Origin of the sequence: Burkholderia pyrrocinia (genome assembly GCF_003330765.1) — a bacterium.
Classification (GTDB): domain Bacteria; phylum Pseudomonadota; class Gammaproteobacteria; order Burkholderiales; family Burkholderiaceae; genus Burkholderia; species Burkholderia pyrrocinia_B.
In genome coordinates this window covers 1,828,561-1,885,353 of the sequence record NZ_CP024903.1, presented here as the reverse complement: position 1 = coordinate 1,885,353, position 56,793 = coordinate 1,828,561, and the positions used below count along the sequence as shown (strand labels likewise).

52 protein-coding genes and 1 pseudogene (2 of these 53 cut by a window edge) are annotated in these 56,793 nt (G+C 67.4%); 35 read left to right on the top strand and 18 right to left on the bottom strand.

The window, feature by feature from the left end; genetic code table 11:
* The 6 genes from CUJ89_RS26050 to CUJ89_RS26025 all read left to right on the top strand — a co-directional run.
* Positions 1–249 carry the end of an ABC transporter substrate-binding protein gene (locus CUJ89_RS26050; protein ID WP_114180237.1) on the top strand. Its footprint begins 861 nt before the window's first position, so only the last 249 of its 1,110 coding nucleotides appear in the window; its start codon lies beyond the left edge, outside the window; it ends in the stop codon at positions 247–249.
* A 25-nt stretch (positions 250–274) separates the two neighbouring features.
* On the top strand, positions 275–1,150 hold the full coding sequence (locus CUJ89_RS26045; protein WP_114180236.1) for an ABC transporter permease: 876 nt from the start codon (positions 275–277) through the stop codon (positions 1,148–1,150).
* Positions 1,151–1,171: 21 nt separating this feature from the next.
* A complete protein-coding gene (locus tag CUJ89_RS26040; protein ID WP_114180235.1) occupies positions 1,172–1,966 on the top strand; it encodes an ABC transporter permease in 795 nt (264 codons plus the stop codon).
* A gap of 33 nt (positions 1,967–1,999) precedes the next feature.
* Positions 2,000–2,728 carry an NAD(P)H-dependent oxidoreductase gene (locus CUJ89_RS26035; RefSeq protein ID WP_114180234.1) on the top strand — a complete coding sequence of 243 codons (729 nt, stop codon included), beginning with the start codon at positions 2,000–2,002 and terminating at the stop codon, positions 2,726–2,728.
* 73 nt (positions 2,729–2,801) lie between these two features.
* Positions 2,802–3,440, top strand: a complete 639-nt coding sequence (locus CUJ89_RS26030; protein ID WP_114180233.1) for a MarC family protein — start codon at positions 2,802–2,804, stop codon at positions 3,438–3,440.
* Between the two features lie 51 nt (positions 3,441–3,491).
* Positions 3,492–5,105 (top strand): 5-guanidino-2-oxopentanoate decarboxylase, encoded by a 1,614-nt coding sequence (locus tag CUJ89_RS26025; protein WP_114180232.1) that lies wholly within the window; start codon positions 3,492–3,494, stop codon positions 5,103–5,105.
* Positions 5,106–5,174: 69 nt separating this feature from the next.
* Here the strand turns inward: CUJ89_RS26025 and CUJ89_RS26020 are convergent, their stop codons facing one another.
* Entirely contained in the window at positions 5,175–5,831 is a 657-nt protein-coding gene (locus CUJ89_RS26020) for a TetR family transcriptional regulator C-terminal domain-containing protein (protein ID WP_236654960.1), read from the bottom strand.
* Positions 5,832–6,090: 259 nt separating this feature from the next.
* On the opposite strand from CUJ89_RS26020, the gene CUJ89_RS26015 reads away from it, so the two are divergent.
* The 6 genes from CUJ89_RS26015 to CUJ89_RS25990 all read left to right on the top strand — a co-directional run bounded on the left by CUJ89_RS26015 (position 6,091) and on the right by CUJ89_RS25990 (position 11,552).
* Positions 6,091–6,876 carry an ABC transporter ATP-binding protein gene (locus CUJ89_RS26015; protein WP_415859060.1) on the top strand — a complete coding sequence of 262 codons (786 nt, stop codon included), beginning with the start codon at positions 6,091–6,093 and terminating at the stop codon, positions 6,874–6,876.
* A 74-nt stretch (positions 6,877–6,950) separates the two neighbouring features.
* Positions 6,951–7,748, top strand: a complete 798-nt coding sequence (locus CUJ89_RS26010) for a transporter substrate-binding domain-containing protein (protein WP_114180230.1) — start codon at positions 6,951–6,953, stop codon at positions 7,746–7,748.
* 55 nt (positions 7,749–7,803) lie between these two features.
* Positions 7,804–8,520 (top strand): ABC transporter permease, encoded by a 717-nt coding sequence (locus CUJ89_RS26005; protein ID WP_114180229.1) that lies wholly within the window; start codon positions 7,804–7,806, stop codon positions 8,518–8,520.
* A gap of 37 nt (positions 8,521–8,557) precedes the next feature.
* Positions 8,558–9,253 (top strand): ABC transporter permease, encoded by a 696-nt coding sequence (locus tag CUJ89_RS26000; protein WP_114180228.1) that lies wholly within the window; start codon positions 8,558–8,560, stop codon positions 9,251–9,253.
* Positions 9,254–9,306: 53 nt separating this feature from the next.
* The gene (locus tag CUJ89_RS25995; RefSeq protein WP_114180227.1) at positions 9,307–10,500 is read left to right on the top strand and encodes a pyridoxal phosphate-dependent aminotransferase; all 1,194 of its coding nucleotides are present in this window, start codon (positions 9,307–9,309) and stop codon (positions 10,498–10,500) included.
* A gap of 41 nt (positions 10,501–10,541) precedes the next feature.
* A complete protein-coding gene (locus CUJ89_RS25990) occupies positions 10,542–11,552 on the top strand; it encodes a succinylglutamate desuccinylase/aspartoacylase domain-containing protein (protein WP_114180226.1) in 1,011 nt (336 codons plus the stop codon).
* Positions 11,553–11,627: 75 nt separating this feature from the next.
* Here CUJ89_RS25990 and CUJ89_RS25985 read toward each other — a convergent pair whose 3' ends face one another.
* The gene (locus CUJ89_RS25985; protein WP_201752333.1) at positions 11,628–11,849 is read right to left on the bottom strand and encodes a hypothetical protein; all 222 of its coding nucleotides are present in this window, start codon (positions 11,847–11,849) and stop codon (positions 11,628–11,630) included.
* A 96-nt stretch (positions 11,850–11,945) separates the two neighbouring features.
* On the opposite strand from CUJ89_RS25985, the gene CUJ89_RS25980 reads away from it, so the two are divergent.
* The 7 genes from CUJ89_RS25980 to CUJ89_RS25950 all read left to right on the top strand — a co-directional run bounded on the left by CUJ89_RS25980 (position 11,946) and on the right by CUJ89_RS25950 (position 18,611).
* Positions 11,946–14,318 carry an MCP four helix bundle domain-containing protein gene (locus CUJ89_RS25980; RefSeq protein WP_114180225.1) on the top strand — a complete coding sequence of 791 codons (2,373 nt, stop codon included), beginning with the start codon at positions 11,946–11,948 and terminating at the stop codon, positions 14,316–14,318.
* Positions 14,319–14,340: 22 nt separating this feature from the next.
* Positions 14,341–15,069, top strand: a complete 729-nt coding sequence (locus CUJ89_RS25975; RefSeq protein WP_114181563.1) for a methyl-accepting chemotaxis protein — start codon at positions 14,341–14,343, stop codon at positions 15,067–15,069.
* Positions 15,066–15,638 (top strand): hypothetical protein, encoded by a 573-nt coding sequence (locus CUJ89_RS25970; protein WP_114180224.1) that lies wholly within the window; start codon positions 15,066–15,068, stop codon positions 15,636–15,638. The genes CUJ89_RS25975 and CUJ89_RS25970 overlap by 4 nt, the downstream gene beginning before the upstream one ends.
* A gap of 22 nt (positions 15,639–15,660) precedes the next feature.
* Positions 15,661–16,620: a chemotaxis protein CheX gene (locus tag CUJ89_RS25965; protein WP_114180223.1), complete on the top strand. Its 960-nt coding sequence runs from the start codon at positions 15,661–15,663 to the stop codon at positions 16,618–16,620.
* A 29-nt stretch (positions 16,621–16,649) separates the two neighbouring features.
* Positions 16,650–17,015 carry a response regulator gene (locus tag CUJ89_RS25960; RefSeq protein WP_006486240.1) on the top strand — a complete coding sequence of 122 codons (366 nt, stop codon included), beginning with the start codon at positions 16,650–16,652 and terminating at the stop codon, positions 17,013–17,015.
* A gap of 209 nt (positions 17,016–17,224) precedes the next feature.
* On the top strand, positions 17,225–17,677 hold the full coding sequence (locus CUJ89_RS25955; protein ID WP_114180222.1) for a DUF3592 domain-containing protein: 453 nt from the start codon (positions 17,225–17,227) through the stop codon (positions 17,675–17,677).
* 139 nt (positions 17,678–17,816) lie between these two features.
* A complete protein-coding gene (locus tag CUJ89_RS25950; protein WP_114180221.1) occupies positions 17,817–18,611 on the top strand; it encodes an enoyl-CoA hydratase in 795 nt (264 codons plus the stop codon).
* A 162-nt stretch (positions 18,612–18,773) separates the two neighbouring features.
* Here the strand turns inward: CUJ89_RS25950 and alr are convergent, their stop codons facing one another.
* Positions 18,774–19,895, bottom strand: coding sequence for an alanine racemase (gene alr, locus CUJ89_RS25945; protein ID WP_114180220.1), 1,122 nt, complete (start codon positions 19,893–19,895; stop codon positions 18,774–18,776).
* A gap of 293 nt (positions 19,896–20,188) precedes the next feature.
* Here alr and CUJ89_RS25935 point away from each other — a divergent pair, with 293 nt between their 5' ends.
* Positions 20,189–20,560, top strand: coding sequence for an MAPEG family protein (locus CUJ89_RS25935; protein WP_114180218.1), 372 nt, complete (start codon positions 20,189–20,191; stop codon positions 20,558–20,560).
* Positions 20,561–20,578: 18 nt separating this feature from the next.
* Here the strand turns inward: CUJ89_RS25935 and CUJ89_RS38970 are convergent.
* Positions 20,579–20,722 (bottom strand): annotated as a pseudogene (locus tag CUJ89_RS38970) (LysR family transcriptional regulator); the annotation flags it as partial.
* Positions 20,723–21,112: 390 nt separating this feature from the next.
* On the opposite strand from CUJ89_RS38970, the gene glnH reads away from it, so the two are divergent.
* The 7 genes from glnH to CUJ89_RS25895 all read left to right on the top strand — a co-directional run bounded on the left by glnH (position 21,113) and on the right by CUJ89_RS25895 (position 27,281).
* Complete coding sequence (gene glnH / locus CUJ89_RS25925) at positions 21,113–21,865, top strand: glutamine ABC transporter substrate-binding protein GlnH (RefSeq protein ID WP_114180217.1); 753 nt, start codon at positions 21,113–21,115, stop codon at positions 21,863–21,865.
* A 66-nt stretch (positions 21,866–21,931) separates the two neighbouring features.
* Entirely contained in the window at positions 21,932–22,588 is a 657-nt protein-coding gene (glnP, locus tag CUJ89_RS25920; RefSeq protein ID WP_114180216.1) for a glutamine ABC transporter permease GlnP, read from the top strand.
* Entirely contained in the window at positions 22,585–23,313 is a 729-nt protein-coding gene (gene glnQ / locus CUJ89_RS25915; RefSeq protein ID WP_006750170.1) for a glutamine ABC transporter ATP-binding protein GlnQ, read from the top strand. Before glnP ends, glnQ begins: the two co-directional genes overlap by 4 nt.
* A gap of 20 nt (positions 23,314–23,333) precedes the next feature.
* On the top strand, positions 23,334–24,383 hold the full coding sequence (locus CUJ89_RS25910) for a C45 family autoproteolytic acyltransferase/hydolase (RefSeq protein ID WP_114180215.1): 1,050 nt from the start codon (positions 23,334–23,336) through the stop codon (positions 24,381–24,383).
* Between the two features lie 15 nt (positions 24,384–24,398).
* A complete protein-coding gene (locus CUJ89_RS25905; protein WP_114180214.1) occupies positions 24,399–25,733 on the top strand; it encodes an aspartate aminotransferase family protein in 1,335 nt (444 codons plus the stop codon).
* A 36-nt stretch (positions 25,734–25,769) separates the two neighbouring features.
* A complete protein-coding gene (locus CUJ89_RS25900; protein WP_114180213.1) occupies positions 25,770–26,324 on the top strand; it encodes a carboxymuconolactone decarboxylase family protein in 555 nt (184 codons plus the stop codon).
* A 162-nt stretch (positions 26,325–26,486) separates the two neighbouring features.
* A complete protein-coding gene (locus CUJ89_RS25895; RefSeq protein WP_114180212.1) occupies positions 26,487–27,281 on the top strand; it encodes an extensin in 795 nt (264 codons plus the stop codon).
* A gap of 109 nt (positions 27,282–27,390) precedes the next feature.
* Here CUJ89_RS25895 and ahpF read toward each other — a convergent pair whose 3' ends face one another.
* The 4 genes from ahpF to CUJ89_RS25875 form a co-directional block, all read right to left on the bottom strand.
* Complete coding sequence (gene ahpF, locus CUJ89_RS25890) at positions 27,391–28,989, bottom strand: alkyl hydroperoxide reductase subunit F (protein ID WP_114180211.1); 1,599 nt, start codon at positions 28,987–28,989, stop codon at positions 27,391–27,393.
* 119 nt (positions 28,990–29,108) lie between these two features.
* Entirely contained in the window at positions 29,109–29,672 is a 564-nt protein-coding gene (ahpC, locus tag CUJ89_RS25885; RefSeq protein ID WP_027782763.1) for an alkyl hydroperoxide reductase subunit C, read from the bottom strand.
* Between the two features lie 135 nt (positions 29,673–29,807).
* Positions 29,808–30,017, bottom strand: coding sequence for a CopG family transcriptional regulator (locus CUJ89_RS25880; RefSeq protein ID WP_114180210.1), 210 nt, complete (start codon positions 30,015–30,017; stop codon positions 29,808–29,810).
* Between the two features lie 129 nt (positions 30,018–30,146).
* Positions 30,147–31,043, bottom strand: coding sequence for a LysR substrate-binding domain-containing protein (locus CUJ89_RS25875; RefSeq protein ID WP_027782765.1), 897 nt, complete (start codon positions 31,041–31,043; stop codon positions 30,147–30,149).
* 177 nt (positions 31,044–31,220) lie between these two features.
* Between CUJ89_RS25875 and CUJ89_RS25870 the strand changes: the two genes are divergently transcribed.
* Genes CUJ89_RS25870 through CUJ89_RS25860 form a run of 3 tightly spaced genes read left to right on the top strand, consistent with a single transcriptional unit; the run spans position 31,221 to position 34,173 of the window.
* Positions 31,221–32,387 carry a branched-chain amino acid ABC transporter substrate-binding protein gene (locus tag CUJ89_RS25870; RefSeq protein WP_114180209.1) on the top strand — a complete coding sequence of 389 codons (1,167 nt, stop codon included), beginning with the start codon at positions 31,221–31,223 and terminating at the stop codon, positions 32,385–32,387.
* 18 nt (positions 32,388–32,405) lie between these two features.
* Entirely contained in the window at positions 32,406–32,930 is a 525-nt protein-coding gene (locus CUJ89_RS25865; RefSeq protein WP_114180208.1) for an L-2-amino-thiazoline-4-carboxylic acid hydrolase, read from the top strand.
* Positions 32,923–34,173 (top strand): Zn-dependent hydrolase, encoded by a 1,251-nt coding sequence (locus tag CUJ89_RS25860; protein ID WP_114180207.1) that lies wholly within the window; start codon positions 32,923–32,925, stop codon positions 34,171–34,173. The genes CUJ89_RS25865 and CUJ89_RS25860 overlap by 8 nt, the downstream gene beginning before the upstream one ends.
* Before the next feature lie 55 nt (positions 34,174–34,228).
* On the opposite strand, the gene CUJ89_RS25855 is transcribed toward CUJ89_RS25860, so the two are convergent.
* From CUJ89_RS25855 to CUJ89_RS25805, 10 genes are all read right to left on the bottom strand, one after another.
* On the bottom strand, positions 34,229–35,065 hold the full coding sequence (locus CUJ89_RS25855; RefSeq protein ID WP_114180206.1) for a c-type cytochrome: 837 nt from the start codon (positions 35,063–35,065) through the stop codon (positions 34,229–34,231).
* Between the two features lie 214 nt (positions 35,066–35,279).
* The gene (locus CUJ89_RS25850; protein WP_114180205.1) at positions 35,280–36,548 is read right to left on the bottom strand and encodes a hypothetical protein; all 1,269 of its coding nucleotides are present in this window, start codon (positions 36,546–36,548) and stop codon (positions 35,280–35,282) included.
* On the bottom strand, positions 36,545–38,368 hold the full coding sequence (glmS, locus tag CUJ89_RS25845) for a glutamine--fructose-6-phosphate transaminase (isomerizing) (RefSeq protein WP_114180204.1): 1,824 nt from the start codon (positions 38,366–38,368) through the stop codon (positions 36,545–36,547). The genes CUJ89_RS25850 and glmS overlap by 4 nt, the downstream gene beginning before the upstream one ends.
* A 118-nt stretch (positions 38,369–38,486) precedes the next feature.
* Positions 38,487–38,975, bottom strand: a complete 489-nt coding sequence (locus CUJ89_RS25840) for a Biofilm PGA synthesis auxiliary protein PgaD (RefSeq protein WP_114180203.1) — start codon at positions 38,973–38,975, stop codon at positions 38,487–38,489.
* Positions 38,953–40,224, bottom strand: a complete 1,272-nt coding sequence (gene pgaC, locus CUJ89_RS25835) for a poly-beta-1,6-N-acetyl-D-glucosamine synthase (protein WP_114180202.1) — start codon at positions 40,222–40,224, stop codon at positions 38,953–38,955. The genes CUJ89_RS25840 and pgaC overlap by 23 nt, the downstream gene beginning before the upstream one ends.
* Positions 40,221–42,311, bottom strand: coding sequence for a poly-beta-1,6-N-acetyl-D-glucosamine N-deacetylase PgaB (gene pgaB, locus CUJ89_RS25830; protein WP_114180201.1), 2,091 nt, complete (start codon positions 42,309–42,311; stop codon positions 40,221–40,223). Before pgaB ends, pgaC begins: the two co-directional genes overlap by 4 nt.
* A gap of 15 nt (positions 42,312–42,326) precedes the next feature.
* Complete coding sequence (gene pgaA, locus CUJ89_RS25825; RefSeq protein WP_114180200.1) at positions 42,327–44,669, bottom strand: poly-beta-1,6 N-acetyl-D-glucosamine export porin PgaA; 2,343 nt, start codon at positions 44,667–44,669, stop codon at positions 42,327–42,329.
* 104 nt (positions 44,670–44,773) lie between these two features.
* Positions 44,774–45,565 (bottom strand): hypothetical protein, encoded by a 792-nt coding sequence (locus tag CUJ89_RS25820; protein WP_114180199.1) that lies wholly within the window; start codon positions 45,563–45,565, stop codon positions 44,774–44,776.
* 63 nt (positions 45,566–45,628) lie between these two features.
* A complete protein-coding gene (locus CUJ89_RS25815) occupies positions 45,629–46,039 on the bottom strand; it encodes a hypothetical protein (RefSeq protein ID WP_114180198.1) in 411 nt (136 codons plus the stop codon).
* Between the two features lie 727 nt (positions 46,040–46,766).
* Complete coding sequence (locus CUJ89_RS25805; RefSeq protein WP_114180197.1) at positions 46,767–47,765, bottom strand: LysR substrate-binding domain-containing protein; 999 nt, start codon at positions 47,763–47,765, stop codon at positions 46,767–46,769.
* 574 nt (positions 47,766–48,339) lie between these two features.
* Between CUJ89_RS25805 and CUJ89_RS25795 the strand changes: the two genes are divergently transcribed.
* The 5 genes from CUJ89_RS25795 to CUJ89_RS25775 form a co-directional block, all read left to right on the top strand.
* Positions 48,340–49,755 carry a circularly permuted type 2 ATP-grasp protein gene (locus tag CUJ89_RS25795; RefSeq protein WP_201752331.1) on the top strand — a complete coding sequence of 472 codons (1,416 nt, stop codon included), beginning with the start codon at positions 48,340–48,342 and terminating at the stop codon, positions 49,753–49,755.
* 64 nt (positions 49,756–49,819) lie between these two features.
* Positions 49,820–50,761 (top strand): alpha-E domain-containing protein, encoded by a 942-nt coding sequence (locus CUJ89_RS25790; RefSeq protein WP_114180195.1) that lies wholly within the window; start codon positions 49,820–49,822, stop codon positions 50,759–50,761.
* Between the two features lie 8 nt (positions 50,762–50,769).
* Positions 50,770–51,798: a transglutaminase family protein gene (locus CUJ89_RS25785; RefSeq protein ID WP_114180194.1), complete on the top strand. Its 1,029-nt coding sequence runs from the start codon at positions 50,770–50,772 to the stop codon at positions 51,796–51,798.
* A gap of 93 nt (positions 51,799–51,891) precedes the next feature.
* On the top strand, positions 51,892–55,305 hold the full coding sequence (locus CUJ89_RS25780; RefSeq protein ID WP_114180193.1) for a DUF2126 domain-containing protein: 3,414 nt from the start codon (positions 51,892–51,894) through the stop codon (positions 55,303–55,305).
* A 214-nt stretch (positions 55,306–55,519) separates the two neighbouring features.
* Positions 55,520–56,793: the 5' portion of a circularly permuted type 2 ATP-grasp protein gene (locus CUJ89_RS25775; RefSeq protein ID WP_114180192.1), read on the top strand. 1,333 nt of this gene lie beyond the right edge of the window; the window shows 1,274 of its 2,607 coding nt (coding positions 1–1,274); it begins with the start codon at positions 55,520–55,522; its stop codon lies beyond the right edge, outside the window.

The window sequence follows — 56,793 nt, the reverse complement described above, 5'->3', positions numbered from 1 at the left end:
CCGTCGGGCGACGCGGTGTGGCAGTTCATCAAGTTCGTGCAGGGTGTCGAGCCGCAGGTGCGTTTGCTGTCGCTGCTCGGCAACGGGCCCGTGACGCCGGCCGCGACGGCCGCCGTGCCGCAGACGCTGCGCGCCGACAATCCCGGCACGCCCGAGAACTGGGCGAAGCAGTGCAAGGTGAATCCGGAATGGTGGGCGCAGCATTACGAAGCGACGCTCGCGCAATACACCGACCTGATGTCGTCCTGAGCCGCCGCCTCGTGAGCGTGACGCCATGAATACCCTGTCTTCTCCCGTCGCGGGCGCTGCCCCGCTCGGCCGCGCGAAAGCCGACCGCTACTGGCTGCTCGTCGTGCCGCTGCTCGCGGTGCTGATCGTGCTGTACGTGTATCCGCTCGTGCGCGTGCTGTGGCTCGGCTTCGCCGTGCCGGAGCCGGGGCTGCACAACTACGCGCGGCTGCTCGGCAATCACGGCGTGCATCGCGTGCTGTGGACGACGCTGCGCGTGTGCGCGGTCACGACCGTCTGTTCGGTCGCGCTCGGCTACGCGATCGCGTATGCGATGGCGCACGTCGGGCCGCGCCAGCGGATGGCGCTGATGTTCGGGCTGCTCGTGCCGTTCTGGGCGTCGGTGCTGGTGCGCGCGTTCTCGTGGCTGTTCCTGCTCGGCGAGCAGGGGCTCGTCAATACGCTGCTGATGCGCGTCGGGCTGATCGACGCGCCGCTGCCGCTGATGCGCAACGAGGTCGGCGTCGTGATCGGGATGATCCATTTCATGATTCCGTATGCGGTGCTGCCGCTGTACGCGAACATGAAGGGCATCGATCCGCAGTTCGCGCGCGCGTCGCAGGGGCTCGGCGCGGGCGCATTCGTCACGTTCCGCAAGGTGTACTTCCCGCAGACGCGGCCGGGCATCGTCGGTGCGGCGATTCTCGTGTTCATCTTCTCGCTCGGCTTCTACGTGACGCCGGTGATTCTCGGTGGCGGCCGCACGGTGATGATCGCCGAATACATCAGCACGCAGATCCTGCAGCTCGTGAACTGGGGCGGCGGGGCGGCGCTCGCGTCGCTGCTGCTGGCGTCGATCCTGGCCGCGCTCGCGCTGCTTGCGCGTTTCGTCGACCTGCGCGAGCTGTTCGGCGCGCGCTGAATCCGACCGGAGGAATCGAAGATGAAGACCAGACTGACGGCCGGCCGCGCGCTGGTGGTCGGCATCGCGTGGGCCGCGATCCTGTTCCTGATGCTGCCGCTGCTCGTATCGGTGCCCGTGTCGTTGACGCCGAGCGACTACCTGTCGATGCCGGACGGCGCGCTGTCGCTCAAGCACTACCGCGTGCTGCTCGACGACGACGGCTGGATGTCGAGCTTCCTGCAGAGCGGGCTGATCGCGCTTGTATCGTCGGCGATCTCGGTCACGCTCGGCACGCTGTGCGCGATCGGCCTGTGGAAGGTCGCGTCGCGGCGCGGCGAACTCGTGCGCGGCGTGATCCTGTTTCCGCTGATCGTGCCGCCGATCGTGTCGGCGCTCGCGTTCTACCGGCTGTGGGGCGAGTTCGGCATGCTCGACAGCTATCCGGCCGTGATCCTGTCGCACGTCGTGCTGTCGGTGCCTTACGTGGTGGTGGCCGTATCCGCATCGCTCGCGACTGTCGGCCTGCGGATCGAGCAGGCGTCGCGCAGCCTCGGCGCGAACCTCGCGCAGACGCTGCGCTATGTGATCCTGCCGTCGATCCGGCCCGGCGTGCTGTCGGCCGCCATCTTCGCGTTCATCCTGTCGTGGGACGAGCTGGTCGTCACGCTGTTCATTTCGAGCCGGAGCGTTTACACGCTGCCGCGCCGCATGTGGGACGGGATGCGCGAGAACGTCGATCCGGCGATCGCGTCGGTGTCCACGCTGCTGCTCGTCGCGACCTGCGTCGCGATCGGCCTGTCGCTGCTGCGCAGGCGCGCGGCCGGGTCTGTCTGATTTCAACGTTGTGTTGCGGAGAAAAATAGCACCATGAAAGTCCTGATCGTTCACGCCCATCCCGAGCCGCAGTCGTTCACGACGTCGATGCTGCACCGCGCGGTGACTACGCTCGAAGCGCAGGGGCATACCGTGACGGTGTCCGACCTGTACGCGATGCAATGGAATCCGGTCGCGAGCGCGGCCGATTTCGGCGTGCGGAAGAGTCCCGACTATCTCGTCTATGCGCTGGAGCAGCGCGAGAACGTCGCCGCGCATGCGATCGCGCCGGACATTGCCGCGGAGCTCGATAAGCTGGCCGCGTGCGACCTGCTGATCCTCAGCTTCCCGCTGTTCTGGTGCTCGGTGCCGGCGATCATGAAAGGCTGGATCGACCGCGTGCTCGTGTCGGGCAAGGTGTATGGCGGCGTGCGCTTCTACGATCGCGGCGGGATGCGCGGCAAGCGCGCGCTGCTCGCCTATACGTGCGGCGGCCGCGACTACATGTTCGGCGCCGACGGCGTGCACGGCGAGATGGACCTGATGCTGCGCCACGTGCTGCGCGGCACGCTCGGCTATGCGGGCTTCGACGTGCTGCCGTCGTTCGTCGGCTATCACGTGCCGTATATCGGCGACGCCGAGCGCGCGGCCGTGCTCGAACGATACGACGATTATCTGACGCACCTCGATCGGCTCGCGCCGATGGCGTTCCCGTCGCTCGACGATTTCGACGGCGAGATGCGGCCGCGCGAGCGGGCGGCGCAGGAAGCCGCGCAGGACTGAACGATTGAGCAGAGGCCCCCGGCCGCGATGCCGCCTGCCACACCATCCACCCGACCGCTTGTGAGTGCGAGCGATGACCCTGACGTCGAGCGACGTGCTGCTGTTCCTGACGGGCCTGCTGACGCTGTTCTGTCCGCCCGTCGCGATCCCGATGTACGCGGCGGTGACGGGGCATTTCCCGGACGCGACGCAGCGGCAGATTGCGCTGAGGTTGTTCGCGTGGATCGCGACGCTGATGGTCGGCGCGGTATGGAGCGGGCAGTTCCTGCTGCGCATGCTCGGCCTGACGCTCGGCGCATTGACGCTGACGGGCGGCCTCGTGCTGTGCCTGTGGTCGATCCCGATGATGCGCGGCACGGCCAACGACGAACGCAGCGGCGGGGCGGCCAAGCTGGAATACGCGCAATGGCGCAACTTCATCGCGGTGCCGCTGATCTTCCCGCTGTCGATCGGCAGCGCGGTGATGTCGCTCGTGATCACGACCGCGACGCGCTTTCATACGCCGGCCGACCTGCTCGCGTTGAGCGCCGCCTGCGTGCTGCATGCGGGCGTGATCGGGCTGACGTATGCGTGCTCGGCGTCGTGGTGCCGGCGGCTCGGCGAGATCGGCAGGACGCTGGTCGAGCGGCTGTCGGGCATCGTGCTGACCGCGATCGCGTTCCAGATGCTCGCGCAAGGCGTGCGCGAACTGCTGCCGGGGCTCGCGCACTGACGGCGGTGGCCGGCGTACGATCCTGAAACCTGACCTGAAGATGGAAACCCTATGAAAACAGTAGGCATGTACCTCGTTGAACTCCTCGCCGCATACGGCGTCGACACGGTGTTCGGCATCCCCGGCGTGCATACGATCGAGCTGTATCGCGGGCTGGCCGGCAGCGCGCTGCGCCACGTGAGTGCGCGCCACGAGCAGGGCCTTGGATTCATGGCGGACGGCTATGCGCGCGCGACCGGCAAGCCCGGCGTGTGCTTCGTCATTACCGGGCCCGGCATGACGAACATCGCGACGTCGATGGCGCAGGCGTATGCGGATTCGATCCCGATGCTGGTCGTGTCGAGCGTCAACGCGTCCGGCGACATCGGCTCGGGCAACGGCCATCTGCACGAATTGCCCGACCAGCATGCGTTCGCGGGCAACGTCGCCGCGTTCAGCTACACGGTGCCGCGCGCCGACGCGCTGCCGCAGGCGATCGCGCGTGCATTCGCGGTGTTTTCGGGCGGCCGCCCGCGCCCCGTGCATATCCAGATTCCGCTCGACGTGCTCGCGGCGCCTGCCGATGCGTTGCCGCCCGTGCCGGCCTCACCGGCGCGCATCGCGCCCGGTCCCGCGCCGGCCGGCGGCATCGATGCATTTCGTGCGAAGGCGCTGGCCGCGCGCGCGCCGCTGATCCTCGCGGGCGGCGGCGCGCTCGACGCAGCCGACGACGTGCGCTGGCTTGCCGAGACGCTCGACGCGCCGGTCGTAATGACGATCAACGGACGCGGCGTGCTGCCGCCCGCGCATCCGCTTGGCATCGCCTGGTCGGCATCGAGCGACGCCGTGCGCGCGCTGATGCGCGACAGCGATCTGATCGTCGCGCTCGGCACCGAACTCGGGCCGACCGACTACGACCTGTACGCGACGCGCAGTTTCGCGATGCCCGCGCCGCTGGTGCGGATCGACATCGATCCGCAGCAACTGTGCCGCAATGCGGTGCCCGCGCTGCCGCTGCTTGGCGATGTCGGCGAAACGCTGCGCGCGCTGCGCCGCGGCTGGCCGGCCGATGTGCCGGCCGATGTGCCGGCGCGCGCGGAAGGCGACGGCATCGAGCGCGCGGCGATGTGCCGCGCGGCCGCGCGGCAGGAGCTGAACGACGAGATGCGGCGCGACCTCGCGCTGCTCGACAGCGTGCGCGACGCGTTGCCCGACGCCGCGATCGTCGGCGATTCGACGCGTGTCGTCTACGCGGGCAACGTCGGTTTCGCCGCGCCGCGGCCGCGCAGCTGGTTCAACGCGTCGGTGGGGTTCGGCTCGCTCGGCTACGGGCTGCCGGCGGCCGTCGGCGCGAGCCTCGGCGACCGTTCGCGGCCGGTCGTGTGCATCGCCGGCGACGGCGGCTTCCAGTACACGCTCGCGGAACTCGGCACCGCGGTGCAGCACGGCGCGCGCGTGATCGTCGTGTTGCTGAACAACGGCGGGTACGGGGAGATCAAGCGGGCGATGGTCGACGGCGGCGTCGAGCCGGTCGGCGTCGATCTGCACACGCCGGATTTCGTCGCGATCGCGCGGGCGTACGGATGGGGCGCGCAGCGGGTCGACGAGGGCGTATCGCTTGCCGGTGCGCTGAGCGAAGCGGCCGCGCACGATGCGCCGTACCTGATCGAAATGCGCGTGGCCTGAAAGCGCGAACGGCCTCGCGCGGCGAGGCCGTCGTTTCCGCCGCGGGATGCCTCGCGGCGCTTGCGTGCGTTACGCGCGCTTGCGGGTCGCTTTCGGCGGTGGCAGGAACGTATCGACGACGCGCAGGCAGCTCGTCAGCGCGTCTTCCGCGGTGAACGACGTCGGGTCGCGCGCGAGCTCCAGCCAGAAGCCGTCGATCACGGCCGTCAGCGTCAGCGCGGCGAGATCGCTGTCGACGGTGCCGCCGCGCACTTCCGCGATCTGGTCGAACAGTTTCTTCAGCGCCTGCCGGTAGCCGCTGTACAGCTCCTTGTGCGCCTTGCGGATCACCGGGTCGCTGTGCGCGACGCTCCAGAAGCCGAGCCAGACCTTCACGTTCTTCGGCGCGAACACCGGTGCGGCGAAACAGACCTTGATGATCGCGTCGAGCTTTTCCTCCGGGCCCGTCGCGTTCGCAGCCGCCGCGCGCGACACGTCGAGCAGGTCGGTCGCGAGCCGCTTGTAGGTCTGCGCCATCAGTTCGTCTTTCGACTGGAAATGATGGTTGATCAGCCCGCGCGACACCTTCGCTTCCGCACAGATGCGGTCGATCGTGGTCTCGGAGTAACTGTAGCGCGCGATGCAGCGCATCGTCGCGTCGATGATCGATTGCTGACGCACCGCGGGTGTTTCTCGGATGCCGCGGCTGCGCGTCTGAACCGGTGCCGTGCCAGGAGTCTTTTTCACGTGGTGACCTTACGGAATCGTCATGGCACCGATTATAGGGGAGTGCCGGACGCTTGTTCAATTGCACCGTCGAAAGCGTCGCGAAACCCGCGAAAACCCTTGCTCCGGATTTTTTTAAAACTGTTGAACCACCGTTCAACAGAGCCTATACTCGACTCCGCATGAGGTTGGTCGGCCATTCAACAAGGCGCCGCGATCCCGCGCGGGACGGGCGTGAGAATTCGACACAGGAGACAGCATGTTGGCGCGGGTGGAGAGCGTGAAATCGGTCGTCGAGGAACGGGTGCAGGTGGAAGATCTGCACAAGCGGTTCGGCGAACTGGAAGTGTTGAAGGGCGTGTCGCTGAGCGCGCACGAAGGCGAGGTGATCTCGCTGATCGGTGCGAGCGGGTCGGGCAAGAGCACGCTGCTACGCTGCATCAACCTGCTCGAGACGCCGACCCGGGGGCGCATCGTCGTCGACGGCGAGGAGATCGGGCTGAAGGTCGACCGCAAGGGCCGTACCGTGCCCACCGATCCACGCCAGGTCGAGCGGGTCCGCACGCGGCTCGGCATGGTGTTCCAGAGCTTCAATCTGTGGGCGCACCGCACGGTGCTCGAAAACGTGATCGAGATGCCCGTGCATGTGCTGCGCGAATCGCGCGTCGAAGCGATCGCGCGCGCCGAGCAACTGCTCGAACGCGTCGGCCTCGCCGACAAGCGCAACGTCTATCCCGCTTTCCTGTCCGGCGGCCAGCAGCAGCGTGTCGCGATCGCGCGCGCGCTGGCGATGCGGCCGAAAGTCATGCTGTTCGACGAACCGACCTCCGCGCTCGATCCCGAACGCGTCGGCGAAGTGCTGAAGGTGATCCGCGATCTCGCGTGCGAAGGCCGCACGATGATCCTCGTCACGCACGAGATGGCATTTGCGCGCGACGTGTCGAACAAGGTGCTGTTCCTGCACCAGGGGCGCGTCGAGGAGAGCGGCACGCCGGCCGAGATCTTCGACGCGCCGCAGAGCGAGCGCTGCCGCCAGTTCGTCAACGCGCACCGGCAGCACCACTGAATCACGGGCACGGCCCGCGCATGCGCGCGCGGGCGGCCTGACCGATCCGTATCTTTCCTGCAAGGAGTCCGACCATGAAACGCGCCGTACGCAGTCTGCTGTGCCTGTTCAGTCTCGTCGTCGCGGCGCTCGCGCCGTTCGGTGCCGCGCACGCGTCGTCCGGCGTGCTGCGCTTCGGCGTCGCCGCCGAGCCGTATCCGCCGTTCCTGATGAAAAGCCCGACCGGGCAGTGGAGCGGCTTCGAGGCCGACCTGATCCGCGCGCTGTGCGACCAGATGAAGGCGAAGTGCGAGATCAAGGAAGTCGCGTGGGACGGCATCATCCCGGCCTTGCTCAGCGACAAGATCGACGTGATCTTCAACTCGATGTCGATCACGCCGGAACGCCAGAAGGTGATCGCGTTCTCGCGGCCGTACTACGAGACGCCGGGCACCTTCGTCGGCGCGAAGAACGCGAAGCTCGCGCTGACGCCCGACGGCCTGAAGGGCAAGGTGATCGGCGTGCAGGGTTCCACCGCGAACGCCGAGTTCATCAAGATGGCGTACGGCAAGAGCGCGACAGTGCGCCTGTACAACACGCAGGACGACTGCAACGCGGACCTCGTCGCGGGCCGGATCGACACGATGTATCTCGACCAGCTCGGGATCCTCGATTTCCTGAAGTCGAAGGACGGCTCGACGTTCGAGCTGAAGGGCCCCGGCAGCGTGAAGATGGATCCGGCGATCTTCGGCTACGGCGTCGGCGCGGGAATGCGCAAGGCCGATGCGCCGCTGAAACAGCAGATGGACCAGGCGCTCGAACAGTTGCACGCGTCGGGCAAGTACGCGCAGATCGCGAAGAAGTATTTCCCGATCGACCTCTGGCCGCACTGATCGCACGGGCAAGGGCATACGGCGCACCGGCGCCACGCAAGAACGAGGAGACGGCATGGACGGTTGGGGATGGGTGAGCTACCTGGGCATGGACCCGGACGGCTGGGGCGTCGCGCTGCTGCAGGGCGCGGGCGTGACGCTCGAGATTTCGCTCGGCGCGTTTGCCGTCGGCATCGTGCTCGGTTTGCTGGGCGCGGCCGCGAAGCTGTCCGGCGTGCGCGTGCTCGAACGGGTCGCACAGGGCTACACGACGGTGTGCCGCGCGGTGCCCGAACTGCTGCTGATCCTGCTGCTCTACTACGCGGGCACCGACGCGATCAACTTGCTGATGACGGCGATCGGCGTCGGCCCCGTCGCGGTCAACGGCTTCGCGGCGGCGGTGATCGTGCTCGGCATCGTGCAGGGTGCGTACGCGGCGGAGATCATCCGCGGCGCGATCCTCGCGATCCCGTACGGGCAGATCGAGGCCGGCCGTGCGTTCGGTGCGCCGCCGGGCCTCGTGTTTCGGCGCGTGACGCTGCCGGCGATGGCGCCGTACGCGCTGGCGGGCTTCGCGAACCTGTGGCTGATCCTCGTGAAGGACAGCGCGCTTATCAGCGTGGTCGGCTACAGCGAGCTGCTCTACACGGCGAAGCAGGCGGCCGGCTCGACGCGCGAATACATGCATTACTACCTGATGGTGGCGGCCGTGTATTTCGCGATCACGTCGCTGTCCGGCGTGCTGTTCCGCGAGATCGAGCGCCGCTTCGGCCGCTGGATGCCGGCATCGTGAGTCGCACCACACCTCGTCATCGAATCGGGCCAACGTCATGGATCTGAGCGTACTGTCCTCCTATGGGTCGCTGCTGCTGCTCGGCGTGCTGACCACCGTCAAGCTGCTCGTCATCTCGGCCGTATTCGGCTTCGGGCTCGCGATCGTCGTCGCGTTCGCGCGGCTGTCGTCGAATCCGCTCATCGCGCGGGGCAGCAAGGCCTTCACCGAAGTCATACGCGGCACGCCGCTGCTCGTGCAGATCTACCTGATCTACTACGGCGTCGGCTCGCTGTTCGCGGGCTGGCCGGCGCTGCGCGACAGCGTGATGTGGCCGTTCCTGCGCGACGGCTTCTGGTATGTCGCGTTCGCGCTCGTGATCAGCGTCGGCGCGTATGTCGGCGAGGTGCTGCGCGCGGGCCTGCGCGGCGTGCCGAAAGGCGAGATCGAGGCGGCGCGCGCGATGGGGATGCGCCCGTCGATGATCGCGCGCCGCGTGTGGCTGCCGCGCGCGATCCAGATCCTGCTGCCGACGCTTGCCGGCGAGACCGTGATGCTGCTGAAATCGACGGCGCTCGCGTCGACGGTCGCCGTGATGGACGTGCTCGGCGCGGCGAACTACATCCGCGCGCAGACGCTGCGGACCTACGAGCCGCTGCTCGCGATCGCGGTGATCTATGTCGCGCTCGCTTTCGTGATCGAGCGCGCGTTCGGCCGGCTCGAGCGGCGCGTACCGGTGCGCATGCCGCGCTGAATGAACCAACTGACGACGCGGTTGCCGGGCGGGCGCCGCGCGATGGAGGACGCATGAACTATTCGAAGCTGGTCGATCGTCTGCAGGGCAAGCGCACGACCGCATGGGACATTCATTACGCCGCGCAGCAGGCGGTCGCGGCCGGTGAGCCGGCGATCATCCTGAGCGTGGGCGACCCGGATTTCGCGACGCCCGACGTGATCGTCGAGCGCGCGGTCGCCGCGCTGCGCGGCGGCGACACACACTACAGCGAAGTGCGCGGCCGCGCCGAACTGCGTGCGGCGATTGCGCGCGAGCACGCGAAAGCGTCGGGGCAGGCGGTCGGCCCCGAGCACGTGATCGTGACGGCCGGCGCGCAGAACGCGCTGTTCGCGATGGCGATGTGCCTGTGCGAGGCCGGCGACGAGGTGATCGTGCCGGAGCCGATGTATCTCACCTACGAGGCGAGCGTGCGCGCGTCGGGCGCGACGCTCGTGCCGGTGCCCGTCGACGCGTCGCGTGGCTTTCATCTCGACTTCGACGCGCTCGAAGCGGCCGTGACGCCGCGCACGAAGGAGATCTTCTTCGCGACGCCGTGCAACCCGACCGGCGTCGTGATGCCGCGCGCCGATCTGGAGCGGATCGCGCGGCTCGCATGCGAGCGCGATCTGTGGGTCGTGTCCGACGAGGTGTATGCGGCGCTGACGTTCGAGCGCGACATGGTCAGCATCGCGTCGCTGCCGGGGATGGCCGAGCGGACGGTGACGATCGGCAGCCTGTCGAAATCGCATGCGATGCCGGGCTGGCGGGTCGGCTGGGCGATCGGCCCGACGGAGCTGATCGAGCATGCGGAGCGGCTCGCGCTGTGCATGCTGTACGGGCTGCCGGGTTTCATCCAGCAGGCGGCTGTCACGGCGCTCGACAACAAGGCCGCGATCGTCGCGGACATGCGCGAACTCTACCGGCGCCGCCGCGACCTCGCGTACGCGCGCCTGCGCGACGTGCCGGGGCTGCGCTGCCTGCTGCCGGAGGCCGGGATGTTCATGATGGTCGACGTGCGCGGCACGGGGCTCGACGCCCATGCGTTCACATGGGGGCTGTTCCGCGCGAAGCAGGTCGCGCTGCTCGACGCGAGCGCGTTCGGCGATACGGCATCGGGTTTCGTGCGCTTCGGCTTCGTTGTCGACGACGCGCAACTGGCCGACGCGTGCGAGCGCATTGTGGCCTTCGTCGCGAGCGTCGGCTCCGGTGCGCGTTCATCGTCGTGAACCATCGTGAATGACGCACCGATCCTGAAGGAGACAAGACGATGATCGAAACGCTGACGTGGCAGGTGCCGGGCGACGGCGGGCAGCCGCTGGCGATCCGCGCATGGCGGCTGTCGGCCGGCGACGGGCCGCGCGTGCACCTGCAGGCCGGCGTGCATGCGGACGAGATCGCGGGCATGCTCGTGCTGCACCGGTTGCTGCCGCAACTGTGCGCGGCGCACGATCGCGGCGTGCTGCGCGGCACGGTGACGGTCGTGCCGCAGGCGAACCCGCTCGGGCTCGCGCAATTCCGGCAGGGGCGGCTGCTCGGTCGCTTCCACGAAACGACGCACCGCAATTTCAACCGGCATTTCCATGAATCGACGGCCGCGCGCCGGCCCGCGACGACATTCGCCGCGTGGCAGCGCACGCTGTTCGGCGCCGCGTGCGAAGCCGATATCGTGCTCGATCTCCACACCGATTCCGAAGCGCTGCCATACGTGTACCTGCATCGCGACCTGTGGCCGGCCGGCCGCGATCTCGCGGCGGCGCTCGGCGTCGATGTCGCGATCCTGTGGGACGAGGACGACGACGGCGCGTTCGAAGGCGCCGTCGCCGCGCACTGGGCGCGCGATGGCGGCCTGCGCGACCGGTTCGTCGCGACCGTCGAGCTGCGCGGGCAGTCCGACGTGTCGGATGCGCTCGCCGAACGCGACGCCGACGGCGTGCTTGCGTTCCTGCGCGGCCGCGGCGTGATCGCGGAGTCACCCGGCGCGCATGACTGGCACGGCGAAGCCGTGCCGATCGCGCACATGGAAACCGTGCTCGCGCCCGTGTCGGGCGTGCTCGTGTACGAACGCGAACTCGGCGCGACGGTCGAGGCCGGCGAGCGCGTCGCGCGGATCGTCGCGCATCCGGGCGTGCCCGGCAGCGAACATGTGCTGGTCGCGCCGCAGGCCGGGCGCATCGTCACGCGCAACCGCGAGCGTCTGGTCGCGCAGGGCGACGTCGCACTGAAGCTGACGGGTTCGCGGCCGTCGGCCGGCTGGTCGGGCGGCGCGCTCGATCCGTGAACGACGACGCGGGCCGGCGAGGGCCCGCGCATCGAATCCGGTATTTTCCGCAAGAAGGGGCGGAAACAAATCGACTCACGCGATAATGCGCAAACGTTTTACCGGTATTGAATAAAATCGATTCGGCGGAATACGATTAAAACAATGAAGATCCGCTGCTTTGCCGATTCGGCAAAGCGTGCAGCCGCGCGGGTCATGGAGTCCAGAGGTTAACGGCAGGCCCGCGAGAAACTTTAGACTTTTCCCGCCACAAATAACCATTGCATTTTCCTCAATGATCGATTGATTAACGGTCATCGGACAGTCATACACCATCCCCGATAATTCGGCGCTCACATTCTTTCAATAGACCAAAGGGCGATCGAAGCCGGATCGCTGCGGGGAGCTGGACTCATGACCATCCGTCATCGCATTACGCTGCTAGTCGTCCTGACGTTCTTCGCGCTGTCCGCGATCGGCATCTATGCCGTGTACCAGACGCGCAAGAGCGCATCCGAGGTGCGCCAGGTCACCCAGGGAATCGTGCCGAGCGCGCTCGCGTCGGCGGATCTCGTCGCCGATGTGAAGAACATCCAGATCGCGACGATGACGCTCGTCTACGCGCCCGATGCGAATACCGCCGCGCAGGCGCGCGACGAGCTGAAGGCGAAGCAGGCCGCGCTGCGCGCCGCGCTCGATGTGCAGGCGAAATCGGCGGTCGGCCGCGCGCAGGAAGGCCTCGTCACGCAGGCGAAGGACAGCGCCGCGAACTATTTCGCGGCGATCGACGACACCGTGAAGATGAGGACGGACGGCAAGGCCGAGATGGCGCAGGCCTACCTGTTCGCGAACGTCGCGCAGTATCGCGACGAACTCGAAAGCATCGTCGACACGCTGCGCGTCGAGAAGAACCGCCAGAAGGACGACGCGATCAGCGCGCTGAACGGGATGCTCGCGACCACGGCGACCGCGATCGCGGGCGTCGCCGGCACGGTGATCGTGCTGCTGACCGCGCTCGGCTTCGTGCTGTATCGCCAGATTACGCGCCCGCTGATCGGGATGCAGACGATGATGAGCGAGATCGCGACGAGCCAGGATTTCACGCGCCGCGTGCCGGTGGGGCGGATGGACGAGATCGGCCATTCGATCGTCGCGTTCAACGGGATGATCGAGAAGATCCAGGAGAACGCCGCGCAGCTCAAGCAGAAGACGGCGGACATCCAGGCGATGCTGCAGAACATGCAGCAGGGGATCCTGACCGTCGTCGAAGGCGGCGTCGTGCATGCGGAGTATTCGGCGTACCTCGAAACCATCTTCGAGACCAACGACATCGCCGGCCGCGACCTGATGACGCTCGTGTTCGACGACTCGGGGATCGGCGCCGACGCGCGCTCGCAGGTCGACGCGGCGGTGCACGCATGCCTGGGCGAAGACAGCATGAATTTCGATTTCAACGCGCACCTGCTCGTCAACGAAGTCGCGAAGCGGATGCCGGACGGCCGCGAGAAGTGGCTCGACCTGAGCTGGTCGGCGATCACCGACGAGACCGACACGGTCGTGCGCCTGATGCTGTGCGTGCGCGACGTGACCGAGATTCGCGAACTGACCGCGCAGGCCGGCGAGCAGCAGCGCCGCCTCGAGATGATCGGCGAGATCCTGTCGATCAGCCAGGACAAGTTCCACGACTTCGTGCACAGCGCGAAGGGCTTCCTCAGCGACAACGAGCGGATGATCCGCCAGCACGAGCGCGCCGATCACTCGATCGTCGCGGCACTGTTCCGCAACATGCACACGATCAAGGGCAATGCGCGCACGTACAGCCTCCAGCACCTGACGAACATCGTCCATGAAGCGGAACAGGCGTACGAATCGCTGCGCCGCGCGGACGGCGGCCCCGAGTGGAACCGCGACGCGCTGATGGACGATCTGGCGCGCGTACGCGAGGCTGTCGACCATTACGCGACGATCAACGCGGTCACGCTCGGCCGCAGCGGCGAACCGGTACAGGGCGGGGCCGACTACCTGATGGTCGAGCGCGCGCACATCAGCGAAAGCTTGCGCGTGCTCGACGGCGCCGATCCGGCGAATGCGGCCGACTGGCATGCGGCGCGCGATGCCGTGCGCCGCATGCTGAGCCAGCTCGGCACGCAGGGCATCGGCGACGCGCTCGGCGGCGTGATCGAGTCGCTGCCGTCGCTCGCGGCCGAACTCGGCAAGCCGGCGCCCGTCGTGCATATCGACAGCCACGGCCATCGCGTGCGCAGCGAGATCGGCGCGACGCTGAAGAACGTGTTCATGCACCTGCTGCGCAACGCGATCGACCACGGAATCGAATCGTCGGACGAGCGGCGCGCGGCCGGCAAGGCGGCGTCCGGCACGATCGACATCGCGGTGGGCGTGGGCGGCGGCGAGCTGTGGTTCGTGCTCGGCGACGACGGCCGCGGCCTCGCGCTCGACCGGATTCGCGGCATCGCGCGCGAGCGCGGCTGGATCGATGCCGACAACGAAGCGGCGCTGTCCGACGACGCGGTGGCCGAACTGATCTTCCGGCCGGGTTTCTCGACCGCGCACGCGGTGACCGAAGTGTCGGGGCGCGGTGTCGGCATGGACGCGGTGCGCAGCTTCCTGAAGCGCGACGGCGGCGATATCGCGCTGCGCTTCACCGACGATCGCGTCGGCGCGCCGTATCGCGCGTTCGAGACGATCGTGTCGCTGCCGGCACGCTTCGCGGCGGACGGCGCGGTGCATGAGCACGCGCGCATCGCTGATATCGGCGTAGCGGAGTGACAAAGTGATCGTGCAGGCGTGGATGATCCAGATTGCCGCCGCGCTGGCGGGCGGCGTTGTCGTCGCGGTGGTGGCGGCGGTCGTGTTTCGCGTGACGCGCAAGCGGCTCGTCGCGGCGATGGAACACGACGCGGCCGCGTTACGCGGCGCGCTCGACGCGGCCGACGCGCGAGCCGAACAGGCGGCGTCGGCACATGCGGAGGCGGCCGACACATGGGCACACCGCGAGGCGCAGCTCGAGGATGCGCTGGCGCGCGAGGCCGCCGCGACCGGCACGCAGCGCGACATGCTGCAGGCGCTGTCGGCCGACCGCGCCGCGCTTGCGCAGCATGCGATGAAGATCGCCGACGAAGCCGCGCGCCTGCGTGGGCTCGCCGGCACGTTCGAGCGCTGGCACGAGCAGATGATCTCGCTGACCACGCAGAACCAGGACATGCGCGCGAAGAACCACGAACTGTCGGCGATCGTCGCGCATGTGTCGATCGTGTCGCTGAACGCGTCGATCGAGGCCGCACGTGCGGGCACGGCCGGGCGCGGCTTCTCGATCGTCGCGAGCGAGGTGCGCGGGCTGGCCGCGCGTTCGCAGCAACTGTCGAACAGCTATCGCGACAGCCTGAACCGCAACGACCTCGTGACGGCCGCGACGTTCCAGGACATCCAGGCCGGCGGCAAGATGATCACGGCCGCGCTCGCGACCGTCGAGACGCTGGCCGGGCAACTGCACGCGCGGGTCGAAGGAGAGGCGGCGTGATCAGCGCGCAGGCGAAGGCCGGCTTCGAGCGGATCTTTTTCGATGCGGCGCGCACGCGGCTCGCGTCCGGCGGCGTGTGCGACATCCGGCCGTCCGTCGGCGACGCGCACGATCACGCGCGCGCGAAGTCCCGATCGACGCCGAAGGTGCCCGAGCACGTCGCGGTGCTGACGATCTCGGCGCTGCATTTCCGCCTGCTGCTCGCGCTGCGCTTCAGCGACGACGATTCGACGCGCCGCCGCTTCGCCGGTGCGACGGTGGGCACCAGCAGCCAGCGGCCGCTGCCCGAAGCGTTCATGGAAGTCGCGAACCTGTGCTGCGGCGCGATCAACCAGGCGCTGACCGCGCCGTTTCCCCATCTCGGGATGTCGACGCCTTACCTGCTGAGCGGCGCGAGCATCGACTACCTGCCCGCGCTCGCGCCCGACCACGTGGCCGCGTACGACCTGACGCTCGACGGCGACGTGCGGGTCGGCGCGACGCTGTGCGTGTGCGCGAACGCGCCGGTCGATTTCCATGTGCCGGAAACGGCCGCGGTGGATACCGGCGGCGAGCTCGAACTGTTCTGACCGACCATTAGGAACCCTTGAGATGACCGAAGACCAACCCGTCAGCAAGGTGCTCGTGCTAGACGACAGCCGCGCGCACGCCGACGCGATCAAGCGTTTCTGCGACGAGCACAACCTGGTCGGCCTGACCGTGCGGCGCAACCGGCTGCTGAAGGTGCTGCGTTCGAACATCGATCTGGGCGCGATCCTGCTCGCCGAGGACTACGGCGGCTCGCCGGCCGAGAGCGCGATCATCGCGACGCAGATCGATGCGCTGCGGCCCGAACTGCCGATTATCCTGCGCCGCGAATCGCTCGCGTCGCGCGACGGGCTGCCCGACGCGCTCGCGCGCGTCGCGTGCGCGGCCTACGTCGCAGACGACATGACGCCGCTCAAGCGCGCGATCGACGAATACCTGTTCGGCCGCGACTATCCGAACGCGCTCGTGCGCGGCATCTCGGAGATCACCGAGGCGCGGCTCGACAGCCTGTTCCCGGGCATGACGATCGAGCGCGACACGCCGTGCATCGTCCGCGACCAGATCATCTTCGGCGAAGTGTTCAGCCTGATCGCGCTCGAAAGCGCATGGTGCCGCGGCTACATGCTGCTGCAGACGAGCGAGCAACCGTTGCTCGACATGCTCGGCGGCACGCGCGACGACGGCCGCGCGCCGGATTTCCGCGACGTGAACAGCGTACTCGGCGAGCTGACCAACCTCGTGTGGGGCGCGTTCAAGAACCGCTATCTGGGCGACGCCGAGGCGCTGGCGCGGCATCCGGTGCAGGTGCCGCTCGTCGTCAATCACAAGCAGAAGTTCATCTCGTTCGGCGGCGACTGTCCGCAGCTCTGCTTCAAGTACCGGATGACCGACCCGGCATCGGGGCGGTCCGTCTGTCTCGACCAGCGTTTCGTGTTCAGCCTCAGCTGGTCGCCGGAGGATTTTCGCGAATCGGTGCAGGACGTGGGGCTGATGGTCGAATCGGGTGAACTCGAACTGTTTTGAAGTCCGCAATAAAGAAAGGGGAATACGGCATGGCAAAGATTCTGGTGGTCGACGATTCGGGCACGGTGCGCGACGAGGTCGCGGGTTTCCTGCGCAATCACGGGCTCGACGTTGCGACGGCGGTCGACGGCAAGGACGGGCTCGCGAAGCTCAAGGCGACGCCCGGCGTGCGCCTCGTGATCAGCGACGTGAACATGCCGAACATGGACGGCCTGACGATGGTCGAGAAGATTCGCGGTGAACTCGCGAACACGGCGGTCAACGTCGTGATGCTGACGACCGAAAGCAGCCCGGCAATGAAGGAGCGGGGCAAGGCCGCCGGCGTGAAGGGCTGGATCGTGAAGCCGTTCAAGGGCGACGCGGTGCTCGACGCACTGAAGAAGCTGGCGGGCTGACGCGCGGGTCGCGAGCGGCGGATAGCGCGCAATTTACGGCGCACCGCGATGTCCGTATCCTGCCGGATGCCGAGGGCGGCGTGCCTGTGCGTCATGCGCATCACGCCCGGCATCCACGACAATCAGGAACGGGACATTCCTATGAAAATCGATCGAACAGTGCGCGCGCGGCGCAGGCGCGATGCGGGTACGCCCGTAGGGCCGGCGAGATGACGTCCGAATCCGCCCGTGCCGCCGCGCGGCACATGGAGATGCTGATCCTGAAGGGCATCGTGTTCACCGTGGTGGGCACGTGCATGCTGATCGGTGTCTTCATGTGGGCGCAGTCGACGCGCGCGTTCCTGCGGACGTCGATCGTCGTGCCGGGCCGTGTCGTCAAGCTGAATGCGGGCCCGCATCATCCCGAGATCGCGTTCACGACGCTCGCGGGCGAGCATGTCGAATACCCGCAGGGCGGCGACGTCAGCGTGCCGGACGGCGCGACGGTCGAGGTGCGCTACGCGCCGGAGGCGCCCGCGATGACCGCGCGGATGAATACGTTCGGCGCGATCTGGGGCGGGATGCTGACCCTCGGCGGCATGGGCGCCGTCTTTTTCCTCGCCGGCATCGGGCACTTGTGGCCGGGCGTGCGAGCGTGGCGCAGCGGGCGCACGCGCGCCTGACCGCCGGCATTGCGCCGCGACTGGACGCCGCACGGAATGTGGAGGACCATTTCACCGACATGCCGCGAACGCGCGTGCACCATCGCCGCCCGTTCGTGCCGCACCGAATCCTGCCGAATTCTCCGTCGAGCGGAACATCATGGAACCCAATCACGAGACCGACGAGCCGATCCTGTTGCGCGAGGTACGCGACGGCGTCGTCACGCTGCGGCTGAACCGGCCGCAGCAGTTCAACGCGTTATCCGAAGCGATGCTCGCGAGCCTGCACGATGCGTTCGACACGCTGGCGGCCGATCCGCACGTGCGCTGCGTCGTGCTGGCCGCGCAAGGCAAGGCGTTCTGCGCAGGCCACGATCTGCGGCAGATGCGCGGCAAGCCGGCGCTCGACTACTACCGCACGCTGTTCGCGCAATGCAGCCGCGTGATGCTTGCGATGCGCGCGTTGCCGGTGCCGGTGATCGCACGCGTGCAGGGCATCGCGACGGCGGCCGGCTGCCAGCTCGTCGCCGCATGCGACCTCGCCATCGCGGCCGATACTGCGCGCTTCGCGGTATCGGGCATCGATGTCGGGCTGTTCTGTTCGACGCCGGCCGTCGCATTGAGCCGTAACGTCACGGCGAAGCGCGCGTTCGACATGCTCGTGACCGGGCGCTTCGTCGATGCGGCGACGGCCGCTACGTGGGGGCTCGTCAACGAGGCCGTGCCTGAAGACGCGCTCGATGCGGCCGTCGCGCGCAAGGTCGCGGAGATCGTTGCGAAGAGCGCGGCCGCGGTGCGGTACGGCAAGCAGATGTTCTACCGCCAGCGCGAGTTGCCGCTCGACGAAGCCTATGCGTATGCGGGCGACGTGATGGCGCGCAACATGATGGAAGAAGATGCGGGCGAAGGGATCGACGCGTTCCTCGAGAAACGGAAACCGACGTGGCGTTCGTAACGCGTTGCCGGACGCGGGCAGGGAACGCGTCGGAAGGGCCGTAACGCGTTTTCGCCGGCCCGGGTTTCTGGTTCGCCGGAACGCAAACGGGCCGCCCGAGGCGGCCCGCAAGTGACGCGGCATGCGCGGCGACGCGGCAGCGCGCCGCCGCATTGACCGGGGTTAGCGCCCGTAGCTCCCGGTCCGCAGCGCCGGCTGTACCGTCGACACGCCGGGCGGCACGATCACGACCGGCACGCGGCGCGCGAGCGCGCACATCAGCTCGTAGCCGATCGTGCCGCTGGCTTCCGCGACGTCGTCCACCTTCACCTGGTCGCCCCACAGTTCGATGCCCGACCCGATGCCCGCATTCGGGCACGGCGTCAGGTCGACGGTCAGCATGTCCATCGACACGCGGCCGACGACGCGCGTCATCACGCCGTCCACCGCGATCGGCGTGCCGGTCGGCGCGTGGCGCGGATAGCCGTCCGCGTAGCCGCACGCGACGACGCCGATCCGCATCGGCTGGTCGGCCGTGAAGCGGCGGCCGTAGCCGACGGTTTCTTCCGGCGACAGCGTCTGTACGCCGATGATCTTGCTCGTCAGCGTCATCGCGGCCATCAGCGGCGTGTCGGCGATATGCCGTGACGCGCCCGTCGGCGACGCGCCATACAGGATCGTGCCGGGTCGCACCCAGTCGCGGTGCGCGCGCGGATGCCACAGCACGGCCGCCGAATTCGACACCGAGCGCTCGCCCGGAATCCCCGCCGTGGTCGCGTCGAACTGCTCGAGCTGCCAGTCGACCTCGCCTTCGTCGGCGTTCGCGAAATGCATCATCAGCGTGATCTTGCCGATCGACGGCGTGTTCGCCGCGCGTTCCCACGCGGCGCGAAAGGCGCCGGGCCGGTAGCCGAGCCGGTTCATCCCGGAATTCATCTTGAGCTGGATGTCGATCGGCTGCTGCGGCTTCGCCGCGATCAGCAGGTCGAGCTGCTCGTCGCAGTGCACGGCCACCGTCAGCCGGTGGCGATCGGCCAGCTCGACGTCGGCCGGCTCGAAGATCCCTTCGAGCAGCAGCACGGGCTTGTCCCAGCCGAGTTCGCGCACGCGCACGGCTTCGTCGAGATCGAGCAGCGCGATGCCGTCGGCGGCCGCGAGGCCCGGGTAGATCCGTTCGATGCCGTGGCCGTATGCGTTGGCCTTGATCACGGCCCACACGCGCGATTGCGCGGCGGTATGGCGGATGAAGTCGAGGTTGTGGCGGACGGCGTCGGGGCGGATATGGGCGACGATGGGACGGGGCATGGCGATGGCTCGGGTCGGATGTCGGACGGTGTGCGGCACGATCGGCAGGCTGGCGCGGTAACGCGCCGAGCCAGTGTTGGGCACTATCTTATTGGTGTTCGACCAGTTTTAATTAACGTATTTGCGGACGATTTGGTGGAAATTTTGGTGGCGAACCGGGCTGGTCGGGCCGTCGGCGGCCCGTGCGGCCGAGCCCCCCGTCTAGAAAATCGGTGCGCGAACAGCGCGGCGCAATGCTAAGCTCTCGGCGATCTTGTCATTGATCAATGTAATCATAAAAGGAGGAGACTTTGATGACGACGTCCCAGCTGTGCCTGTTCATCGTGGCGCTGTTGCCGTTCCCGCTGACGTTCCTGGCCAAGGCCCGCAAGGGCTACGACAACCGTGCGCCGCGCGCGTACCTGGCGAAGCTCGAAGGCTGGCGCGCGCGGGCGCAGGCCGCGCACCAGAACGCATGGGAAGCGCTTGCGCTGTTCACGGCCGCGCTGGTCGTCGCGTGGCACAACGGCGCGAACGCGCACCACGTCGACCAGCTCGCGATGGGCTTCGTCGCAATCCGCGTCGCCTATACGCTGATGTACCTGCTGAACTGGGCGTCGCTGCGTTCGCTCGTGTGGTTCGGCGGGATGGCGTGCGTCGTCGCGCTGTTCTTCGCCGCGCCGTGACGGGCCGGTGAACAGACCCTAGGCGCCGCCCGCGCCCCGCGCGTGACTGTCGTTGGATGCGGGTGCAACGATCTTGGTGACGCACGGCGGCGCATCCGCTTCGCGGCGCAGGAACGCGATCAACGGATCGAGCAGCTGGTGTCGCGTCGCCGTCCGGCGTTGCCGCGCGCATTCCGCACCGTTCGTTGAGCCGCGCCGGCGGTTGCCGGCTTCGCGCACACGGTCAGCCCGGCACCGCGCCGCGTTGATTTGCCGACCGTCCGCACCCGGCGCCGCCATCCTCTCCTCACGCTCCGCCATCCTCCCGCGATCCGGCGGGGCGTTTCGCCCCGGCAATCTCCTCCCTTTCCTCCGATCTATCCGGCCCGCGCGGCTCGGGTTTGTCTCGATGCATTTATCCGTTGCGGACTTTTTTGTTGTCGTAGTATCGCCATTGACAACACTTGTTGCACTAAGGTCTAATTCGACATCGCATGTTGCGGTGCGGCTTGATGTCGTCGTTCCCGCCGGCCGGCTGGCCGGCCACATCGCTCAATCATGCGGAGAGAAACCATGAGTCGCCGTTCCTTCCTGAAAGCCGTCGCGGTGGTCGCCGCGCTCGGCGCAAGCCTCGCGCACGCGGATACCAGGACGCTCGTCGTCGGGACCGATACGTCGTTCATGCCGTTCGAGTTCAAGCAGGGCGACAAGTACGTCGGCTTCGATCTCGATCTGTGGGCGGAAATCGCGAAGGACCAGGGCTGGAAATACACGATCCAGCCGATGGATTTCGCGGGCCTGATTCCGGCGCTACAAACGCAGAACATCGACGTCGCGCTGTCGGGGATGACGATCAAGGAGGAGCGGAAGAAGGCGATCGACTTCTCCGCGCCGTACTACGACAGCGGCCTCGCGGCGATGGTGCAGACCGGCAACACGACGATCAAGTCGATCGACGACCTGAACGGCAAGGTGATCGCCGCGAAGACGGGCACCGCGACGATCGACTGGATCAAGGCGCACCTGAAGCCGAAGGAGATCCGCCAGTTCCCGAACATCGACCAGGCGTATCTCGCGCTCGAGGCCGGGCGCGTCGACGCGGCGATGCACGACACGCCGAACGTGCTGTTCTTCGTGAACAACGAAGGCAAGGGCAAGGTGAAGGTCGCGGGCCAGCCGGTCAGCGGCGACAAGTACGGCATCGGCTTCCCGAAGGGCAGCGCGCTCGTGCCGAAGGTCAACGCGTCGCTCGTGAAGATCAAGGCCGACGGACGCTACGCGCAGATCTACAAGAAGTGGTTCGGCGCCGAGCCGCCGAAGATGTGAGCGTGACGGCGCATCAGCGCGCGGCCTCGGGGCCGCGCGAGTCTTGAATCGAACGGGGAGCGACAAGTGAATTTCGATTGGTCGGCGATCTGGGCGGCGCTGCCGGACCTGATGGACGGGGTCCGGTTGACGGTGTTCATCGCACTTTTCGGGCTGGTGGGCGGCTTCATCGTCGGGATGATCGCGGGCATGTTCCGCGCATACGGACCGAAGGCGATGAACGTGCTCGTCCAGGTCTATATTGAATTGATTCGCGGCACGCCGATCGTCGTGCAGGTGATGTTCCTGTATTTCGCGCTGCCGTTGCTCGCGCACATCCGCATCGACGGCCTGACGGCCGCGATCATCGCGATTACGGTGAATTCCGGCGCGTATCTCGCGGAAGTGGTGCGCGGTGCGCTGCTGTCGATCCCGAAGGGGTTGACCGAAGCGGGGCTCGCGATGGGGTTGTCGATGCCGCGCGTGCTGCTGAAGGTGGTCGGGCCGCTGGCGTTCCGGCGGCTGATTCCGCCGCTCGGCAACCAGTGCATCGTGAGCCTGAAGGACACGTCGCTGTTCATCGTGATCGGCGTCGGCGAACTGACGCGCAAGGGGCAGGAAATCATCGCGGGCAATTTCCAGGCGGTCGAGATCTGGAGTGCGGTGGCCGTCATCTACCTGATACTGACCGGCGCGATGACGCTGACGCTGCGGCTCGTCGAAAAGAGGATGCGGATCTTATGAGCATGATCGAATTCCAGAACGTGTCGAAGAGCTTCGGCCATGTACCGGTGCTGAAGAACATCGACCTGAAGATCGACGCGGGCGAGGTGGTCGTCGTGGTCGGCCCGTCGGGCTCGGGCAAATCGACGATGCTGCGCTGTATCAACGCGCTCGAGAAAATCACGGGCGGCGAATTGCTCGTCGACGGCCAGAGCGTGCGCGGCAACGCGACGACGATCCGCAACATCCGGCTCGAGGCCGGCATGGTGTTCCAGCAGTTCAACCTGTTTCCGCAAATGACCGCGCTCGAGAACGTGATGTTCGGGCCGACCCAGGTGCGCGGCGCATCGCGCGCCGACGCGCGCGACCAGGCGATGGCGCTGCTCGACAAGGTCGGCCTCGAATCGCGCGCGAATCATTACCCGTCCGAGCTATCGGGCGGCCAGCAGCAGCGCGTCGCGATCGCGCGCGCGCTCGCGATCCGCCCGCGGCTGATGCTGTTCGACGAGCCTACCTCCGCGCTCGATCCGGAATTGCGCCACGAAGTGCTGAAAGTGATGCAGGATCTCGCGACCGAAGGGATGACGATGATCGTCGTCACGCACGAGATCGGCTTCGCGAAGCGGGTCGGCACGCGCCTGCTGTTCATGGATCAGGGCGGGATCGCCGAGGACGGCCATCCGGTCGACCTGATCGACCGGCCGCCGACGCCGCGCCTGAAGGAATTCCTGAAACACGTGTCCTGAACGAAACCGAAACATTCGACATGCCGCTTTTCCTTTCTCCCGTCATCGCCGGTGAGCCGTTCGACATCGGCGTGCGCCTCGGCGAGCTCGCCCGTCCCGTGTTCGACGCGTACATGCAGCAGAGCAGTGCGTGGCAGGCCGTGCGCCGCTGGCGCGGCGATCCATTCGTCGATGCGCTGCGGCAGGCCGCGCTGGCCGCGTACCCCGATCTCGTCGCGGAACTGGACGGGATCGCGGCGGGCATCGGCTGGCCGGCCGACGACATCTTTCTGTGGAACTGCCGCGGCGAGCTGATCCACAATGCGCCGGACGGCTGCACGACGCTGGCCGCGCGCGACGCGGACGGCACGCGCTGGATCGCGCACAACGAGGACGGCGATCCGTTCCTGCGCGAGCGCTGCCTGCTCGTCGACGTGCAGCCTAAGGGCAAGCCGGGCTTCATCAGTTTCTACTACCCCGGTTCGCTGCCGGGCCATACCTTTGCCGCGAACCGCGTGGGCATCGCGCAGGCGATCAACAACCTGCGGATCCGGACGCCCGCGCCGGGCGTGCCGCGGATGATCCTCGCGCGCGCCGTGCTCGATGCGACGTCGCTCGACGCGGCGGCCGACGTGCTGCGCGGCCATGCGCGCGCGAGCGGCTTTCATCACACGCTCGGCGCGACCGGCGATGCACGGCTGCTGAGCATCGAGGCGAGCGCGGCGCGCTGCTCGGTCGTCGACGTGGCGAGGCTCGCGGGTCACGCGAACCATCTCGTGCATCCCGGCTGCGACGCGGAAGCGCAGATCGTCACGCAATCGTCGGCCGACCGCCAGCGCCGCGTCGACGCGCTGACGCCCGGCATCGACGCGATCGACGAAGCCGCGCTGCTGCGCGTGCTCGGCGATCGTGCGCCGCAAGGGCTGCCGATCTACCGCGACGATCCGGCCGATCCCGACGACGAGAACACGCTGGCAACGGCGGTGTTCGCGATCGGCGCGGCGGCGATCGACGTTACCGTTCACCAACACGGCACGCAGCGTTTCGCGACGCGCATCGTGCCGTCCGGACGCGCGCACGGCGCGTCCTGATCCATGAGGCAACGCATGACGACCGTTTTTCATCGCGCTCCGCGCGCTACCTTGCCCGTCGCCGTCGCAGGCGACGGCATCGAGATCATCGACTCGACCGGCAAACGCTATATCGACGCATGCGGCGGCGCGGCCGTCTCGTGTCTCGGCCACAGCAACCAGCGCGTGATCGACGCGATCAAGCGGCAGGCGCAGCAACTGGCGTACGCGCATACGTCGTTCTTCACGACCGACGTGGCCGAGGAACTGGCCGACCGGCTCGTCGATGCCGCGCCGGCCGGCCTCGAACACGTGTATTTCGTGTCGGGCGGCTCCGAGGCAATCGAGGCCGCGTTGAAGCTCGCGCGCCAGTATTTCGTCGAGAAGGGCGAGCCGCAGCGCCGCCATTTCATCGCGCGGCGCCAGAGCTATCACGGCAACACGCTCGGCGCGCTCGCGATCGGCGGCAACGCGTGGCGGCGCGAGCCGTTCCTGCCGCTGCTGATCGAAGCGCATCACGTGAGCCCGTGCTATGCGTACCGAGACCAGCAGGCGGGAGAAACCGACGAAGCGTATGCGCAGCGTCTGGCGGACGAGCTCGAACGCAAGATCGTCGAACTCGGCGCGGAAGACGTCGCGGCGTTCGTCGCGGAAACGGTGGTGGGCGCAACGGCCGGTGCGGTGCCGCCGGTGCGCACGTACCTGAAGAAGATCCGCGCGGTGTGCGACAAGTACGGCGTGCTGCTGATTCTCGACGAGATCATGTCGGGGATGGGGCGCACGGGCTACCTGTACGCGTGCGATGAAGACGGCGTCGCGCCCGACCTGATGACGATCGCGAAAGGGCTCGGCGCGGGCTACCAGCCGATCGGCGCGACGCTCGTCAGCGACCGCATCTACCGGACGATCGTCGACGGGTCGGGCTTCTTCCAGCACGGCCACACGTACCTCGGCCATGCGACCGCATGCGCGGCCGCGCTCGAGGTGCAGCGCGTGATCGCCGACGAGAAGCTGCTCGACAACGTGAAGGCGCGCGGCGAGCAACTGCGCGCGTCGTTGCGCGAGCACTACGGCGCGCATCCGCATGTCGGCGACGTGCGCGGCCGCGGGCTGTTCGTCGGCGTCGAACTCGTGTGCGATCGCGACACCAAGGCGACCTTCGATCCCGCGCTGAAGCTGCATGCGGCGGTCAAGCGCGAAGCGATGCAGCGCGGGTTGATGGTGTATCCGATGGGCGGGACGATCGACGGCGTTCACGGCGATCACATCCTGATCGCGCCGCCGTTCATCTGCACTGCGCAGCAGATCGATACGATCGTCGAGCGCCTGTCCGGCGCGATCGACGCGGCGCTCGCGTCGGCCGGTGCGTGACGGCATCGATGCACTGAACCTCACCGGATCATCACCATGACAGACAGACTGCCACCATTTGATCCCGCCTCGGCCAGCGACGCACAGAAGGCCGTGCTGGCCGAGATTCTCGGCGGCCCGCGCGGCAACCTGAACGGGCCGTTTCTCGGCTGGATCGCGAGCCCCGAGCTGGCCCAGCACGCGCAGCGGCTCGGCGCGTTCTGCCGCTATCGCACCGGCCTGCCGCTGCGGCTGTCGGAACTCGCGATTCTCGTGACGGCCGCGCGCTGGCGCTCGCAGGCCGAGTGGCACATCCACCATCCGATCGCGCTCGACGCGGGCGTGCCGGCCGCGACAGCCGACGCGATCCGGCGCGGCGTCGCGCCCGCATTCGAGTCGGACGACGATGCGCTGATCCATGCGTTCGCGAGCGAGCTGTACGACACGCGGCGCGTGAGCGACGCGACGTTCGCGCGTGCGGAAACCCGCTTCGGCCACGAAACCGTCGTGAATCTCGTTGCGCTGCTCGGCTACTACGCGCTCGTCGCGATGACGCTCAACACGTTCGGCATGCGCGCGAACGGGCAAACCGATTTGCCGTTTCCGGAGTAACGGCCGCGCGTTGACCGTGCCGGAACAGGGGCGGCGATACGTCTGACGAACGCTTTGCCGATGTGGTGCCGGCATCAATGCAACCAAATGTATTCATGCGGGATCAACGGCCGATGGCCGCGTATGATGGCTTGTTCACGACGATATGATCGGTGAGCAAGCATGACGAGTACCCGCAAGACATTGATGATCGCCGGAGGGCTCCTGGTAGCCGCGGCCGGCACCGCATACGTGATGCTTCTGCGCGCGGACCACCGTGCGATCGAAGACGCCGGCATCGGCGATTCGGCCGCGCCTGTTGCCGCGGCGCCCGCGAGCAACGAGCACGCGGTGCAGGGCACCATTGCGCCGCCGGCACCGGCCGCCGCGCTGGCAGCCCGTGCCGACAAGGCACCGCAACCGGCGGCTGTCGCGCCGCCTCCACCCGCACCGGCGCCCGCGCCGGCAGCACCCGCGCGCGTCAGCGCCGCACCTGCATCTGTCCCCGCCGTTCCAGCCGTTCCGGTAGTCAGCGAGAAAGCGCAGCCGGTGGCGAAGCCGAGCGCACCGCCGCCGAAGGTCAACGTCGTGACGGTCGATGCGCAGGATTCGACCCCGCCGGCCGCACAACCGGCACCGCCGGCCGCGCCGGCGCAGGTCACGCAACGTGCGCCGCGCAAGCGCGACGGCCTCGAACGCCACGTGGCCGCAGCACCTGCCGCAACAACAAAATCCGAAACGCCGGAGACGGCCGCGCTCGTCAGGGAATCGGCGAAGCTCGACCCGTCGTTGCCGCCTCCGTCGATGTCGTCGACGTCGTCGATGTCGGCGGGCACCGGTTCATATCGGCAAGGCGGTTCGTCGTCGGGCGCGAATCCGGTGGCCGCCGCGATGACCGAGCAACTGGTCAGGCAATCGAGCAATTTCAAGTCGACGACGCCAGCACCGGCGAACGGCAGCCCGACCGCGACCAAGTAACCGCGATCGGCTTCGGAACAAAAAGGACCCCGCACGCCGACCAAGGCATGCGGGGCCAAGAGAGACAAACCGTTGTACCGACGTGCCGCCGACGTGCCGCCGACGTGCGTTACGCGGCGACCGCTTCTTCGGCCTGCGGCCGAGCGGCTGCTGCCGGCGCCACGTCCTGCCGGATCAGGTGGTCGAACGCGCCGAGCGATGCCTTCGCACCTTCGCCGACCGCGATCACGATCTGCTTGAACGGCACCGTCGTCACGTCGCCGGCCGCGAACACGCCCGGCACCGACGTCGCGCCGCGCGCATCGACGACGATCTCGCCGTGCTTCGACAGTTCGACCGTGCCTTTCAGCCATTCGGTGTTCGGCACGAGGCCGATCTGCACGAACACGCCTTCGAGATCGATGCGTTTCGTTTCGCCCGAACCCAGATCCTTGTAGACGAGCCCGTTCAGCTTGCTGCCGTCGCCGGTCAGCTCGGTCGTCTGCGCCTGCGTGACGATCGTCACGTTCGGCAGGCTGCGCAGCTTGCGCTGCAGCACTTCGTCCGCGCGCAGTTGCGCGCCGAATTCGATCAGCGTGACGGTCTTCACGAGGCCGGCGAGGTCGATCGCGGCCTCGACGCCCGAGTTGCCGCCGCCGACCACCGCGACGCGCTTGCCCTTGAACAGCGGGCCGTCGCAGTGCGGGCAGTATGCGACACCGCGATTGCGGTATTCGCGCTCGCCCGGCACGTTGATTTCGCGCCAGCGCGCGCCGGTCGCGAGAATGATCGTCTTCGCCTTCAGCACCGCGCCGTTCGCGAGGCGGATCTGGTGCACGTCGCCCGGAATCAGCGCGTCGGCGCGCTGCACGTCCATGATGTCGACGTCGTACTGCTTCACGTGCTGCTCGAGCGCGGTCGCGAACTTCGGCCCTTCGGTTTCCTGCACCGACACGAAGTTTTCGATCGCCATCGTATCGAGCACCTGGCCGCCGAAACGCTCGGCGACGACGCCCGTCGCGATACCCTTGCGCGCCGAGTAGATTGCCGCGGCCGCGCCTGCCGGGCCGCCGCCGACGATCAGCGTGTCGAACACCGGCTTGGTTTCGAGCGACTTCGCGGCGCGCTCGCCGGCGCCCGTATCGAGCTTCGCGAGGATTTCCTTCACGCTGCTGCGGCCCTGGCCGAACGATGCGCCATTCAGGAACATCGTCGGCACGGCCATGATCTGGCGCGACTCGACTTCATGCTGGAACAGCGCGCCGTCGATCGCGACGTGACGGATGCGCGGATTGATCAGCGACATCACGTTCAGCGCCTGCACGACTTCCGGGCAGTTCTGGCACGACAGCGAGAAATACGTTTCGAACGCGTAGTCGCCATCGAGCGCGCGGATCTGTTCGATCACGTCGTCGTCGAGCTTGATCGGGTGGCCGCCCGTCTGCAGCAGCGCGAGCACGAGCGACGTGAATTCATGACCCATCGGGATGCCGGCGAAGCGGATGCCGGCCGGCTTGCCGGGCTCGCCGATCGAGAACGACGGCTTGCGCTCGGCGTCGTCGCGGCGTTCGGTTACGGTCACGCGATCCGTCAGCGACGCAATCTCGTTCAGCAGCGCCAGCAGTTCCTGCGATTTCGCGCTGTCGTCGAGCGAGGCGACGAGTTCGATCGGGCGCGTGATTTTTTCGAGGTACGCTTTCAGTTGGTTCTTGAGATTGGCGTCGAGCATGGCGTTTCGGATTCCGTATTGATTGTTCTGGTCGGGCACGTCGTGCCGGAGGAGGGCGCGGGCCTCGCGATGCGGCGGCCCGCCGTCGCGCGCCTCGTGCGAGGCGCGCGGAGCGATCGTCAGATCTTGCCGATCAGGTCGAGCGACGGGGTCAGCGTTTCCGCGCCCGGGGTCCACTTGGCCGGGCACACTTCACCCGGGTGCGCCGCGATGTATTGCGCAGCCTGCACCTTGCGCAGCAGTTCGCCAGCGTCGCGGCCGATGCCGTTGTCGTGGATTTCGCACAGCTTGATCTCGCCTTCCGGGTTGATCACGAACGTGCCGCGCAGCGCCATCCCTTCTTCCTCGATCAGCACGTCGAAGTTGCGCGACAGCGTGAGCGTCGGATCGCCGATCATCGGGTACTTGATCTTGCCGATCGTGTCCGACGTGTCGTGCCATGCCTTGTGCGTGAAGTGCGTGTCGGTCGACACGCCGTAGATTTCGACACCCAGCTTCTGGAATTCCGCGTAACGGTCGGCGAGGTCGCCCAGTTCGGTCGGGCAGACGAACGTGAAGTCGGCCGGGTAGAACACGACGACGGACCACTTGCCCTTGAAGTTCTCGTCGGAAACGGTCACGAAATCGCCGTTGTGGTATGCGGTTGCCTTGAACGGCTTGATTTGGGTGTTGATGATCGGCATCTGGTGATTTCCTTTGCTTCAGTGGTGAGTGGAGTGTTGCCAGTATCCGGGTTCACCCTGAAGTTGTGAAATTGCTTGTTTCAATCCGAGGCATCGGAAATTCCTATCTGCTTCCGGCCCTTGATTGCGTGGGCTTCACCACTCCGAGCGCAAGCTCTCCAGACCGGCGACCGCGCGGCCCTTCCATAGACCGAACACATCGTCAGCGAGTGTCACCGCGTGCTGCGTGATATACGCATCGATTGCGTCACGGATGATCTCGGCCGGGGAACTGCTATTGATCGCCGCGATGATGGTCAGCGCCGCGTGCAGGTCATCCGACAGATCGACAGGAACTCTGGTCATTGCTACCTCCGTTATGTGACACGCCCATCCTGGCTATCCGGCAGAAGAAGGGCAAGGTCGCGGCATGTCCGGATGTGAATGTCGCTTCCCTGATCAGTCGACCGACGGCGCAGCGGCGGCCTGGCCCGCTCAAATCCCCGCCATCTTCCTCAACCACGCCGCGAGCCGCCGTGCCCCGTCCGGCATGTCCGCGTCCTCGCGCGTACACAGGTAGTAATCGCGCCCGTCGTCGAGCACATGATCGAACAGCTTCACGAGTTCGCCGTTCGCCAGCTCGCGCTCGACCAGCGGCGCGCGCAGCAGCGCGGCCCCGAGATCCGCGCGCGCGGCGCTCAGCGTGAGCTGGCCGTCCTCGAACATCGGTCCCACCGCGTGCGACACATGCCGCACGCCGGCGCCCTGCAGCCAGTTGACCCACGTGCTGCGATCCTCGTCGTGCACGAGCGGCGCGCGCGCGAGATCGGCCGGCGTGCGGAACGGCCCGTGGCGCTTCAGGAACGACGGGCTGCACATCGGCACCATCGCGCCCGGCAGCAGCCGCTCGCAGCGGTAGCCGGGCCAGTCGCCGGTGCCGAAACGGATCGACAGGTCCGACGCATCGCTTCGGTAGTTGCGGTGATGCGCGTACAGCACGGTTACGTCGACGTCCGTGTTGTCGGCCAGGAACGCGTGCAGCCGCGGAATGAACCAGCCGATGCCGAGCAGCGGAATCAGGCTGACGGTGATCTGCCGCAGCGACGAACGGTCGCGCACGAAGCGCGTCGCACTGCGCAGCACCGAGAACGCGGCGCTGATCGAGCGGTAGTAGTCGCGTCCTTCGTCGGTGAGTGCGAGCAGCCGGCCCTCGCGCACCGTCAACGGTGTTTGAATGAACGCTTCGAGCAGTTGCAGCTGATGACTGACCGCCGACGGCGTGATGTCGAGTTCGCCCGCCGCCGCGGTGACCGACCCGAGACGCGCAAATGCTTCGAACGCACGCACCGCGCGCAGCGGTGGATCGTGCGGCAATTGTTCGATATTTTTCATGTGTCGAATTTTATCGAAAAGTCAGGGTAAGCGACAACCGGAAAATATCTTGTGTTTACAAGTGCTTGGTTTAATGTGTCGGGAACGGCATAAGCATCCAACAATTGGGTATTTGGGGTTTTGGTGCTGAATATTTAATATTTTTCATGTTTTGATCCGACTCCCCGATCCCCGCACATGAAAATCGCTTTCCTTCCCGCCAGCCTCGTATTCTCTGCGGCCGCCCTGGTCGCATCCGTTCCCGCGTTCGCGCAGTCCGCGCCGCAGACGATCCTGATCGGTCTCGCCGCGCCGCTCACCGGCCCGTCCGCGCGGATCGGCAAGGACCTGCAGAACGGCGCGCAACTCGCGATCGACGACGCGAATGCGAAGCATCCGGCCATCGGCGGCAAGCCGGTCGTCTACAAGCTCGTCGCGGCCGACGACCAGTCCGATCCGCGCACGGCCGTCGCGGTTGCGCAGCAGCTCGTCGACCAGCACGTGATCGGCGTCGTCGGTCACTGGAACACGGGCTGCAGCGTGCCGGCGTCGCGCGTCTACCGCGATGCGGGCATCCCGCAGATCGCGCCGGCGTCCACCGGCCATCAATACACGCAGCAGGGCTATGCGACGGCCTTCCGCATCATGGGTCACGACGATGCGGGCGGCAACTTCACGGGCGCGTATGCGGTGAAGACGCTGAAGGCGAAGCGCATCGCGGTGATCGACGATCGCACGTCGTTCGGCGCGGGGCTGGCCGACCAGTTCATCAAGGGCGTGCAGGCGAACGGCGGCGCGATCGTCGATCGCCAGTACGTGAACGACAAGACGACCGACTTCAGCGGCGTGCTGACCGCGATCAAGGGCAAGCGCGCGGATCTCGTGTTCTTCGGCGGCCTCGATGCGCAGGCTGCACCGATCGCGCGCCGGATGCGCCAGCTCGGCGTGAACGCGCCACTGCTCGGCGCGGGCGGCTTCGTGAGCCAGACCTTCCTGTCGCTCGCGGGCAAGGACGGCGACGGCGTGACGGCGCTCGAACCGGGCCTGCCGCTCGGCCGGATGCCGGGCGGCAAGGCGTTCGACACGCAATACCAGGCACGCTTTCGCGCGCCGATCGAACTGCACGCGCCGTTCGCGTACGACGCGGCCGCCACGCTGATCGCGGCCGCGCAGAAGGCCGGCACGACGCAGCCGGCGAAGCTGGTCGCGGCTGTCCGTGCGATCGACCGGCCCGGCGTGACGGGGCGGATCGCGTTCGACGGCGAAGGCAACCTGAAGGACCCGGCCTTCACGATCTATCAGGTGCGCGGCGGCAAGTGGGCCGTCGTCGACGTGCTCGGCGGCTCGCGCACCGCGACCAAATAAACGATAAAGACGACCCCCATGACTGAACCTACCCGGACATCCGCCGCCGCACCCGAGGACACGCGCCTCGGCATCCTCGCGCGGCGCCGCATCGAAGCGGAAATCATCAAGCCGATCTACGAGATCATGAAGCGCGAGTTCGGCGCCGAGCGCGCGCAGGCCGTGATCGCGGAAGCCGTGCGCGGCGCGGCCGTCGACGCGGGCCGCACGTTCGCCGCGCAGGAGCCGGGCGGCACGAGCGTGAAGTCGTTCATCGCGCTGCAGGTGCTGTGGGAGAAGGACGATGCGCTCGACGTCGAGGTGCGGCGCGCCGACGACGCGCACTACGACTACGACGTGCATCGTTGCAGCTACGCGGAGATGTATCACGCGATGGGGCTCGGCGAGATCGGGCACCTGTTGAGTTGCGCGCGCGACAGCTATTTCATCCAGGGTTATGCGCCGCGCGTTGCGCTCACGCGCACGAGCACGATCATGCAGGGCGGCAAGCGCTGCGATTTCCGCTACGCACTGCAGCCTGCGCCGGAGAACGGCGATGCGTGACGACAACGTGCGCGCGCCGCGCGTCGACGGCGACCGCCTGTGGGCATCGCTCGAACGGATGGCGCAGATCGGCGCGACGCCGAAGGGCGGCGTCTGCCGTCTTGCGCTGACCGATCTCGATCGCGAGTCTCGCGACCTGTTCGTGCAGTGGGCGCGCGATGCCGGCTGCACGGTGCGCGTGGACCGGATGGGCAACGTGTTCGCGCGCCGCGCGGGCCGCAATCCCGACGCCGCGCCGGTGATGACGGGCTCGCACGCCGATTCGCAGCCGACGGGCGGCCGCTACGACGGCATCTACGGCGTGCTCGGCGGGCTCGAGGTCGTGCGCGCGCTGAACGACGCGGGCATCGAGACGGAGCGTCCGGTCGACGTCGTGATCTGGACCAACGAGGAAGGTTCGCGCTTCGCGCCGGCGATGGTCTCGGCCGGCGTGTTCTCGGACGTCTATACGCTCGAATACGGGCTGTCGCGCACCGACAGCGCGGGCAAGACGATCGGCGACGAACTCGAACGGATCGGCTATGCGGGCGCCGAGCCCGTCGGCGGTTATCCGGTGCACGCGGCGTACGAGCTGCATATCGAACAGGGTGCGATTCTCGAACGGGCCGGCAAGACGATCGGCGTCGTGACGGCCGGGCAGGGGCAGCGCTGGTACGAGGTGACGCTCACCGGTGTCGACGCGCACGCGGGCACGACGCCGATGGAATTCCGTCGCGATGCGCTGGTCGGCGCCGCGCGGATGATCTCGTTCATCGACGTGCTCGGCCGTCGTTACGCACCGTACGCGCGCGCGACGGTCGGGATGATCGATGCGCGGCCGAACTCGCGCAACACGGTACCGGGCGGCTGTTTCTTCACGGTCGAGTTCCGTCACCCCGACGACGCGGTGCTCGACGAACTGGACGCGGCGCTGCGGACGGAACTCGCGCGCGTGGCCGACGAGACCGGCCTCGGCGCGCGGATCGAGCAGATTTTCACGTATCCGCCGATACCGTTCGCGCCGCGCTGCATCGACACGGTGCGTGACGCGGCCCGGGCGCTCGGGCTGTCGCACATGGATATCGTGTCCGGCGCGGGCCATGACGCGTGTTATGTCGCGCGTGTCGCGCCGACGGGGATGATCTTCGTGCCCTGCGTCGACGGACTGAGCCATAACGAGGCCGAAGCGATTACGCCCGAATGGGCGGCGGCGGGCGCCGACGTGCTGCTGCGCGCTGTGCTGCAGAGCGCGCAGGAAGCCTGAGCGCGATGGGGGCGGTCCGGCAGGATGGGGTTCGCCGGCCCGCGACCGCCGTGCGTTACCTGCCGGCCTTGCGCCGCGCCATATACGCGAGATACGCGACGATCTGGTCGAGCTCCCGGTCGCTCAGCTGATCGGGCGGAAACGCCGGCATGCTCCGGCCCGGCCAGTCGCGCACCGATGCCGGGTTGCGGATGTAGCGGCGCAGCGCGGCGGGCTGGAAGTAGTCGACCGGGTTCATCGGTGCGTTCAGGTCGGGGCCGGCATGGCTGCTGCCCGCGCCGTCGACGCGGTGGCACGCGAGGCATTGCGTGACGAACAGGTGCTGGCCTGCGCGGGCCGGATCGTTTTCGGGCACCGCGGCATCGACGGCGAGCGACGGCCAGCGCGCGGCCGGCGACGACTCGATCGTGACGCGCACGATCTGGTAGGGCCACTGCTCGCCGCGTACCGACGACGCATCCGGCCCGAGCCAGACGAGATAGAACGGCCCGGCGCTGACCTGCTTGCCGGGCAGCGTCGGCCATGGGCGAGCCGGATCTTCGATCGCGAGCCACGCGACGGCGCCGGCCGGCGCGCGGCGGCGCACGAGATCCAGCGGCAGTTGCGCGGCGAAGCCGTCGGCGGCGCGCGTTTCGAGCACGCCGTCGGCCGGCAGCGGCGTGTCGCCGAGCAGCGCGGCGAACGGCACGGCGCGGAACGTCATCGGCCGGCCGTACGCGATGTCGCGCGGCACGCGGATGTCCGTTGCATCGGGGCGCGCGAGCAGCGTCTGCCGGGTGAGGGCGCGTGCCGTGCCGTCGGTCTCGAGTTCGAGCGCGGACTGGGCCGACGCGCGTTGTCCGATCAGGCAAACCGTCAGCAGCAACATCGAAAACCACTGGCGCTTCAGCATTCGTTCTCCGGGAAAGGGCGTGCCGGCGGCGGCAGGAGGCGGAAGCCGCGGCCGATGGATGGAATCGGGCGACAGTCTATCCGGTACGCACGGCGCTGGCGACTTCGGCGCGCGCAAGGGGCGGCGGCCACGACCGGACAGGAAGGGGAAGGCGAGCGGGGCGGGGAACATGCGGGCTGACCGCGTTTACGACATGACCGATGCCGGACTGTCGTCAATGACTCGAACAACGCGCTTCGTTCTTCGGCAACGGCGTTTCCCGCTCCGGTTCGAAATCGGCTTCGCGCGTGCCCGACGGTGTCAGCGACACGAAATGCATCGTTGCGCCGCGCGCCGGGAAACCGGCGATGCCCGTCGCGCCCCACGGAATCGGCGAGCGCTGCACGCCGCTCACTGACATGTCCGCCGGCGAAAGCGCGAGTGTCAGCAGCCGCCCGTCGCGGGTCGGCACATACGCATGCGTGCCGGAGATGCCGATGCCGGATTCGCGCACCGACGCCGGCAGACAGTCGAGCGTCGCCGTGCGGCGGCCGTCGGGGGCGATCAGCATCGCGACGCCGCGATCGTCCGCCGTCGTCGTGACGACGATGAAACGGTCGATCGCCGGCACGTAGGCCGACGAATACACGTAGTACTGGATGGCCTCGTTCAGCGGCCCCAGCGTTTCCAGCTTCGCCGTGACCGGATCGAACATCGCGTATTCGAGCGTCGCGTCCGTGCTGCCTTCGATGAATTTCTGCCAGACGAGCAGCGCGTTGTGCGGCGAGCCGGCGATCATGGGCCACCACTCGCGGCGGTGCGGCGCGACCGCGACGTGGTTCAGCACGCGCCCGGCCGCGTCGTAGGTTTTCAGGTAGACGCCGTTGCCGGTGCCGAGGTTGTCGACGCCGCCGCCGTCGATCCAGTCGGCGGAATAGAACACGACGAAGCGTTCGCCGACCGTGGCGACATGCCCCGAGTGGCCGCCCGGCTCGACGTCGTTCGGGTAGGGCTTGATCGGCTTCAGGTCGCGGCGATAGACGCCGTAGCGCTGGCTGACCTCTTGCGGCGCGTTCCAGCCGTCCTCGAACGTGACGAAGATGTCGCCGCGCGCGTTCTGCGCGATCGACACGGGTTCCTGCGCCTCCGGGCGGCTGATGAACGTATGGACGTGCAGCAGGTGCGGCTTGCCGGGCAGCCATTCGCCGACGTACACGTCGTGCGGCCAGTTGCCGTTGCGCATCGCGCCGCGCGGCTCGATGCCCGAACTGCTGAAGAACACCCAGCGTTTGCCGTCGCTCGCGTCGGCCACGCCGATGCCATGCATGAAGCGCCGCGGGTCGCCGGTCTCCTGCGCCGACGGGGAACCCTGCACGGTGACCGTATGCACGGCCGGCGCGCCGGCGCAGGCCGACGGTGGTGCCGCGACGATGCAGCACGCGCCGCCGAGCGCGGCCGCAATGCGCCGCGCGGCCGCCCGCGCCGGGCGCGTTCGTCGCGTCATTCGACGGTGACCGATTTGGCGAGGTTGCGCGGCTTGTCGACGTCGGCGCCGCGCGCGCAGCCGACGTGATACGCGAGCAGTTGCAGCGGGATCACGTTGACGATCGGCGACAGCAGGTCGCCCGATTCGCGCACGCGGATCAGGTGCGTGTCGCGGTCGGCGGCGATTTCGAGCTGATTGCCGGCGAGCACGTAGAGCCGCCCGCCGCGCGCGCGCACCTCGGCCATGTTGGACTTCAGCTTCTGGAACAGACGGTCGTCCGGCGCGATCGTGACGACCGGCATCGCGCTGGTGACGAGCGCGAGCGGGCCGTGCTTCAGCTCGCCGGCCGCATAGCCTTCCGCGTGGATGTACGACACCTCCTTGAGCTTCAGCGCGCCTTCCATCGCGATCGGGAAATGAATGCCGCGCCCGAGGAACAGCGCGTTCTCGGTGCGCGCGAACTTCGCGGCCCAGCCCATGATCTGCGTTTCGAGCGCGAGCGCGTGGCCGATCCGGCCGGACAGCGCGCGCAACTGCTTCAGGTGCATCGCGACCTGAGCCGCGTCGAGCCGGCCGCGCAACTGCGCGAGCGTCAGCGTCAGCACGAACAGCGCGACGAGCTGGGTCGTGAACGCCTTGGTCGACGCGACGCCGAGCTCGGTGCCGGCTCGCGTCAGGAATCGCAGCGGCGCGTTGCGCGCGATCGTGCTGGTCGCCACGTTGCAGATCGCCATCGACAGCTCCTGGCCCATTTCGCGCGCACGCTCGATCGCGCCGATCGTGTCGGCCGTTTCGCCCGACTGCGAGATGCCGACGACAAGCGTGCGCGGATCGGCCACGGTGTCGCGGTAGCGGAATTCGCTGGCGATCTCGACCTGCGCCGGCACACCCGCGATGCTTTCGAGCCAGTACTTCGCGGTCAGGCCCGCGTAGTAGCTGGTGCCGCAACCGAGCAGCAGCACGCTCCTCACTTTTGACAGCAGCCCGCGCGAGCTTTCGCTCGCATCGAACAGCGCCGGCGAGATCGTGTCGATGCCGTCGAGCGTACTGTCGATCGCCTTCGGCTGCTCGAAGATCTCTTTCTGCATGAAGTGCTGGTACGGGCCGAGCGCGGCGTCGTCGTCGTGCGCCTTCACCTGACACAGCCGGCGCTGTGCGTCGTGCCCGGCCGAGTCGACCACGGCGATGCGATCCGGCGTGATCAGCGCGACGTCGCCGTCCTCCAGGTAGATGAAACGGTCGGTCAGGTCGCCGAGCGCCGCGCAGTCCGACGCGAGGTAGTTCTGTTCGGCGCCGATGCCGATCACGAGCGGCGAGCCGGCGCGCGCGGCGACGAGACGCTGCGGCTCGCGCGCGCTCAGGACCGCGATCGCGTACGCGCCGTGCAGCCGCTTGACGGCGCGCACGACCGCGTCGAACAGGTCGTCGCGATAGACGCTGTGGATCAGGTGCGCGATCACCTCGGTGTCGGTCTCGCCGCGAAACGCATAGCCGCGCTCCCGCAGCTCGGCGCGCAGCGCGTCGTGGTTCTCGATGATCCCGTTGTGCACGACCGCGATCGTGTCGCCCGACATGATCGGATGCGCGTTCATTTCCGATGGCGCGCCGTGCGTCGCCCAGCGCGTATGCGCGATGCAGGTCCGTGCTTCGAGACCGAGCGTCAGCACGCGAGCCTGCAGGTCCGTCACGCGCCGCAGCGTGCGTTCGCTGCGCAGGCGGCCGTCGCCCTGCACGGCGATGCCGCACGAATCGTAGCCGCGATACTCGAGCCGCCTCAGCGCATTGACCAGTTGCGGCACCTGATTGTTCAAGCCGCTTGCTCCGACGATTCCGCACATGATTCACCTCGTCCAAGAGAAGTTGCCGGTCTGCCGGCGATGCATGGCAGCGCGGCGTCAGGAGCGGCACCGCGCCGCACGGATGCCGTTCCGTGCGCGGCGGCGCGTCTCCGCTGACCTACTCGCGGGGCTGCGGCCCCGCGTGGGCTACCCATTCGATGCCGGAAATCGACCCGTTCGCGTCATGCGACGCGACGAGAATGCGCGTCGTGCGCCGCGCGCCGCGCCGGCGGGCGCCGGCCAGCACGGTCGCCGGCACCGAGCGCACCTTGACGCTGGCCGAGCGCCGCAGCATCTTCGACACGCGCAGCCGGTGCGCGAGCGGATGCACGACGCGCCCCGCGATCAACCACATGATGAGCGTGCCCGCGATGAGCGCAATGCTGGTCGCGTAGAACACGATCTGTTCGATCGGCATCTCGGCCTCGTTGAACGGCAGCAGGTAGCGGTACGTGTAGATGCAGATCGATGCCCACACGGCACCGACCAGCGCGGGCCGTATGAGGCGGAACCAGACGACGAGCACGGGCCCGACGATGCGACCGCGTTCGGCGATCATTTCGCGCGGTGCGCGCAGGGAAAGGTCAATAATCGGCGCGTTTTTCATGTTGAATGCCTCGGTCGGGGCTAACCCATACGGCCCGCTTGCCGCGGCCTCGCAGCACGACGGCAGGCAGGGCGATGACGGTGGTGATCATGCTGATCAGCCAGAAAGCAACGGGATACCAGATGGTGTCCAGGAAATACATCAGGAGTTTTTCGTCATACTGACGATCGATCATGCTGCCGATGATCAGTTGCAGGATGCAGGTTGCGACCAGCAGCATCCCGTGCCAGTGCGGCACGACCGATACGTGCCAGTCCTGCGGCAGCGGATGGACGACGTCGATGAGCGCGAGCAGCAGGATGAACGACATCGAGTACGCCCACGCGATGCCGATCAGGTACTCGGCGAACAGCGGCCACATCATCATCTGCGTCGGCCGCGCGAGCGTGCCCGCATACTTCATCAGCACCTGGATGCCGCCTTTCGCCCAGCGCAGCCGCTGCCGGTAGAGCCCCTTCACCGTCTCGGGCATCAGGATCCAGCTCAGCGCGTGCGGTTCGTACACGACCCGCCAGTCGCGGCACTGCAGCTTCCAGCTGATGTCGATGTCCTCGGTCAGCATGTCCGAGCTCCAGTAGCCGACGTCGGCGAGCGCGGTCTTGCGGAACATCGTGATGACGCCCGACACCGTGAAGATGCGCCCGTACACCTGCTGCGTGCGCTTGATCAGCCCGACGATCGACGAGAATTCGCCGACCTGCATGCGGCCGAGCAGCGACGTGCGCGTGCGGATGCGCGGGTTGCCGGTCACGGCGCCGACACCGGGGTCGGTCAGGAAGTGCTCGAGCATCCAGCCGATCGCGTCGTGCGCGAGCAGCGAATCGCCATCGATGCAGAGCAGGTATTCCGCGTTCGATACGGCCGCCGCGGTCGTGAGCCCAACCGCCTTGCCTTCGTTGCGCGCGTGATGGATCACGAGCAGTCGCGGGATCTCCGCGGCCAGCTCGTTGAGGATTTCGCCGGTGCGATCCTTGCTGCCGTCGTTGACCGCGATGATGTCGTAGTTCGGATACTGCATCGCGTTCAGGTGCACGATCACGCTGCGCGCGTTCGCGGCTTCGTTGAAGCAGGGCACGACGATCGAGATCTTCGGGATGCCGCTCGACGCGATCGTCCGCGTCGACAGCTCGCGGCCCTCCTCGAGCAGGAAGTAGTGCACGACGCCGCCGATCATCCACAGATACGACATGAAGAACGGGTAGTAGAAGACGAAATCCTGCAGGCGCGTGATGATGCTGTGGGTCGTCATGGTGTCTTCGTCCCCTGCGATTGCTGCATCTTCATCAGCGCGTTGATCGACGTCGGATCGAGACGCGACTTCAGCGACATCACGTCGCGCATCGTGTCGAGATCCGGCTGATTGTTCAGGAAGTTGTCCGGGTAGTAGCCGAAGTTCACCGCGCCCTTGCTGCGCAGCCGCCGCATCTGCGCGAGCAGCGCATTGCCGGAAATGTCCTTGCGCGCGTGCCAGTCGTACGACTGCAGTTCGAACACGGTGCGCGCGAGGCCGCGCTGCTTCGCGCGCACGACGTCGACGAGCTGGTCCATCCAGCGCTGGGGGTCCTGCGCCTGTTCCATGTACGGCATCGCCATCAGCGCGACGTAGTCGTACGTGGCGAGGAAGTCGTCGTAGTTCTGCGCGTACCACGCTTCGGATTCCGGTTTCAACACCGGCAGCGCGAAGATGTTGCGCGCGGTCAGCACGTCGCCCGCGTTCTGGTTCGCGAGCACGATCTGTTCGAGCTGGCGCGTCAGGTCGATCAGGTAGCGCGTCTTCTGCCGCGTCCAGCGGCTCATCAGGTCCGGCGTCGCGCGGATCTTGCCGATGTCGGCCGGCAGCCCCCATTGCGAATACGTGCTCAGCGCGTGCCGGCCGGCATCCTCGTAATCGTCGAGCACGGCGTCGTCGCTGAACAGGATGCCGCTGAATGACGCGTACTTGCCGAGATCCTCGTAGATCTGCTCGATCATCAGCCGCGCCTGCGGATCGAACGGGCTCAGGCGGTACACGCGCGAGCCGTTTTCGCGCGCGGGCGCGCCGCCGTATGCACTGACCGCCTCGAGCCCGCGATGCTTGTCCGCCGGCGGCCGGAACGCGAGCACCGGCATCCACGCGTACACCTGCACGTTCGAGCGCGTGCTGAGCTGCCATGCGGCGCGCGAGAACAGGTCGGCTCGCATCGGCAGGTGCCGGTTCGGGAAATACATCGATTCCGCGACGCCCGTGCCCTTCGGGTCGGCGAACGCCTGCAGGTATACCGATTTCGGCTGCATCCGGTAGATGCGCTCGATGAGCTTGCCGAGATTCGCTTCCTGCCGCGCCGGATCCGGATCGTAGACCTGGTCGAGATCGACCTGCACGACGCGCTCGGGGACGTCGACGTCCCCGCGGTTGGTCGCCGGCTCGCGCATCGACCGCTCGAACCCGCCGATGTCGACGTCGTACATCATCAGGATCCGCCTCAGCCGGTCGAGCGGCACGTCGGGCGTATTCGGGCCGGCGTCGAGGCTGAACTGGATGTCCATGCCGAGCGATGTCGAGATCTTGCGCACGGGCTGGTTTTCAGCGCCGTATGGCCAGACCATCGAGCGTGCGACGATGCCGGTGCGTTCGCGAATCTGCTGCACGCATGTCTGCAGGTCGTTATGCACGCGGGCTTCGAACTCCGCATCGGTTTCATAGCGCTGCTCGTTTGTGAGGTACAGGTGCGACGTGGTGGCCGGCAACTCGTTGCCCTGCGGATTCGCGACTGCGCCGTGATGGAGGTTGTGCGTGTGGCACGCGAGCTCGACGAGATTCGACTGGCCGACCTTCTGCACCTCGTCCCACGACATGAAGTAGTCGCGCGGCATCTGGATCTTGTCGCTGATCCGGATCGGCGCATCCGGCGGCGCGTCGATCCACGCGGTGACGATGCCCATCACGGCCGGATACTTGAAGCGCTCGAGCAGCGGCAGGACTTTCGTGTAATGGCTGCGGTAGCCGTCGTCGAACGTGATGAGCACCGCGCGGGGCGGCAACGGCTTGCCGCCGTGCCGCGACGCCTCGATCTGCTTGACCGTGATGGTGTGGTAGTTGTTGGTCTGCAGCCATGAGAAGATGGCCGTCAGCGTGCCGGTATCGACCGCGTACGGATCGACCATCGTCGAGGTGGAGAACGTCGACAGCAGGTTGTCGCGCACGTCGTGCAGGCAGATCACGCGGAACGTCTTGCCGTCGACCGGATCGGATGGCGGCAGCAGGTCGATCATCCGCGCGTTGGTCACGCCCGGGAACAACGAACAGGCTGTAAACGCGCCGAGACATCCGCACATGAAGGTCCGTCTGGATTGCATTAAACGATCTCCTTGCTAAAACGGCAGGTTGACCGACAGGAAGCCGGTTTCGGAGCGCTCGCGCTGGCCGTCGTACGCATGGCTGCTGATCTCGACGCCGTAGGTCAGCGTGATGTCGTGCTTGAACGTCCACGCGTGCTCGAGGCGGGCGCTCCACAGCGGGCTGGTGCCGAAGCCGCGCTCGTTGTACACGCCGCCGGACACCGATACGCGCTGCTGCAGCGACATGTCGCCCTTCTTCCACATCGTCAACTGGTGCATCACGGTCGCCGCGGCCGCGTAGTCGCGGCCCGGGCTGAAGTAGGGCGCGTCCTGCCGCGTGTTGCTGTCGGTGCCGAGATTCAGCGACACGTTGACGAGCTGGTTCGCGGACGTGTACACGCGCTGCGTGCCGGTCGCGGCAATCTCCTGGTGGAGGTTCGAATCGCTGTAGCGGCTCACGCCATAGCTCAGCTTGACTTCGCGGCGGTCGTTCTGGCGATACACGACCTCGACGTTCGCGGAACGGCCCCAGATGTGTGCGACATAGGCCTTCCATGGCAGCGTGTTGTCGTTGGAGTCGAGTGCGCCGCTGACCGTCCAGTAGTCGTTGAGGTTGTACGTGACGGAACCGCGGCCGCCGGTTCGCCCGTCCGTGCCGAGCGAGCGCGTGACTTCGCCCTGGACCGTGAGCGGCCCGTGCCGGTAGTCGCCGCCGACGCCCGTGCGCGTGCGGCTGATGTTGCCGGCGTCGGTTTGCGCATAGCCGAAGAACGTGTGGGAAAACACCCGCCAGTTGTCGCCGAACGGTTGCGAATACACATAGCTGTCCGACGTGAAGCCGTTGTCGGCCAGTGCGCTGTTGCCGTGCTCGTAGCTCAGGTCGGTGGTGAACACGGGGCTGCGGTACGCGTTGTAGTCCCGCTTGAACGCGCGCACGGCGCCGCTGTCGGGAAACGTGTTGTCGACGGTCTGGTCGACGCTCTTCGCGGTCGCGTAGTCGTCGGCCGTCAGCGCAGCGCGGCCGAGCCCCGCGAGCATTTCCACGCTGTCCGGGTGGTCGGTCAGCGACGCGCGATACATCGCGATCGCCTGGCGCGGATGCGACTGGCCCGATACGGCTTCGGCATGCGCGGCGCGGACTTCCGCGTTGAACGGCACTTCCTTCTCGATATTTTCGAGCGCGGCGATCCCTTCGGTTACCCGGCCCGTGTAGATCAGGTACTGCGCGCGCAGCCGGTAATAGCGCAGGTAGTCGCCGTTTTCCGGTCCCACCGCACGCACCTGGTTGGCGGGCGGCAGCGATTTGCCCATGTCGTCGAGCACCTGGCTTGCGTCCGCCGCGCGCCCCTGGTCGACGTACGACCAGAACAGCCCCTCGCGCAATTCGATCGGACGCGTGCGCGCGCCGTACTGGAAGCCGCGCGTCGCAGTGTCGGTCGGCGATGCGGTGGCCTGCTTCAGCGCGCGCTGGTACACGGCATTGGCCTTGCCCGGTTCGCTCAGGTACAGGTACGCGTCGCCGACGGCCGCCAGTGCGTCGATCGAGATCTCCGCATCCGGCGGAATCGTCTCGAACGTCGCGACGGCCGTCTTCATATCGCCGCGCGCCGCATAGGCGACCGTCCGGTCGCCGGCAAGCGCTGTCCTGACCGGCGAATACTCGGGCGTGGCCGGCATCCGCTTGTCGAGATCGTCCGCGGCGCGCAATGCGCTGTCGAGCCCGTCGAAGCGGTCGGCGCTCGTCATCGAGCGCGACTTGTCGCGTCCGCCGCGCACCTGCTGGCGAATCGACAGTTCCTCGAGCCGTGCGAGATCGACGGCGGAGAAGACGTCGGGGCGCGCTTTCGCTTCTTCCAGCGCCTTGATCGCGCCGCCGCTCGACGCGAGGCCGAACACGTCGTTGCGCACGGTGGCCGGGTCGGCGGTGCGGAGGTCGGGTATCTGCGCGTTCGGTGTTTCCGCTTCGGGTACCTGGGCACCCGGCGGCTGGGTGCCCGGCGCCTGCGCATTCGGCATCGGCGCGCCCGGTGTCTGCGGGTTCGGCGCAGGGGTGCCCGGCATCTGCGGGTTCGGCGTTTGAGCCGCGGGCGCCGCGGCATTCGGCATCTGGGCACTCGAGGCCTGCGCGATCAGCGTCGGCGCATTCGGCGGTTGCGCGTCCGGCGCCAGGGCGCCCGATGTCGGCAAGTTCGGCGGCTTCGAATCCGGCGCGCCGTTGGTCCCGGCGATTTCGCTGACGCCGCCCGATTCCGTATCGCCTTCGGCGGAGAAGCAGGGGCCGGACGCGACGAGCAGCAACACGAGCGGCGCATGCAGGAGGATCCGCCGGTTGGACGGAGCGACGGTGGTGCATTGTTGTTTACGATTGTTGGCCACGGTGTGTCCTCACTTCGAAACGATCACATCGGTTGCATGCCCGACGATGCACGCCGCCGCTCGTCGTACGTCCGGGCGGCGAGGCCCGGCCATGCGGGACCGGCTCACAGGCGATTGCGGACCGCTTGCCCAAGCAACGCACGCGATTCGCTGTTCTTCGGGTCGATCGCGAGCGCCCGGCTCGCGTTTTGCTCCACACAGTTCCATTCGTCGATCTGCGCGCACGAGCGCGCCTTGGCCAGCGCACGCGCGCCTTCCAGTTCCGCGTGCGTGACGCTTGCCGTCTGCATGCGTACCGTGTCGGTGCCGTACGGTTGGGGCTTCGGCGCGTAGTCCATGCGTTTTCGGGTGCCCGCCAGCGTCTCGGTTCGCGGCCCGCGGCGCGCATCGACGGGCCGGGCCGTGGCGCGACCGTGGGCCAGCACCGCATGCGAATTGGCGGCGAGTTTCACGGGCGGCGCATGCGACGGTTGCCGGTGTTTCGCGACGGCGCGGGTCGCCGCCCGTGGCGCGGCTTGCGGTTCGACGGCGAGCGTGACGGGCGGCACCGTGGACACCTCGGGCGCCGCCGAAGCGGACGGCACCGGCGGCGCGGGCGGCGTGGCCTGTGCGAGCGTCGATGCCGGCCCGGGGGCGACCGATGTGCCGGACGCGCCGGTCGCGCGGGAGGTCGCGGTCACGATCGCCTTGCGGTACTTCACGACGGCGGTTCCGATCACGCCGGAGAGGTCGTGCGCCACGCTCGCATGGCCGACTGCCGAGTCCCGCTCGGCATACGCAAAGATGCCGAAGATCGCGGCGAACGCGACGAAGCTGAGTGCCGCGTTCTTTCCAGGACCCCAGGAGGGTTTCGGCTGGCGGGCGGGTGAGTCGTCCGGTCGTTCTGCACGAGTCATTCAATGCTCCTCGATTCGATACGTTGTGGGGAATGACGCGATCGGCGCGGGGTCAGGCGGCGTTCACCATCGCAACTGCGCGGTGAGCGTGCCCGTTTCGACGATCGCGAACTGCGTGGCCCCCTGGTAGGTCCCTTCGACCCGGTAGCTCGCATCGGGCGCGCTGAACAGGCAGCGCGATCCCGATGCATTGAATTCGACGAGCACGCGGCCATGTCGCCTCAGGCGCACCTGCACGTTGGCGAGCGGTTGCCCGGTCCGGGCTGAAGCAAACGACACGCCCAGGTTGTACGGACGGCCGTCGGGGGGAAGCGGCGCGGTACCGTCGATCCGCGCATCGCCGCAGATATACGAAATCACGTAGCGGCTCGTGCTCGAACCGGACGCGGGTGTCTGGGCCATGGCATTCATGCAGAGCGCGAAGAGGATGACGCTCAGGAAAGGGCGAGCATGCTGTCGAAACGAGGAAGACATTGCAACCTCCCGTCCGGAATCAATGGAAACGCATTTATTCCGAGTCAAATTTGCCAGCGTTCTTTTTGCGACACGCTATTGATACACGATGGTTTTTGAACCAACAATCGCGTGTTGCCCGAATGGGACGAGGGTGAATGATCCTATTTAAATAGGATAACGGCGGATTTGTCTGACTCGCCTACCGCTGAAGAAAGTCGATATTTCCGAATATGAACATTACTTCCGGTAGCGATGATCGAGCGCGCATTGAATCACGTCGGAGGTATCGGTATTAATACCGAAAAATAACGACTGATAAAAGGAATTTTTGCTTCTGTGTGCGCGGCGAATTGATGAAGTTCCGGATACAGGCTGGGCGATTTGAAATGAGGGTACGACGTTTTTGATATTTTAGATTGTTACAGGTAAATCGAAACTTTTAATTTGTTCTGTAACAAGGTATTTCTGCCCGGAAAATCAGACGGAATATTCGGATGTGATGTGGAAGGAGTAAAAAATACGCCCGTGAATTGCAAACGTTTGCGTCACATCTGATATTGATAATGGGCTGGCGTGGTGATTTCACAGGCTGCGGCGGGATGGCCGATTGCCACCGGAAAGGAGGTCGCGTTCGACACGAAGCAGCGCGACACGAAGCAGCGCGACGCGGATGCATGCGGACGCCGGATTGCCCGAGACCGCACCCGCGCTCGCGCCGTGGACGGGCACGATGCGAACGCGAGTGTCAGCGGCTGCCGCCGGCGCTGCGCCGCGCGATGCGCATCGCCGGCGCGGCTGCTTGCCCGGCCGCGCCGGCCGCGTCTTCGGCCGCCGCGCGCGGCCGATTCAAGATGTAGGTCCACAACTGCTCGGCCGCCAGCCCGCGCCTGCGTGCCGACCGGTACAGGCGGATTTCGAGTTCGGTGATCCAGTCTCCGGAACCCGCGCACACGAGCGAGCCTTCCGCGAGCTCCTTCGCGACGCAGCTTTCCGGCAGCCAGCCGATCCCGTGCCCGGCCACGACCATGCCCTTCAGTGCCTCGGACATGTGCGTCTCGAAGCACCGGTGCAGCACATACGGCTCGGTCGCATTCAGCAGCAGCATCTCGACGATGTTCCCGAGGAACGCGCCCGACGAATACGCGAGCAGCGGCAGCGGCGCATCGGGCGTGCCGGGCAACTGGAACACGGGCTTGCCGCGTGCGTCGGGCGTCGACACGGGCAGGATCCGCTCGACGCCGAGGCTGACGAACGGGAAGTGGTTCGGGTCGAGCACGATCGGCAACTGCGGATGGTGATAGCCGAGCAGCAGGTCGCATTCGCCTTCGACGAGTTGCTGCACGCCTTCCGGCACGTTCACCGCGTTGACGCGCGCGGTCACGTGGCCGACCTCGCCGTTGAGCTGCTTGAGCCATTCGGGAAACAGCGTGAAGACCAGCGTATGGGCGACGGCGAAACGCACGACCTGGTCGCTGGCCGCGAACTGGTCATAGCCGTTCACGAGATTGCGCGCCGCATACATGCTGCGCAGGATGTCTGCGGCGAGCCCGCGGAACATCTGTCCGGCCGGCGTCAGCGTGATCGGGTTGATGCTCCGGTCGACCAGCTTCGCGTCCATCCAGGTTTCGAGCGAGGCGATTCGTCTGCTGAATGCCGACTGCGTCAGGTGCCGGTTACGCGCGGCCCGGGAAAAGCTCTTGGTATCCGCAAGGCTCAGGAAATCTTCCAGCCACTTTGCTTCCATTTCGATCGTCGCTTTTTATAGTCGGGTGCCTGAAGGGCGCCGCCGCTTAGCGTACCGCGCCTCGCGCGGGTCGGCCCGATGTTTTTTTTCGATGGGTGTCAGTCGAAATATGCATGGGCATTGTCGGCGGGATTACGGCTGCATAGGTTTGAGGTGCCGGACCCGGCTAACCGGTCAGTTCATCGCGTCGAACTGCCGGTGCCGCCGCAGACGGTACTTCCCCAGGGCCCGGCCGCGCGGTGCGCGTGCCGCGGCCCGCCTTTCCATCCCTTCGTTCCGACGCCCGGGCGCGCCATTTTTTGTGCAGTGCAGATTGCGCATTTGTGACCCGCGGGGGAACTATGTTCGAAAGACGCGGTGCAGCATCGGCCGTGCGCGCTCGCAGCGCACCGCTGCCGCCCGTCGCGTCGGGCGCTGCACCGTTGTGGTGCGTAATGCCGCGCGGGCGTGCCCGGTGCGGCGCAAAATGGGGGGATATCGAGGGGATATCGCAAGGCACGTTCCTTGCAAAGCATTCGTTACGCCGGTCCGGCATGCGCAATGCCGGGGAAAACGATCGATGGAGAAAAAATCGATGAAGCCATTCGATGAAATGCTGCAATCCGGCGACATGGTAAGGGCGCCCTACGCGCGCCTGAAGCGGTGGCTCGACACGCAGAACCCCGCGAGCCTCGCCCAGAAAGCCCACGACGCGGAAGGCGTGTTCCGCAAGACGGGCATCACGTTCGCCGTCTACGGCGACGCGGAGGCCGCCGAGCGGCTGATTCCGTTCGATATCGTCCCGCGCATCATCTCGGGTGCGGAATGGAGCCGGCTGTCGCTCGGCATCGAGCAGCGCGTGATGGCGCTCAACGCGTTCCTCGACGACATCTACCACCGGCAGGAAATCGTGCGTGCGGGCATCGTGCCGAAGCACCTGATCGCGCACAACGAAGCCTTCGTTCCGGAGATGATCGACTTCCGGCCGCCCGGAAACGTCTATACGCACATCATCGGCGTCGACATCGTGCGCACTGCCGAGAACCAGTTCTACGTGCTGGAGGACAACGCGCGCACGCCGTCCGGCGTGTCGTACATGCTGGAAAACCGCGAGACGATGATGCAGCTCTTCCCCGAGCTGTTCCAGCAGGTGAAGGTGCGCCCCGTCGAGACCTATCCGCAGATGCTGCGCCAGTCGCTTGCGGCCGTGTGCCCGCCGGGCGGCAACGCCGACAACCCGACCATCGCCGTGCTGACGCCCGGCATCCACAACTCCGCGTACTACGAACATTCGTTCCTCGCCGACCAGATGGGCGTGCACCTCGTCGAGGGCAGCGACCTGCAGGTGATCGACGGCCGCGTCGCGATGCGCACGACCGAAGGCTTCCGCCCGATCGACGTGCTGTACCGCCGCGTCGACGACGCGTTCCTCGACCCGCTTACGTTCCGCCCCGATTCGGCGCTCGGCATTGCGGGGATCATGGACGTCTACCGCGCGGGCAACATCACGATCGCGAACGCGCCCGGCACGGGCATCGCCGACGACAAGGCGATCTACTCGTACATGCCGGAGATCGTCGAGTTCTACACGGGCCGCAAGGCGCTGCTGGAGAACGTGCCGACCTGGCGCTGCGGTGACGCCGACAGCCTCAAGTACGTGCTCGAGCATCTCGACGAACTGGTCGTGAAGGAAGTGCACGGCTCGGGCGGCTACGGGATGCTGGTCGGCCCGTGCGCGTCGAAGGCGGAGCTGGAGGCGTTCGCGGCGAAGCTGCGCGCGCGCCCGTCGAACTACATCGCGCAACCCACGCTGGCGTTGTCCACCACGCCGATCCTGACCGAGGCCGGCCTCGCGCCGCGCCACGTCGACCTGCGGCCGTTCGTGCTGGTGTCGGACCGGATCCGCATCACGCCGGGCGGGCTCACGCGCGTCGCGTTGAAGGAGGGATCGCTCGTCGTCAACTCGAGCCAGGGCGGCGGCACCAAGGACACCTGGGTGCTGGCCGACTGAGCCGAAGGCGACCGCGCGCCCCGAACCCGGGGCGCGAACCGAACGAAGACGGAGTGGACACGAGATGCTTCTGGGACGTACTGCGAGCGGTCTCTTCTGGATGTACCGCTATATCGAACGCGCGGAAAACATCGCGCGCATCGTCGATGCCGGGCTGCGGATGGCGCTCACGCGCACGTCCGATGCGCCGGCCGAATGGTCGTCGGTGCTGGTCAGCTCGGGCGCGGACGACGGCTACCGGCAGAAATACGACGCCTATGCGGCCGATACCGTGACCGACTACCTGCTGCGCGACCGCGACAATCCGTCGAGCGTGCTGTCGTGCATCGAGGCCGCGCGCTCGAACGCGCGGATGGTGCGCACGGCGCTTACGCGCGAGGCATGGGAAAGCGTGAACGGCGCGTGGCTGTCGCTGCGGCGCACGCTCGCGCAGCCCGTGGCGGAAAGCGACATGCCGGTCGTGCTCGACCAGGTGAAACGGGAAACCGCGCTGATCCTCGGCACTTTCTACAGCACGATGCTGCGCAACGAGATCTTCGACTTCGCGCAGATCGGCGCCTGCATCGAGCGCGCGGACAACACCGCGCGGATCATCGACGTGAAATACCACCTGCTGCTGCCGTCGGTGTCGCACGTGGGCACGATCCTCGACAACTACCAGTGGGAAACGATCCTGCGCTGCGTCGCCGCGCATCGCTCGTACCGCTGGGTGTACGACGTGCAGTACAAGCCGATGAACATTGCCGACTACCTGATCCTGAACGGCCGCATGCCGCGTTCGCTGCGCTACTGCTACGGCCGCGTCGTGTCGAGCCTGAGCTCGCTCGCGAAGGATTACGGCGTGACACACCCGTGTCACGACACGGCCACGAAGATCCTGCAGATGCTGTCCGACACCACGGTCGAGCGGATCTTCAAGAGCGGCCTGCACGAGTTCCTGACCGATTTCATTGGTCGCAACAACAGCCTCGGGCTTGAAGTCGCCCAGGCCTACAACTTCGACTGAGGCTTGCCATGCGACTCGCCATCCGACACATCTCGCGTTATCAGTTCGACGATCAAGCCACCCATGCGCTGCAACGGTTGCGGCTGCGCCCGCAGTCGGGCCCCGGGCAGACGGTGCGCGCGTGGCAGGTCACGATCGACGGCGTCGAGCCGACGCTGTCGTACGCCGACGGGCTCGGCAACCGGATCGACCTCGTGCGTCACGACCGCGGCACGAAGGCCGAGATCGTCGTCGTCGCGGCCGGCGTCGTCGAGACGCAGGACCGCGCCGGCATTCTCGGCAATCCCGAGGGCTATGCGCCGCCGTGGATCTTCGAGCGCGAGACCGCGCTCACGAAGGCGGGCGACACCGTGCGCGCGCTCACGGAAGCGCTGCCGATCGAGCCGCACGGCCTCGACGCATTGCACTGGCTGATGACGGAAGTGCACGGCCGCATCGCCTACGCGCCGAACCTGGCCGCCGACGCGCCCGTCGATGCGGAAACCGCGCTGCAAAGCGGCGAGGGTACGAGCCGCGACCATGCGCACGCGTTCATCGCGGCTGCGCGCGTGTTGAAGATTCCCGCGCGCTATATCTCGGGCTACGTGCTCGCCGACAGCGCGATGCAGCGCATCGCCGACGCGAAGCAGAACGCGGGCGACGAGGAGGAGGAAGCGCTCGCGTTGCAGAGCGGCGAGGGCATGCAGCAGGTGCTCGGCGCGTCGCATGCCGCGCAATCGCAATCGCAGTCGCAATCGCAGTCGCAATCGCAATCGCAATCGCAATCGCAATCGCAGGGGCTACCGCAGCCGGCGCACGGCGCGCAGCCGCAAGCTTCGTCGCTGATGCAGCAGCCGGCCGGCCATGCATGGGCCGAGGCCTATGTCGAAGGGCTCGGCTGGGTCGGGTTCGATCCTTTCATGAACCGTTGCCCGGACGAGCGCTATGTGCGCATCGCGGTCGGCCTCGACTATCGCGACGCGCAGCCGGTGACGGGGCTCGGCGCGACGGCCGTCGGCGTCGAGATCAGCGTCGTGCAGACGCCGGAATTCGTCTGACCCGACGCGCGCTTTCGCCGAATCCGCCGTGCCGGGCCGCCGCGTCGAAGGCGACGCGGCGCGCGCGGCCGGCCCAACCCGAATCGAGCTCCCATGTCCATCCACGTCGCGCTGCATCACACCACCCGCTACCGTTACGACCAGCTCGTCAACCTCGGCCCGCAGGTCGTGCGGCTGCGGCCCGCGCCGCACTGCCGGACGCCTATCGTCGCGTATTCGATGACGGTCGACCCGGCGCAGCACTTCATCAACTGGCAGCAGGACCCGTTCTCGAACTATCTCGCGCGGCTCGTGTTTCCGGAGCGCACGGAGCACTTCGAGATCACGATCGATCTGGTCGCCGAGATGTCGGTGTACAACCCGTTCGACTTCTTCCTGGAAGCCAGCGCGGACCAATACCCGTTCAGCTATGACGACGCGCTGAAGACCGAGCTCGCGCCGTATCTCGCGTGCGATCCGCAGACCGGCGCGTCGCCGTTGTTCCGTGCGTATGTCGACGGCGTCGACCGCACGCCGGCCGGCACCGTGAACTTCCTCGTCGCGCTGAACCAGCAGCTTCAGCGCGACATCGGCTACCTCGTGCGGATGGAGCCCGGCGTGCAGGCGCCCGTCCAGACGCTCGAACTCGCGTCCGGTTCATGCCGCGACAGCGCGTGGCTGCTCGTGCAGATTTGCCGGCATCTCGGCATCGCCGCGCGTTTCGCGTCGGGCTACCTGATCCAGCTCACGCCCGACGTGAAGTCGCTCGACGGCCCGAGCGGCACGTCGGTCGACTTCACCGACCTGCACGCATGGTGCGAGGTCTACCTGCCGGGCGCCGGATGGGTCGGCTTCGACCCGACGTCGGGCCTGCTCGCTGGCGAAGGGCATATCCCGCTCGCGTGCACGCCGCAGCCGACGAGCGCCGCGCCGGTCGAGGGGCTGATCGACGAGTGCGAGGTATCGTTCGAGCACGAGATGACGGTGACGCGTGTGTACGAATCGCCGCGCGTGACGAAGCCGTATACGGAGTCGCAATGGGACGCGGTGCGCACGCTCGGCACGCAGGTCGACGGCGCACTGGCGGCCGGCGACGTGCGGCTCACGCAGGGCGGCGAGCCGACCTTCGTGTCGATCGACGATCGCGACGGCGCCGAGTGGAACACCGATGCGCTCGGCCCGACCAAGCGCGGCTACGCGACCGAACTCGTGCAGCGGCTGCGCGCCGAATACGGCGACGGCGGCTTCCTGCATTTCGGGCAGGGCAAGTGGTATCCGGGCGAGCAGCTGCCGCGCTGGGCGCTGTCGATCTTCTGGCGCGCGGACGGCGAGCCTGTGTGGCACGATCCATCGCTGTTCGCCGATGAGCGCGAGCCGTCCGCGACCACGACCGACGACGCGAAGCGCTTCATCGACGCGCTCGCTGCGCGGCTGAACCTGACCGGCGAATTCATCACGCCCGGCTACGAGGACGTCTGGTACTACCTGTGGCGCGAGCGCCGGCTGCCCGTCAACGTCGATCCGTTCGACTCGCGCCTCGACGACGAGCTCGAACGCGCGCGGCTGCGCAAGGTGTTCGAGCAGCAGCTCGACAGCGTCGTCGGCTACGTGCTGCCGGTCAAGCGCGCGGACGACGCGCCGGGCCTCGACGGGCCGCGCTGGCAGACGGGCCCGTGGTACTTCCGCGACGAGCGGATGTACCTGGTGCCCGGCGATTCGCCGATGGGCTATCGGCTGCCGCTCGATTCGCTGCCGTGGGCCGGCCGCGCCGACCATCCGGTCCTGGTCGAACGCGATCCGTTCGCGCCGCGCGACGCGCTGCCGGAAGCCGCCGCGATCCGTGCGCGATACGCGGGCCCGGCCGACGCGCCGCGCTACCTGTCCGGCGTGCATCGCGAAGCGTCCGCGCAGACCGTGATGCAGTGGCACAACGACGGCACGGCCGCGGGCGAGCGGCCTGCCGCGCACGACCCGCATCGCCGGCCCGAGCGCTTCGAATCGGCCGCGTGGATCACGCGTACCGCGCTGTGCGTCGAAGTGCGCAACGGCATCCTGTACCTGTTCATGCCGCCGCTCGTCGCGCTCGAGGATTATCTCGACCTGCTCGGCGCGATCGAGCTGACCGCGCACGCGCTCGGCGTGAAGCTCGTGCTCGAGGGCTATCCGCCGCCGCGCGACGCGCGGCTGAAGCTGTTGCAGGTGACGCCCGATCCGGGCGTGATCGAGGTCAATATCCATCCGGCCGCGAGCTTCGACGCGCTCGTCGACCACACCGAATTCCTGTACGACGCCGCATGGCAGTCGCGGATGTGCAGCGAGAAGTTCATGGTCGACGGCCGCCACGTCGGCACCGGCGGCGGCAACCACTTCGTGCTCGGCGGCGCGACGCCGGCCGACAGCCCGTTCCTGCGCCGCCCGGACCTGCTCGCGAGCCTGATCGCGTACTGGCACAACCATCCGTCGCTGTCGTACCTGTTCTCCGGGCTCTTCATCGGGCCGACGAGCCAGGCGCCGCGCGTCGACGAGGCACGCAACGACCAGCTCTACGAACTCGACATCGCGTTCGCGGAGATCCAGCGCAACAAGCTGCTCTACGGGCAGGACATGCCGCCGTGGCTCGTCGACCGCGTGCTGCGCAACCTGCTGATCGACGTGACGGGCAACACGCACCGCAGCGAGTTCTGCATCGACAAGCTGTATTCGCCCGATTCGCCGACCGGCCGGCTCGGCCTGCTCGAACTGCGCGCGTTCGAGATGCCGCCGCATGCGCGGATGAGCGTCGTGCAGCAATTGCTGCTGCGCGCGCTGGTCGCGCGCTTCTGGGCTGCGCCGTACACGACGCCGCTCACGCGCTGGGGCACAGCGCTGCACGACCGCTTCATGCTGCCGGCGTTTCTTCAGATGGATTTCGACGACGTGCTGGCCGAACTGCGCGATGCCGGTTTTGCGTTCGATCCGGCGTGGTTCGCGCCGCATTTCGAATTCCGTTTCCCGCTGTTCGGCCAGATCGCGGTGAACGGGATGCAGCTTTCGCTGCGCGGCGCGCTGGAGCCGTGGCACGTGATGGGCGAGGAGGGCGCGCCCGGCGGTACGGTGCGCTACGTCGATTCGTCGGTCGAACGGCTCGAAGTGCGCGTGACGGGGCTGAACGACAACCGGCACGTCGTGACCGTCAACGGCCGCGCGCTGCCGCTGCAGCCGACCGGCACCGTCGGCGAATACGTCGCGGGCGTGCGCTACAAGGCGTGGTCGCCGCCGTCCGCGCTGCATCCGACCATCGGCGTGCACGCGCCGCTGACGTTCGACATCGTCGATACCTGGCTGAATCGCTCGCTCGGCGGTTGCCGGTATCACGTTACGCATCCGGGCGGGCGCAACTACGCGACGTTTCCCGTCAATGCGTACGAGGCCGAGAGCCGCCGGCTCGCGCGCTTTGTCGAGATGGGGCACACGCCGGGGCGGATGGATGTCTCGGCTGCCGCGCCGAGCCGCGAATTCCCGTTCACGCTCGACCTGCGGCGACCGTGACCGGCCGGTGACAGGACGGGCGACGATGCGCGATTCGCGACCTCCCGGCGAATCGGCCGATGGCGGCCGCGCTGGAATGCTAGGATGCGGGCAGATCGCGGCCGCGCGCCGCGGCCCGCCGCCCGCGCGGCGGTGCGCGGGCGCGCCCGCACCCTGACGACGAAACGACACCGTGCCGCCCATTCACTCCGATCATCTCGCCGCCCCCGACGCGATGCCCACGCTATTCGATACCGGCGCGCAGCCGGACGCCTCGGAACTGGCCGCCGCGCTCGCGGCGCCGGCGGCTGCCGGCCGTTACGACGAGCTGCGCGGCAGCGCGGCTGGCCTGAACGCGCCTGCGCTCGCGCCCGCGTGGCGCAGCTTCTTCACGTCGATCGGCAGCGACGGCGTGGCCGACCTCGATCGCCGTGCCGATGCGCTGCACCGGCGCATGCGCGAGAACGGCCTGTTCTATCAGTTGCACGAGCAGCGCGCCGGCGACGGCGCGGCCGGCCCGTGGTCGCTCGACCTGCTGCCGCTGATCGTCACGCCCGAGGACTGGGTCGCGATCGAGCGCGGCGTGCTGCAGCGCGTGCGGCTGCTCAACGCGACGATGGCCGACCTGTACGGGCCGCAGACGATCCTGCAGCGCGGGCTGCTGCCGCCCGCGCTCGTCACCGGGCATCCCGGCTACTTGCGCGCGATGCGCGGCGCGCGCGTACCGGGCGACACGTGGCTGCACGTCGTCGCGTTCGATCTCGCGCGCGGCCCGGACGGGCAGTGGCGGATCGTCGCGCAGCACACGCAGGGCGCGGCCGGGCTCGGCTATCTGCTCGAAAACCGGCTGATCGTGTCGCGGCTCTTTCCGCGCGGGTTTCGCGGGCTGCGCGTGCAGCGGCTCGCGTCCGCGTATCGCGCGCTGCTGCAAAGCATGCAGGCGCTCAGCCCTGCCGCCAAGAATTCGCGGATCGTGCTGCTGACGCCGGGGCCGCACAGCGCGACGTATTTCGAGCACGCGTATCTCGCGCGCTACCTCGGCCTCACGCTCGTCGAGGGCGGCGACCTGACCGCGCGCGACAACCGCGTGTTCCTGAAGACGCTGCGCGGGCTCGAACCGGTGCATGGCATCCTCCGGCGCGTCGACGACGCGTGGCTCGATCCGCTCGAACTGCGGCCCGATTCGATGCTCGGCGTGCCGGGGCTGCTGCAGGCCGTGCGCGCGGGCAACGTGTTGCTCGCGAACGCCCCGGGCTCGGGCTTCCTCGAATCGCCGGCCATGCTCGGTTTCATGCCGCGTCTCGCGGAAGGCCTGCTCGGCGAAACGCTGACGCTGCCGGCCGTGCATTCGTGGTGGTGCGGCGAAGCGGCCGCGTGCGACGACGCGTTGCCGCAACTCGCGCGCGGCATCGTGAAGGCGTCGTATCCGCCGGACGTGCAGGCGGGCGGCCCGTTCGATCCGGTGATCGGCGCGCGGCTCACGCAGGCGCAGCTTGCCGACTGGCGCGC

Excerpts from the sequence above, each read along its gene's own strand:
- CUJ89_RS26045 (WP_114180236.1), top strand. The coding sequence starts at position 275 with ATGAATACCCTGTCTTCTCCCGTCGCGGGCGCTGCCCCGCTCGGCCGC.
- CUJ89_RS26040 (WP_114180235.1), top strand. The coding sequence starts at position 1,172 with ATGAAGACCAGACTGACGGCCGGCCGCGCGCTGGTGGTCGGCATCGCG.
- CUJ89_RS26035 (WP_114180234.1), top strand. The coding sequence starts at position 2,000 with ATGAAAGTCCTGATCGTTCACGCCCATCCCGAGCCGCAGTCGTTCACG.
- CUJ89_RS26030 (WP_114180233.1), top strand. The coding sequence starts at position 2,802 with ATGACCCTGACGTCGAGCGACGTGCTGCTGTTCCTGACGGGCCTGCTG.
- CUJ89_RS26025 (WP_114180232.1), top strand. The coding sequence starts at position 3,492 with ATGAAAACAGTAGGCATGTACCTCGTTGAACTCCTCGCCGCATACGGC.
- CUJ89_RS26010 (WP_114180230.1), top strand. The coding sequence starts at position 6,951 with ATGAAACGCGCCGTACGCAGTCTGCTGTGCCTGTTCAGTCTCGTCGTC.
- CUJ89_RS26005 (WP_114180229.1), top strand. The coding sequence starts at position 7,804 with ATGGACGGTTGGGGATGGGTGAGCTACCTGGGCATGGACCCGGACGGC.
- CUJ89_RS26000 (WP_114180228.1), top strand. The coding sequence starts at position 8,558 with ATGGATCTGAGCGTACTGTCCTCCTATGGGTCGCTGCTGCTGCTCGGC.
- CUJ89_RS25995 (WP_114180227.1), top strand. The coding sequence starts at position 9,307 with ATGAACTATTCGAAGCTGGTCGATCGTCTGCAGGGCAAGCGCACGACC.
- CUJ89_RS25990 (WP_114180226.1), top strand. The coding sequence starts at position 10,542 with ATGATCGAAACGCTGACGTGGCAGGTGCCGGGCGACGGCGGGCAGCCG.
- CUJ89_RS25985 (WP_201752333.1), bottom strand. The coding sequence starts at position 11,849 with ATGACCGTTAATCAATCGATCATTGAGGAAAATGCAATGGTTATTTGT.
- CUJ89_RS25980 (WP_114180225.1), top strand. The coding sequence starts at position 11,946 with ATGACCATCCGTCATCGCATTACGCTGCTAGTCGTCCTGACGTTCTTC.
- CUJ89_RS25975 (WP_114181563.1), top strand. The coding sequence starts at position 14,341 with ATGATCCAGATTGCCGCCGCGCTGGCGGGCGGCGTTGTCGTCGCGGTG.
- CUJ89_RS25965 (WP_114180223.1), top strand. The coding sequence starts at position 15,661 with ATGACCGAAGACCAACCCGTCAGCAAGGTGCTCGTGCTAGACGACAGC.
- CUJ89_RS25960 (WP_006486240.1), top strand. The coding sequence starts at position 16,650 with ATGGCAAAGATTCTGGTGGTCGACGATTCGGGCACGGTGCGCGACGAG.
- CUJ89_RS25955 (WP_114180222.1), top strand. The coding sequence starts at position 17,225 with ATGACGTCCGAATCCGCCCGTGCCGCCGCGCGGCACATGGAGATGCTG.
- CUJ89_RS25950 (WP_114180221.1), top strand. The coding sequence starts at position 17,817 with ATGGAACCCAATCACGAGACCGACGAGCCGATCCTGTTGCGCGAGGTA.
- alr (WP_114180220.1), bottom strand. The coding sequence starts at position 19,895 with ATGCCCCGTCCCATCGTCGCCCATATCCGCCCCGACGCCGTCCGCCAC.
- CUJ89_RS25935 (WP_114180218.1), top strand. The coding sequence starts at position 20,189 with ATGACGACGTCCCAGCTGTGCCTGTTCATCGTGGCGCTGTTGCCGTTC.
- glnH (WP_114180217.1), top strand. The coding sequence starts at position 21,113 with ATGAGTCGCCGTTCCTTCCTGAAAGCCGTCGCGGTGGTCGCCGCGCTC.
- glnQ (WP_006750170.1), top strand. The coding sequence starts at position 22,585 with ATGAGCATGATCGAATTCCAGAACGTGTCGAAGAGCTTCGGCCATGTA.
- CUJ89_RS25910 (WP_114180215.1), top strand. The coding sequence starts at position 23,334 with ATGCCGCTTTTCCTTTCTCCCGTCATCGCCGGTGAGCCGTTCGACATC.
- CUJ89_RS25905 (WP_114180214.1), top strand. The coding sequence starts at position 24,399 with ATGACGACCGTTTTTCATCGCGCTCCGCGCGCTACCTTGCCCGTCGCC.
- CUJ89_RS25900 (WP_114180213.1), top strand. The coding sequence starts at position 25,770 with ATGACAGACAGACTGCCACCATTTGATCCCGCCTCGGCCAGCGACGCA.
- CUJ89_RS25895 (WP_114180212.1), top strand. The coding sequence starts at position 26,487 with ATGACGAGTACCCGCAAGACATTGATGATCGCCGGAGGGCTCCTGGTA.
- ahpF (WP_114180211.1), bottom strand. The coding sequence starts at position 28,989 with ATGCTCGACGCCAATCTCAAGAACCAACTGAAAGCGTACCTCGAAAAA.
- ahpC (WP_027782763.1), bottom strand. The coding sequence starts at position 29,672 with ATGCCGATCATCAACACCCAAATCAAGCCGTTCAAGGCAACCGCATAC.
- CUJ89_RS25880 (WP_114180210.1), bottom strand. The coding sequence starts at position 30,017 with ATGACCAGAGTTCCTGTCGATCTGTCGGATGACCTGCACGCGGCGCTG.
- CUJ89_RS25875 (WP_027782765.1), bottom strand. The coding sequence starts at position 31,043 with ATGAAAAATATCGAACAATTGCCGCACGATCCACCGCTGCGCGCGGTG.
- CUJ89_RS25870 (WP_114180209.1), top strand. The coding sequence starts at position 31,221 with ATGAAAATCGCTTTCCTTCCCGCCAGCCTCGTATTCTCTGCGGCCGCC.
- CUJ89_RS25865 (WP_114180208.1), top strand. The coding sequence starts at position 32,406 with ATGACTGAACCTACCCGGACATCCGCCGCCGCACCCGAGGACACGCGC.
- CUJ89_RS25860 (WP_114180207.1), top strand. The coding sequence starts at position 32,923 with ATGCGTGACGACAACGTGCGCGCGCCGCGCGTCGACGGCGACCGCCTG.
- CUJ89_RS25855 (WP_114180206.1), bottom strand. The coding sequence starts at position 35,065 with ATGCTGAAGCGCCAGTGGTTTTCGATGTTGCTGCTGACGGTTTGCCTG.
- CUJ89_RS25850 (WP_114180205.1), bottom strand. The coding sequence starts at position 36,548 with ATGACGCGACGAACGCGCCCGGCGCGGGCGGCCGCGCGGCGCATTGCG.
- glmS (WP_114180204.1), bottom strand. The coding sequence starts at position 38,368 with ATGTGCGGAATCGTCGGAGCAAGCGGCTTGAACAATCAGGTGCCGCAA.
- CUJ89_RS25840 (WP_114180203.1), bottom strand. The coding sequence starts at position 38,975 with ATGAAAAACGCGCCGATTATTGACCTTTCCCTGCGCGCACCGCGCGAA.
- pgaC (WP_114180202.1), bottom strand. The coding sequence starts at position 40,224 with ATGACGACCCACAGCATCATCACGCGCCTGCAGGATTTCGTCTTCTAC.
- pgaB (WP_114180201.1), bottom strand. The coding sequence starts at position 42,311 with ATGCAATCCAGACGGACCTTCATGTGCGGATGTCTCGGCGCGTTTACA.
- CUJ89_RS25820 (WP_114180199.1), bottom strand. The coding sequence starts at position 45,565 with ATGACTCGTGCAGAACGACCGGACGACTCACCCGCCCGCCAGCCGAAA.
- CUJ89_RS25815 (WP_114180198.1), bottom strand. The coding sequence starts at position 46,039 with ATGTCTTCCTCGTTTCGACAGCATGCTCGCCCTTTCCTGAGCGTCATC.
- CUJ89_RS25805 (WP_114180197.1), bottom strand. The coding sequence starts at position 47,765 with ATGGAAGCAAAGTGGCTGGAAGATTTCCTGAGCCTTGCGGATACCAAG.
- CUJ89_RS25795 (WP_201752331.1), top strand. The coding sequence starts at position 48,340 with ATGAAGCCATTCGATGAAATGCTGCAATCCGGCGACATGGTAAGGGCG.
- CUJ89_RS25790 (WP_114180195.1), top strand. The coding sequence starts at position 49,820 with ATGCTTCTGGGACGTACTGCGAGCGGTCTCTTCTGGATGTACCGCTAT.
- CUJ89_RS25785 (WP_114180194.1), top strand. The coding sequence starts at position 50,770 with ATGCGACTCGCCATCCGACACATCTCGCGTTATCAGTTCGACGATCAA.
- CUJ89_RS25780 (WP_114180193.1), top strand. The coding sequence starts at position 51,892 with ATGTCCATCCACGTCGCGCTGCATCACACCACCCGCTACCGTTACGAC.